This window comes from Paracoccus sp. DMF-8 (assembly GCF_029309835.1).
GTDB lineage: Bacteria > Pseudomonadota > Alphaproteobacteria > Rhodobacterales > Rhodobacteraceae > Paracoccus.
The window spans coordinates 56,737-112,785 of sequence record NZ_JARJHL010000016.1 but is presented as its reverse complement, the minus strand read 5'-3'; the positions used below and the strand labels follow the sequence as shown (position 1 = coordinate 112,785).

Genomic DNA, 56,049 nt, shown 5'->3' with positions numbered 1-56,049 from the left:
GCCCGCCGCCGCACCCGTGGCCGAGGCCATGCCCTTGCCATCCGCGCCAAGCGGCGGGCGGGCGGGATCGGGGGCAAAGAACACGGAATCCGCGTTCCAGTTCAGCTTGCCGCCGCAATGCGACCACAGATGCACGACCGGCGACCAGCCGCCCGACATCGCGACGGCGTCAGCCTCGACGGTTTCGCGGACGTCGCCGGAACCGGTCTGATCGCAGATCTTGACGGCTTCGACGCCGCGATAGCCCTTGACGCCCGCGATGCCCGATCCGGTCAGGACGCGCACGCCGCGCGCCCGCACCGCCTGCGGCAGATCGCCATCCGCCGTGCTGCGCGCGTCGATCACCACCGGCACCTCCAGCCCCGCATCCAGCGCGGCCAGCGCGGTGCGATAGGCGTCGTCATTATTCGTCACCACGACGATGCGGCGGCCCGGCGCCACCGCGTAATCGCCGATGAAATCGCGCACCGCCGAGGCCAGCATCACGCCCGGCACGTCGTTCCCGGCGAATGCCAGCGGGCGCTCCAGCGCGCCGGTCGCGGTGATGACATGACCCGCGCGGATGCGCCACAGGCGCTGGCGCGGGATGCCCTGATTGGGGTCGTGATCGGCCAGCGCCTCGCGCGCCAGCAGATAGCCGTGATCGTAAAGCCCGGTCGCCATGGTGTTGCGCCGCAGGGTGACATTCGGCAGCGCCCGCAACTCGGCCAGCAGCGCATCGACACGCCCCTGCCCGTCGGCATGGTCGGTCGGCGTGCGCCCGCCCCAATGCGGGTTCTGTTCCAGCACCAGCACCTGCTTGCCCTCGGCCGCCGCATCGCGCGCCGCCGCCAGACCGGCGATGCCGCCACCGACGACCACGACATCGGCAAAGCCATAGGCCTGTTCGTATTTGTCGGGATCCGCCTCGGTCGGGGCCTTGCCCAGACCTGCGGACCGGCGGATCACCGGTTCAAACAGGTGTTTCCACGCACCGCGCGGCTGCATGAAGGTCTTGTAATAGAAACCAGCCGGGAAAAAGCGCCACAGCCAGTTGTTGACCGCACCGATATCGGCGTTCAGGCTGGGCCAGCAGTTCTGGCTGGACGTCACCATGCCCGCGACAACGGGCGTCGTGGTTGCGCGCTGGTTCGGTTCGAACCGGCCACCCCGGCCCAGCCCCAACAGGGCGTTCGGCTCCTCGGCCCCCGAAGCGATCGGGCCGCGCGGGCGGTGGTATTTGAAGCTGCGGCCCATCATCAGCTGGCCATTCGCCAGCAGCGCCGAGGCCAGCGTATCGCCCTCCAGACCGCGCATCTGGCGGCCGTCAAAGCGGAAGGGCACCTGATAGGCGCGGTCGATCAGACGGCCGCCGGTTGCCAGACGAAAGGAATGGTTGTCGCTCATCAGTGGGCGCCTTTTTCAGCGGTTTCGGCTTGGGTGGCAGGGGCGGTTTCGGTCCAGTCGGGTTGCCAGTCGGGGCGCGCGGCCTGCACAAGCGCGACGATGTCCGGGGTCGGATGCGGGGTCTGGGCGGCATAGGTGCCAAAGACCTGCAGATTGGCGGTGTCGCGCGCCGCCAGGAACCATTTGCCGCAGCCATAGGCATGGCGCCAGCGTTCGAAATGGACGCCCTTGGGGTTCTTGCGCGCGAACAGATAGGCTTCGAAATCGTCATCGGTCGAGCCGGGGCCGAAGCGTTTCAGATGCGCTTCGCCGCCGGGCTGCAGCTCGGTTTCTTCGGCGGTGACGCCGCAATAGGGGCAGGTCAGGGTCAGCATCCGGTCACTCCTTCGGGGGCGGGCTGCGTCGGGCGGCCTGCCTGTGGTTGCGGTCGCCCAAGCGGGCAGATGTTCGAATGGGAATGGCGCGACGACCGCGCGAACCCTTGGTCGCGCGGGGGAAGGGCACGCCGCTCCCCGGTCGTCAGCGAAAAGGAAAAGATGACGGCCTCGGACCGGGGCGTCTACGGGCAACCGCCCGGTATCGCGCCCGACAACAGGGGCGCGGGATGCCGTGATGCCCAACCGTAGGGTGGGGTTCCACCCCACCACATGCCCCCCGACCAGACGGTCGCAGGACGCCGTGACCGGGGGCAGCGACGGCCCCCGGCTGGAATTCAGCCGCGCATTGCTGCGCGAAACGCCCGCATCAGTTCGTGGTGCCGGCCGGGGTTTCAGCGTCAGCCGGAGCGGTCTCGACCGGATCGGTCGTAATGGGGATCCGGGTTTCAACCGGCGCAGGCTCGGTCGATGACGGCCGGATCGACCGGGGCCGCCGGGTCGGCTGCAGGCGCAGGGGTTTCCGTGGTCGTGGTCGTTTCGGTGACGGACTCGGAAGAGCTGCCACCGAAGACATACCAGCCGATGGCGACAACGACGATGACAATGACACCGATGATAAGGCCGGTGTTGGATTTTTGCGGTTCGGCCATGAAAGAAACTCCTTGATGAGATGGCTTCGGGGAATGAATGACCTAACCCCGTAAAATGTTCCACCAACAAGAAATTTCTGTTCGATCCGGGCAGAATCCTGCCAGTCGCCAGCCGGGGCAAGGGCACGAAAGCCCCCGTTTCCCCGGTCTTGCGAGGTTTTGGCAATGCCCGGCGCGAACATCAGTGGGCCACCCCTGCGGCCACGCTTTCGTCGATGAAACGCCCCTCGCGGAAGCGGTTCAGGCCGAATTCGGCGGCCAGCGCGCCCGGACGGCCATTGGCCACCAGCTCCGCCATGGCCCAGCCCGATCCGAGGATCGCCTTGAACCCGCCGGTGCCCCAGCCACAGTTGACAAAGACGTTTCCGACCGGCGTGGTCGACAGGATCGGCGAACGGTCGCCGGTCATGTCCACGATCCCGCCCCATTGGCGCAGCATTTTCAGCCGCGACAACATCGGGAAGGTTTCCACCAGGGCGCGGACGGTTTCCTCGACATGGTGCCAGGATCCGCGCTGCGTATAGTTGTTGAAGCCGTCGGTGCCGCCGCCGATGACCATCTCGCCCTTGTCCGATTGCGACAGATAGCCGTGGACGGTGTTGGCCATGATGACGATGTCGCAGCAGGGCTTGATCGGTTCGCTGACCAGCGCCTGCAGCGCGATGGATTCGATCGGCAGGCGGAAGCCCGCCATTTCCGCCAGATGCGAGGAATGCCCGGCGACGACCATCGCCAGCTTTTCGCATTCGATCCGGCCCTTGGCGGTGTTCACGGCGCGGACCGCACCGTTTTCGGTTTCGACGCCCGTCACTTCGCAGTTCTGGATGATATGCATGCCCATGTCCGAACAGGCGCGGGCATAGCCCCATGCGACCGCATCGTGGCGCGCGGTGCCGCCACGGGCCTGATACAGCCCTCCCAGAACCGGATAGCGCGGCCCGTCGATATTGATGATCGGCACCAGTTCCTTGATGCGCTTGGGATCGACCCATTCGGTTTCGACGTTCTGCAGGTGGTTGGCATGTGCCGTGCGCTTGTAGCCCCGGATCTCGTGTTCGGTCTGGGCCAGCATCAGCAACCCGCGCGGGCTGAACATGATGTTGTAGTTCAGATCCTGCGACAGGTTTTCATACAGTTTCAGCGCCTTGTCATAGATCGCCGCCGAAGGGTCCTGCAGATAGTTCGACCGGATGATCGTGGTGTTGCGCCCGGTGTTGCCGCCGCCCAGCCAACCCTTTTCGATGATCGCGATATCGGTGATGCCAAAGTTGCGGCCCAGGTAATAGGCCGTCGCAAGACCATGCCCCCCGGCGCCGACGATCACGACCTTGTATTTCTTTTTCGGTTCCGGGCTGGCCCAGGCACGGCGCCAGCCGGCATGCAGGTTCATCGCCTCTTTGGCGATGGCAAAGACCGAATACCGGCCAGAGGGTTTGGTGGACTTCGTGGCGGACATGAAAGGGCCTTTCGCGACTCGGACCGCTATAAGGTAGCGGCAGGGCGAAATCGGGCAACCCGCCTTGCGACGCGCAACCTGTGAAATTGCGTCACGATTGCGCGCAGATATCCCGCGCCGGGCGGCGGCGGATATGCCGCATGCGTGGCGGCTTTTGAAACGGGTGGAAAACCGCTATCTACGGGGCTGCCACCCAAGGGGAGAAGGGATGTTCTGGATCATCTGCGCCGCAATGCTGGCGGTCGTCGTCCTGTCGATACTCGCGCCGTTTCTGCGCCAGCAGACCGAACCGGCCGAGCCGACAGCGGCCTATGACCTGCGCGTCTATCGCGACCAGCTGCGCGAGGTCGACCGCGATCTGGATCGCGGCGTGATCGAGCCTACGGATGCCGAACGGCTGCGCGTCGAAATCGGCCGCAAGGTGCTGGAGGCCGACCGCGCCCTGCAAAAGGCCCAGGCAGCCAGCCGGGGGCCGGGGCTGGTGGTGCCGGGCATCGCGCTGGCCGCCGTGGTGGGGATCAGCGCCGCGATGTATTACCGGATCGGCGCCCCCGGCATGCCCGATGCCCCGATCAACGCCCGCATCGCCGCGGCCGAGGCCCGCCATGCCGAACGGCCCTCGCAATCCGAGGCAGAGGCCGCCAACACCGCCCCCGGCCCCCGCGCCGAGGTCAGCGCGGACGACATGGCGCTGATCGAACGGCTGCGCGAGGCCGTGGCCCGGAACCCGAATGACATTCAGGGCCAGCGCTTTTTGCTGCGCTACGAATCGGCGCTTGGCAATCTGGTCGCCGCGCGGCAGGCGGCGCAGCAGGTCGTGACCCTGCTGGGGGCCGATGCCACCGCGCAGGATCATGCCGCCACCGCCGCCATCATGATCGAGGCCGCAGGCGGCACCATCACCCCCGAGGCAGAGGCCGAAATCTACAACGCGCTGGAAAAGGACCGCATGAACAGCGAGGCGCGCTATATGGCGGGCCTGCAGCAGATTCAGGCAGGCCGCCCCGACCGCGCCTTTCCGGTCTGGGCGGTGCTGCTGGCCGAAGGTCCGGAAAACGCCCCATGGATCGCGCCGATCCGCGCCATCATCAACGATCTGGCATGGTTCGCGGGCGAACCCAGCTACGAGGCCCCGGCCCCCAGACCGCTGCCCGGCCCCGATGCCGACGCGGTCGCCGCCGCCGAGGACATGACCCCCGAAGAACGCCAGCAGATGATTTCCGGCATGGTCGAACAACTGGAAACCCGGCTGGCCACGCAGGGCGGCACGCCCGAGGAATGGGGGCGGCTGATCTTTTCGCTGACCACCATCGGACGCAGCGACCACGCCCGAAACATCTGGTCCGAGGCGCAGGCCCGCTTTGCCCAGACCCCCGAGGCATTGCAGATCGTCAATGACGCCGCCGACCGCGCGGGGCTGGCCCCATGATCCTTGAAGCGCCTCAGGATTTCGCCGCCGCCCTGCCCCGCACCGGGGCCATCGCCGGGCTGGATCTGGGCACCAAGACCATCGGCGTCGCGGTCAGCGACGGGCTGCGTCAGGTCGCATCCCCGCTGAAGGTGATCCGGCGCGTGAAATTCACGCAGGATGCGCAGGAACTGCTGGCCGTGGTCAGGGACCGGCAACTGGCCGGTCTGGTGCTGGGCCTGCCGCGCAACATGGACGGGACCGAAGGCCCGCGCGCCCAATCGACCCGCGCCTTTGCCCGCAATCTGGAAAAGCTGACCGATCTGCCCATCGGTTTCTGGGACGAACGCCTGTCCACCGTCGCCGCCGAACGCGCCCTGCTGGAAGGCGACACCTCGCGCAAACGCCGGGCCGAGGTCATCGATCAGGTCGCGGCGGGCTATATCCTGCAAGGCATGCTGGACCGGCTGCGGTTCATCGGATGAGCGCGATCGAAACCCCCTGCATCAGGATCTGCCGGATCGAGCCGACATCCGGCCTGTGCATCGGCTGCTGGCGCTCCATCGACGAAATCATGGGCTGGATCCGCATGACCGACGACCAGCGCCGGGCGGTGATGGCGGATCTGCCCGGCCGCAAATGGCAGGGGGTGACGCGACCCGGCTGATCGGTGCGGCGGCAGATGTGATAGCGGACCGCCGTTTTTGATGCGGGACGTGCTGCGCAAGGACGTTTCCCCAACACCGTCCTGAACCGCGCGCAATCGCAGGGCGCTGGCCGCATTGTGACACGGCGCGTCATCGCGCGACGCATCGCATTCCAACTGGCGCGATCAACCGGCCGCGCGCCTAAAGGGCCAGATGCAGAAAGGCCGGGCTGTCACGCCCGGCCGAAGCTGATGGTCCTGACTGTCGCCTAGTCCAGCGTGACATTCCACAGGAAGGTTTCGCCCGAGGAATCCTTGACCCCGTCGTTATCCGTCACCAGCCAGACCTTGCCGGTGCTGTCCATCGCCATGCCTTCGACCTTGTCGACGACATAGCCGTTCCACTGTTTCAGGTCGGGGATCAGGTCGCGTACGACCTCTTTGGTGACCAGCGGCAGGTCACGATCCAGACCGACCGGCTGCATGTCGGACAGGGCAACGCGGGTGATCTGCTTCAGGCTCGCGGCCTGACCGATCAGGTTGTCGCGTTCGATCAGATAGGCGTGATCGCCCCGGATCGCGATTTCCGACAGGCCGACCCAGCCCTCGCCGCTGTCCAGCGGATAGCGCACACCGGCCCAGTTGCCGGTTGCGGGATCAAGCTGCAACAGCTTGGTCTGGCCCTTGGGATCGTCGCCCCATTCGCGCTGAACCGCGACCCAGAGCTTGCCGTCATGCGGGGCGATGCCTTCCATCCCGAAGCGCGTCTGATGGGCCAGCAGGCCCTCGGGCAGGGCGAATTCCTGCGTGATCGCGCCCTTGGCGTCGACATGCAGAACGGCATGGGGCACCTCTTTTTCGGGATCGCCCTCGCTTGCCAGCCAGAAACCGCCCTGACCGTCGGCCGCGATCCCTTCCAGATCCAGCTTTTCGGCGGGGCGACCGTCGCGGGTGACGGCGATGCGGTCGGTAATGCGCGCCGGCGCGGCGCTGGCATCGATGCGGAAGATCGAGGGTTGCGTGTCAAAGAAACTGTCGCTGACCGCATACAGCGTGGTGTCGCTGGCCGGATCGACGGTCAGGCCCGACAGCGCGCCCTAACCGATCAGCCCGTCGCTGATCAGCGTCGGATAGGCGGGCGCACCCTCGGCCCGTTCATAGATCATGACATGGGCGCGGGCGGCGCCGTCTTCGCCCAGATCGGTTTCATTGGCGGTCGCGAACAGGTCGCGGCCGGGGATCGGGGTCAGCCCTTCGGGACCCACGCCCGAGGGCAGCAGTTGCACCAGACGCGGCGCAGCCGGATCGGCAACATCATAGACGCCGACGACGCTGCCGCGTTCCGACCCCACGAACAGCAGTTTCTGATCGCCATAGGTGGCGAAAGCGATGCCTTCGGGTTCGACGCCTTTCTTGTCCGGAACGGCCCTCGGGGTAATGGCCGATCGCGACCAGCGCATGTTCGAATGCCGCACCGGATTCGTAAACGACCGAGCCATCGCGGTTCCAGATCGTGAACCCGCGAGAGCCGCCTTTCCAGTCGCCTTCGTTGGCCGTGGCGAAATGGTCATCGTCGATCCATGCCACGCCATCGGGTTCGCGCGCCACGCCGCTCAGCGCATCGGTGAATGCCAGCTTGCCATCCTTGGCCGTGTCGATGTCGGTCAGATCGACGGCGCCCGCGCTGAAATGGCTGGCGACCGCGCCATCCGCGCCGATCACGACGATGTGGTTGTTTTCCTGCAGCGTGACGACCAGATCGCCCCTGCTGTTGAAGGCGACATATTCCGGCTCGGGGTCTTCGGCGCCGATGTCGGCCAGACCGGTCAGGTCGATGTTCTGCTTGCCCGCGCAGTCGATTTCGCCGTCCGTGACGGGCAGACGCACGACAAAGCCCGCGGGCATCTGCGGCAGGCCACCGTCGTTCAGATCCTCGTCGCGTTCGTTTTCGATGGCGATGGCCAACATGGTGCCGTCCTGCGACATAGCGACGGAATCGGGCTGACCGCCCAGATCGCAGCTTGCCGTGATCTGTTTCGTATCCAGATCGACGGTGCGCAGGGCGCCCGAGGGATCGGCATAGCTTTCCGAGGTATTGACCCCGACAAAGGCGCGGCGCCCGGCGACCACGGCGGTCGTCGGCTCGCCATCCATCGCGATATTGCCAAGCGGTTTCGGCGCGCGCGGATCGGTGATGTCGATCAGGCCGATGCCGCCCAGAGGGCTGTCGGAATAGATCAGGGTCATGCCATCGGGCGTCACGGTCATGATCTCGGCCGAGGTGACGCGGGCGCGGTTTTCGCCCTCGGCCATGTTGTCGGTGGTGGCAAAGGTCGCAATGCGGTTGAAAACGGGTTCGGCACCGGCAGGCATGGCGGCAGCCAGCGCAAGCGCCGAGCAAAGCAGAAGGCGTAGGGTCATCATCATCCTCGGAAAGACGGGTTTCCGCGCCTGCTTGGCGACAGGCCGTGACAAGCTGATGCCGATTGCGTGACGTTTTTGCGAAACTATCGGTTCAGCCAGCCGGTTGCGATCACGCGCGCCCAATCCCCCTGTCCGGCCCTGCAGGCCAGCCGCGCCATGCGCCGCGCGTCATAGGGCACGGCGCGCAGGTCGCTGGCCCAACCCTGCGGGGTGCGGGTCATGATCGCATAGCGCGCGGCGGGCGATCCCGTTTCGATCCGGTGGGGGTGCGGGATATCGTGGCGAAAGCCGGGACAGCCGACGCTGCCGGGGTTCACCACGACGCGCCCGCCGGGCAGATCGACGCGGCGCGCGACATGGCTGTGGGCGCATAGAAACAGGCCGGCCGGGCTGTCGCCGATCTGCGCGGCGATGACATCCCGCGCGGCCAGCGTCACCGCGCCCGAGGGGGCCACCGTTTCCAGCCAATAGGTGTTGTCGCTGGCAGGCGTGCCGTGGCACAGAAAGACATCGCCCAGCAACAGCGCCGCAGGCAGGTCGCGCAGCCAGTCCAGCGCGCGGGCATCCAGCGCCTGATGGGTCAGCCGGTCGGACAGGCCCATGTCTTCGGGCGCCAGCGTCACCAGAACGCGGTCGTGATTGCCCTGGATCGCGACCTGATCCAGCCCGGCCAGCAGATCGGCGGTTTCAAGGGCGGCCAGCGGTCCGCTGAAATGATCGCCAAGGTTCACCACCGCCTGCACGCCCTGCCCGCGCAGATCGGCAATCACCGCCGCCAGCGCATCGGCATTGCCATGGATATCGGCGATGACCGCAAAGCGTTCGGTATCGCAATCCATCTAGCGGCGGATCACCACGCGCACCTCGCGGATGGTGCGGCTGAGGCTTGCGCGGGTTTCGGGCGGCTCATGGGCGACCGCATCCAGAATGGCGCGCATGTCGCCGCGCAGCCCGTGCAACTGATCCAGCAGCGACATGATCAGGCCAAGCGCCTCGTCGTCCAGACTGTAGCCATCGGCCAGATCGACGATCAGGGCCAGCCGGGCGATGTCGATGTCGCGAAAGACCGGGCCGTGGTCGGATTGCACGGGCTGGATGACGCCCACGCGGATGTAACGGTCCAACTGCTCGGGCGTCAGATCGGGCACCGCGGCCAGGGCCTCATGCGCGGAAAAGCGATGCTCGGTCATCAATTCCTCCCATGCGGGTCATAGGCGTGGTCCTTGCGCCAGTTTTCGAAAAAGGCGGCGAGTTCGTCGTCGATGCGGTCGGGCATGACAATCTTCAGCACGACCACCTGATCGCCGTGCTTGCCGTCTGCGCCCTTGATGCCGCGCCCTTTCAGCCGCATCTTGCGCCCGGAACTGGCGCCGCGCGGAATGGTCATCATCACCGCGCCGCTGATCGTCGGCACCTCGACCTTGCCGCCCAGAACGGCCTCGTCGATGGTGATGGGCAGGGTCACCTCGACATTATCGCCGTCACGGGTCCAGTCGGGGTCGTCGGCCACGATCAGCGTCAGCAGGGCATCGCCCGCGCCGCCTTCGCCCATGCCGGGGCCGCCCTTGCCGCGCAGGCGGATGACCTGACCGTCACGGGCGCCTTCGGGGATCTTGACCTCCAGCGCGCTGCCGTCGGGCATGGTGATCCGGGTCGAGCCGCCGCGCGCCGCCGTCATGAAGTCGATTTCCAGCGTGAAACGCTGATCGTTGCCGCGCATGTCGAAACTGCGCGCCCCGCCGCGCCCACCCCCGAAACCAGAGCCGCCAAAGCCCGCACCGCCAAAACCCGCGCCGCCGCGCTGGCCGAACAGGTCGGAAAACACATCGTTCAGATCGTCGAAATTGCCGTATTGCTGGCGATAGGGGCTGTCACCCGCCTCGGCATATTCGCGATAGTAATGGCGCTGCGGCGTTTCCTGACCCGAAGCGTCGATTTCGCCCCGGTCGAAGCGCGCGCGCTGTTCGGCATCCTTCAGCAGATCATAGGCAGACGAGGCCGCCTTGAACCGCTCGGCCGCCTTGGGATCGGGGTTCAGGTCGGGATGATCGGTCTTGGCGATGCGGCGATAGGCCTTTTTGATATCGTCCTGGCTGGCGGATTTCGTCAGCCCCAATGCCGCATATGGATCATCTGCCATCGCCCGCTCCCCCCTTTGTGATCCCGCTGTGATCCCGGTTTCGCATTCATCTGGTCAACACCTTGCCGCGCCTTGGGTTTCGCGCGCCCGGCGTGAAAATACCACAGCGGCAAACTGGCGTCCCCCTTTCGGCGCGATATAGTCAGCACAGACCGGCATTGAAAGGCACGAAGGAAAAGATGCAGACCGATCTGGCAACCATTCTGGCCCGCATCGCCCCATGGGCAGGCGACGGGACGCGCCGCGTGATCGCCGTCGCCGGCCCGCCCGGCGCGGGAAAATCGACGCTGGCCGAGGCGCTGGTCGCCGCCCTGACCGACACCGGCACGACTGCCGCCCTGCTGCCGATGGACGGGTTTCATCTGGACAACCGCCTGCTGGACGAACGCGGGCAGCGCGGCATCAAGGGCGCGCCCCAGACCTTTGACGCCGCCGGTTTCGCTGCGACCGTCGCCCGGCTGAAAACCGGGGCAGAGGTCATTCATCCGGTCTTTGACCGCGCCCGCGACCTCGCGATTGCCGGAGCGGGCCGCATCGCGCCGTCCGATCAGCTGGTCGTGGTCGAAGGCAACTATCTGCTGCTGGACCAGCCGGTCTGGCGCGACCTTGCGCCGCTCTGGGATCTGACGGTGATGATCGCCCCGCCGGTTCAGGAACTGGAGCGGCGCCTGCGCGCGCGCTGGCGCGATCTCGGCTGCGATGCGGCGGGCGTTCAGGCGCATCTGGACAATGACATGGCCAATGTCCGGCTGGTCCTGTCGCAATCGCGCCCGCCAGATCTTATGCTTTCGGACCTTACGCTTTCGGATCTTACGCTTTCGGATCTTACGCTTTCGGATCGGGCGCTTTCGGATCGGGCGCTTTCGGGCGAAACGCCTTGATCCGCGCGGGGTCGGTTTCGATCCGCGCCGCACCGATCAGGTCCAGACAATAGGGCACCGCCGCGAAAACCGCATTCAGGCAGGTCGCGATGGCCGAAGGCTTGCCGGGGATGGTGATCATCAGGCAGGCCCCGAGAATCTCCGCCGTCTGGCGCGACAGGATCGCGGTCGGAACCTCTGCCAGACTGGCGCGGCGCATTTCCTCGCCGAAACCGGGCAGTTCCTTTTCGATGACATCGGCCATGCCTTCGGGGGTTTCATCACGGGGCGCGGGGCCGGTGCCGCCGGTGATCAGGATCAGGTCGGCGCGTTCAGTGTCAAAGCCGCCATCCGCCATTTCCCGCAGCGCCGCCGCGACATGGGCGCGGCCATCCGGAATGATCCGGCGCGAGATCCGCATGGGCGAGGTGACGACCTCACGCAACCATGCCTCGGCCCCCGGTCCGCCCTTGTCCTCATATTCGCCACGACTGGCGCGGTCAGAGACGGTCAGGATGGCGATATGGGCGGATCGGGTCATGGCACGGCCTTTCAACGGGTGGCCAGATTGTCAAAGCGGGCGCGAAAAGGAAAGTGGGTGCGAAAGGCCGCCCGCCGACAAGGACAGAAAACAGCGCGGGGCGGGCGGAACGGGATATGGCACGGGCCGCCCGCCTTGCGTCGCCCCCCTTCGCCCGTCAGCCCGGTCGCCGGTCAGGCCAGCCCCTCGACCTCGATGGTCAGATGCGACAGGTCGGGGATATGGGCAAGCCGCGCACGGTAGGCGGCGGGGGCCTGCGGCGTCGCGGAACGGATCGAGACGATGGCCCCGTGATGGCCGGGGCCAAGCTGCCAGACATGCAGATCGGTGATCCGGTCGGTTCCGGTTTCAATCGCGCGGCGGATTTCACCGGGCAGATCCTCGCCTTCGGGCAGATAGTCCAGCAGAACCCGGCCGGTGTCGCGGATCAGCCCCCAGGACCAGCGCGCAATCACCAGACCGCCGACGATGCCGATCACCGGGTCCAGCCGGGTCCAGCCATACAGGCTGCCAAGGATCAGCGCCGCAATCGCCAGAACAGAGGTCAGCGCATCGGCAAGAACATGCAGATAAGCGGCGCGCAGATTGTTGTCGGCGGCGTGGTCGTGCCCGTGATCGTGGTCATGGTCGTCACGCAGCAGCCATGCACAGAGCAGGTTGACCGACAGGCCGATCACCGCCACCGCAATCGCCTGGGCAAAGTCGATCTGAACCGGGCGATACAGCCGCAGCAGGCTTTCCCGGGCAATCAGCAGCGCAACCAGCGCCAGCACCACCGCGCTGGCGAAACCCGCCAGATCGCCCAGCTTGCCCGTGCCAAAGGTAAAGCGGCGGTTGCGGGCATTGCGCCGGGCATAGCGATAGGCCAGCGCCGCAATCAGCATCGCCCCCGCATGTGTCGACATATGCCAGCCATCGGCGACCAGCGCCATGGAACCATAGATGGTGCCCGCGACGATTTCGACGACCATCATCGCGGCGGTGATCGCGATCACCAGCCATGTCCGGCGTTCGTTGCGGGCGTGATTGTCGCCCAGATAGACATGATCATGCGGCGCATCGAAACGGGACAGGTCGCCTTTCATTTCAGATAGACCCTGATGACGTCGATCAATTCACCCGCAGCCTGCGCGCGGGCGGCGTCCGGATCGCGGTCCGGGTTGGACACATGTTCGCGGATGTGATCCTCGATCAGTTCCGCCGTCAGCCCGCTGACAGCCCCCCGGATCGAGGCGGTCAGGTTCAGGACCTCGCCACAGGGGGCCTCGGCTTCCAGCGCGCGCTCGACCGCCTCGATCTGCCCTTTCAGGCGGCGCACCCGGGCCAGCAGCCTGGCTTTGTGTTTCTGCGTGTGACTCATAAGATAGGAGGGTATCCTATTTTTGATCGCCGGACAAGCCACAAGCCGCTTCGGCGGCACCACCGCCGTCAACAGCGGGATCGCGATGCCGATGACGTCGGATCCGGTGCTTTCGACGGCAGGCGGTGCGTCGTCGGGCAGGTCGCGGACATATGCGGGGCGCGCGCCCTCATCAGCGTCTTCAGCAGATATCCGGGCACGACAGGCTGGTTTCCTTCGCGGATCGTGACCGGCCTTGTTCCGCAAATGGGGCCGGGGTCATGGCGCGGCGGGATGGTCGCTGCCACCCCGGCGCGGGGTGTTGCAATCCGGAAAATCCACCCAGCCCCCGCCCACCAGAAGCGGACCCATGCGCATTACACATGCCAGCATTCCCGGCACAGGCAGATTGACAAAGCAGGACGGATAAGCGACGGAGCGTCAAGACGGTTAGTAAAACTGTCAGGAATTGTGCAGATCGAAGGACACCCCGTGAAAAGCGAAACCCTGTCCAATGCGCGGGACCTGCCCGGGGCGCCTGCCGGTCAAGATATATTGCCCGATTTCATCATCTCGGGGCCACATCATGAACTCTGTGTCAGCGGGGTCGGCGCGGAGCTGACGCCCGGTCCCCTCGATACGCTTGCGCAGCGGGCGGGGGCGTTCTTTGCAAGGAACCAGAGCGCAGATCAAAACGGCCCGCGCCTGCTGGCCGGGGCGATTCCCTTTGATCGCATGGCCCCGGATTATCTGTTCCAACCCCTTGCGCAGCATGCGCCACCGCCTGCCGCCACCGCCCGGACGCAGGCCGCAACGCCCCGGCAGATCATCGCGGAACCTTCCACCGCCGCCTATCGCGCCGCCGTGGCGCAGGCCGTGGCCTGGATTTCGGCGGGGGCGCTGGACAAGATCGTTCTGTCGCGCAGCCTGCGCATCCTTGCCGACCGGCCCCATGATTGCGCGGCCCTGCTGTCCAACCTGCGCCGCGATCCCGACGCGACCGCCTTTGCCCTGTCCCTGCCCCCGAACCCGTCCCGGACAAATGCCATGCCCCGCCGCCTGATCGGGGCGACGCCGGAACTGCTGATCCAGCGCCGGGGCCGTGATATCCTGTCCCATCCGCTGGCAGGATCCGCGCCACGCCGGGCCGATGCGGCGGCGGACCGGGACAGCGGCAGGGCGCTGCTGACATCGGACAAGGACCGGCGCGAACATGCGATGGCCGCCGAAATGGTGCTGGATACATTGGCCCCGTGGTGCGACCGGCTGGCGGCCCCCGACGGGGTGACGCTGAGTTCGACCGCGCAACTGTGGCATCTGGGCACGCGGATCGTGGGGCGGTTGCGCGACCCCGAAACCTGCTGTGCGACCCTGCTGGCCGCGCTGCATCCGACACCGGCCATCTGCGGCACCCCGCGCGACGCGGCCAAAGCCGCCCTGCCCGGGCTGGAAGGTTTCGACCGCGGTTTTTACTCTGGCGCGGTCGGCTGGCTGGAGCCATCGGGCGATGGCTGCTGGTATATCGCATTGCGCTGCGCCGAGGTTGCGGGCGATGAGGCGCGGCTTTACGCCGGTGCGGGCATCGTCGCAGGTTCGGACCCCGCGCAGGAAGAGGCCGAAACCTCGACGAAATTCCTGGCCATGCTTGCCGCCTTCGGACTGGACGAAGACGGTGCGCCGCTGCACATCGCCCGCTGATTGCAAGAAAGGATCCCGCCATGGCCGGACTGCCCCGGATCGCGCCCTATCCCCTGCCCACCGATGCCGAATTGCCCCGCGCCCGTGCCGGTTGGCAGATCGAAACCCATCGCGCCGCGCTGCTGATCCATGACATGCAGCACTATTTCCTGCGCCGCTTTCCGGAACAGGAAAGCCCGCTTGCCCCTGTCATCGCCAATATCGCGCGGCTGGCCGAACATGCGCGGGCAGTGGGGATCCCGGTCTTCTATACCGCGCAACGGGGCAATCAGGACCGCCGCGACCGTGGACTTCAGGCCGATCTGTGGGGTCCGGGCATGACCGCCAGCCCCGAGGATCAGGACATCATTCCGGGACTGACCCCCGAGCCGGGCGATTTCGTGCTGGTCAAGCATCGCTATTCCGCCTTTCAGCGGTCGAACCTTGCCGATCTGATGCGGGCGCGGCAACGCGATCAACTGATCATCACCGGGGTTTACGCCCATATCGGCTGCATGCTGACGGCGGGCGAGGCGTTCCAACTGGACATCCAGCCCTTTCTTGCCGCCGATGCCCTGGCCGATTTCAGCCGTCAGGATCACGATCTGGCGCTGGACTGGGTGGCTGGCAGTTGCGGCGTTCCACTGACGACCAGAACATTGATCGCGGCGCTTTCCGCATCCTGACAGGGTGAACATCATGCAACTGACGGGTTTCGACAATGAGATCGCATTCGTGACCGGTGCCGGCGGCGGTATCGGGCAAGAGGTGGTGGCGGCGCTGATCGCAGCCGGGGCGCGGGTGATCGCCACCGATCTGACCCGGCCCGACCTGCCCCCCGCCGCCGGGCTGACGACCCATGCGCTGGATGTCACCGACCCCGCTGCGACCGAGGCACTGGTGGCCCGCATCGAGGATGAATTCGGCCCGATCAGCTTTGGCGTGTCGGTCGCGGGCGCGCTGGCGACCGGGCTGGTCACCGACACGACGGATGCCGATTGGCGGCGCGTCTTTGCGGTCAATGCCGACGGGGTATTTCACTCCGACCCGCGCATTGGCGCGGCGGATGCAGCCACGGCGGCGCGGGGCGATGGTGGCGGTGACCTCGAATGCGGCGGGCGTGCCGCGTCACGGGATGGCGGCCTATGCGGCCTCCAAGGCGGCGGCGACGATCTATATGCGCTCTCTGGGGCTGGAGCTGGCGCCGCATGGCATCCGCTGCAATATCGTCGCCCCCGGATCGACCCGGACAGGGATGCAGACCGGCATGTGGCGCGATCCGTCGGGCGAGGCGGCGGTGATCGCGGGCTTTCCCGAACAGTTCAAGCCGGGCATCCCACTGGGCAAGATCGCCGAACCCCGGGATATCGCCCATGCGATCCTGTTCCTGCTGTCGGATCAGGCGGGTCGTGTGACCATGGCCGACCTTTACGTCGATGGCGGCGCGACCCAGCAGGTGTAACCCCCGTCAGCTTGCGGGGGTCTCGCGGTCGATCAGCACCATCAGATGCCCCCGGGAACAATATTCGACCCGCGCCTCGACCCCGTAAACCTCGGACAGCATGGCGGGGGTCAGCACCTCGTCCGGGCGCCCGGCGCTGTGCAGGCGGCCGTTGTGCAGGACCACGATCCGGTCGGCCCAACGCGCGGCCAGCGCCAGATCATGCAGCACCGCCAGCACGATCCGCCCCTCGGCGGCCAGCCGGCGGACATCGCCCAGAAGCCGCACCTGCCGGGCAAGGTCCAGCGCGCTGGTCGGTTCATCCAGCAACAGCAGCCGCGGATCGCGCACCACCGCCTGCGCCAGCCCGACCATCTGGCGCTGCCCGCCCGACAGCCGTTGCAGCGGCTCCAGCGCCAGGGCGTCGATCCCAGCCGGTCAAGCGTCGCCATGGCCACGCGGTCGGCCTCATGCGCGGGCCCCGCACCGCCCGCCCGCAGCGCCGCGATCACGCTTTCCAGCACGCTCAGCCCCGCGCCTGTGGGCAGGGTCTGCGGCATGAACCCCAGCAATTCGGACCGGCGCGAGGCTGCCATATGCGCCAGATCCTCGCCCTCCAGCCCGATCCGGCCGCCATAATGCAGAAATTGCGCCACCGCCCGCAAAAGCGTGGATTTTCCCGCCGCATTCGGCCCGGCCAGAACCGTCACCTCGCCCGGGTGCAGCACCGGCAGGGTCAGCCCTTCCAGCACCTTCCGCGATCCATAGCCCACGGATACGCTGTCGATCACCAGCCCCGTCACCGCACGGCCCGCCCGCGCAGGATCAGCCAGAAAAACACCGGCAAGCCGATCATCGAGGTAACCAGCCCGATCGGCAGCAGCACGCCCGAGACCAGCACCTTGGACAGCGTCGAGGCCAGCGACATCAGCACCGCCCCCGTCAGCAGGCTGGCGGGCAGGAAATAGCGGTGATCCTCGCCGACCAGCAGCCGGGCGATATGCGGCCCGGCAAGCCCGACAAAACCGACCACGCCGACCATCGACACCGCCGCCGCCGCCAGCAGGCTGACCCGCAGCAACGTCCATCGCCGCAGCGCGGTCACGTTGACGCCAAAGCCGCGCGCCTGTTCCTCGCCCATGCGCAGCGCGGTCAGCCGCCAGGCCGCGCGCATCGAAAAGGGCACGGTCGCCACCAGCACCGCCAGCAGCAGCATCGCCCCGGCATTGGTGGCGGCCGTCAGGCTGCCCATCGTCCAGAACACCAGCTGTTGCAAGGCGTCGGCGGATGCCACGAATTGCAGCAGCGACAGGAACGCCCCCGCGGCAAAGTTCAGCGCGATGCCGAACAGGATCAGCACCTCGGGCCCGCCGCCGCGCATCCGCCCCAGCATCTGCAACAGCGCCAGCGCGCCCAGGGCAAACAGGAACGCATTGGCCGAGACCGCCCATGTCGAAGGCAGGCCGGGCAGGCTGAGCCCCAGGATGATGGCCACCGCCGCCCCCAGTGCCGCGGCCGCCGAAACGCCCAGGGTGAAGGGTTCGGCCAGCGGGTTTTCCAGCACGGTCTGCATCTCGGCCCCCGATAGCGCCAGCGCCGCACCGACCAGCAGCGCGACCAGCGCCATGGGCAGGCGCACATCGCGCACGATCACCTCGGTGCTGCGGGCGACCTCTCCGATCCCGGTCAGGGCGCGCAGGGTGTCGCCAAGCGGCAGCCCCGCCGGTCCGGTGGTCAGGTCAAGCAGCAGCGCCAGCGCCGCCAGAACAACCAGCAGGGCCAGCAAGAGCGCGCGGCGACGATTGCGGCGGCGATAGGTGGCAAGCTGGATATCGGATTGCGACAGGGATTGCGACACGGGCTGCGACATGGATCAGGGGGACACCCACCAGGTTCCCGGCACGGATACGGGTGAAAAACGCTCTTCGATTTCGGCCAGTGTCTGTTCGGGGTCAAGGTCGCCGAACAGATCGGGATGGAATGTCCGGGCCAGATATTCGATCAAGGCGATATGCAGCGGCGTATCGTTGAACATATGCCAGACGCCCGCCACCCGCCCCTGTTCGACCGCGCGCAGCGATGAAAACCCCGGCGCGGCGATCAGCCGGGCAAAGCCGGCCTCGGCCTCGGCCCGGTCGACGCCGCTGCCCAGAACCAGCCCGCCGCGTGCCGCCATATGGGTGCCGCCCGTCGCGATATAGAAATCGGGATCGGCCCCGATCAGGAATTCAAGGCTGACATTGCCCAACACCCCCGGCACCGCATCGGCGCCGATATTGCGGCCCCCGGCGGTGGCGATGAAATCGCTGAATACCCCGCCGCCCACGGTCGAGCAGCAATTCACCGGCGCGGCATGGACGTGAAAGAACACGCTTGGCCTTTCGATCCCCGGATCGGCCAGACGCTCGCGGATCCGGTTCAGGCGCGTTTCGTAGAATTCGGCGAATTCCCCGGCGCGGGTTTCGGCCCCGGTCAGTTGCCCCAGAATCTTCAGGCTGGGGATCGAGTTTTCCTGAGGATGCGAAAAGAAATCGACATAGACGACGGGAATGCCTGCGGCCTCGATCTGTTCGCGGGCGCGGTCATTCGCCGTGTCGCCGACATCCATCAGCGACAGGACGACCAGATCGGGGTTCAGGGAAATCACGCTTTCGATCGAGATATTGCGATTGCCCGCCCCGACCGGAACGATCCTGTCAATCGCCGGGAAAGCCTGCCGATAGGCGGCAAGGGTCGGGTCGTCCAGCGCCTTGTCCAGACGCCAGCCGACGACGCGCGACACCGGATCGTCATGCAGCAGGCCCAGAACCGCCATATGCCGCCCCTCGCCCAGAACGATCCGCTGCGCGGGCGCCTCCAGCCGGACCTCGCGGCCGATGATGTCGCTGACCGTGATCGCCGCCATGACCGGACCAGCGAACAGCAACAGGACAACCGTCAGAAGGGATCGCATGAATGTCATCGGCAGGCTCCGGGAAAGGCAGGGGCAGAGGGCCGCCCCCGCGAATGATGATTTCGTGCCTGTTCGGCGGCGACGGCCTATTCAGCAGCGACGGGGGTGATCCGCCAGATGCGGTCGCCCTCGGCATCGTCTTCGCCGCGCGATTTGTTCACCGCAAAGACATTGCCCTTGCCATCGGCATTCAGATGATTGGGCAGGCTGCCGCCGTCCAGATTCGCGACGATTTCGCCCGAAGTGTTGACCACGGTCACGGTGCCCGCGCCACGGTTCGAGACATAGGCCAGACGCCCCTGCGGCTCGAACGTGACGTTCAGCGCACCGGCGCCGGTTTCGATGTCATGCAGGATCTCTCCGCTTTCCTCGCTGACGATCAGCAGGTTGTCCGTCGCCTGCGAGGCCACGAAGATCAGCCCATCGACCGGATCATAGGCCACGCCGGACGCCGATTTCGCACCGGGGATCGGGATGATCCGCGCCTCGCCCGACGCCAGATCGACGACCGCAGCCTCGGGCGAGGACAGCGAAACCGTCACCAGCTTGCCGCTTTCCTCGTCCAGCGCAAGGCTCATGACCGAAAACTCGCCCCCGCGTTGGGCCGAGCGGATCACGATCGGCTCAAGCTGTTCCAGCGTGGCGGTGTCGAAGACCTCGATATTGCCGGTCCCGGTGGCGCTGGCATAGGCGCGGCCAAGGGTTTCATTCACGATCACGTCGCGGGCATGGGACACCGCGCCGGGATCATATTGCCGCACCAGCGACAGATCGTCCTGTTTATAGACCGCGACCGTGTTCTGCCGGGTGTTGGTCACCCAGACATTGCCATTGGCCTCATCGACATCGACACCGTAAACCGCGAAAACGCCCGGGCGGTCATCGCCATCGGCGGGCGCGGGCTGACGGCCGGGGGCTGCGGGCGCTTCCACGGGCGTGGCCTCGGCCTGAACCTCAAGGGTTTCCGGATCCAGCCTGAGCAATTCGCTGTCCCGCACCGGCGGACGTCCGACAGCCGATGTGACATAAAGCGCATCCGCCCCCGCGCTATAGGCGACCTGATACAGGCCACGGGTGACGGGTCCGCTTTGCGCGGTGAACAGATCATCCCCCGAAACCGGCAGATCGGGCGAGACCTTCAGTTCGGCCACCGTCGCCGCCGCCGGGTTTTCACCGATGACGACAATCGGCTGAAGCCCGGTCAGGGCCTCGCCGTCCACGGTCAGTTCGTGGCTGAAACCGCCTTCGGCATCGACGGTGATCGGACCATCGGGGTTCAGGACGGTCGTGCCGCGCATCAGGGTGATCGCCTGCCCCGGCACAAGGCCGGTGCCCGTGATCACCGCCGTATCGCCCGCATGAACCGGGGCGCCGCGTTCGGCCCCGCCAGCGCTGACCGAACCGATGAAACCGTCCGATGTCGCGGTAAACAGCGTATCGGCAAGGGCCGCCACCCCGGCAAGGCACAGCGCCAATGCGGATGTTCCCAGAATGTTGCGAAACCGGCGATGTATTCTTTCTGCCATGTCATGTCCCCATAAACCAGCGATTGTTGGCTCGGCCCATGGAACGACCTAGCTTCGACTCTCCGCAGGCGTATATTCTTGACCGGAATTGTCAACCGGCGTCCATCTGATCGCGGGCCATGCAGGAGAAATGATGTCGCAGCTTGGAAAAGTCGGGCCGGAACATGCTCGGGCCCCGGCCACCCTTCGGATATTCAACGACAATCCGGCGACGCATCGCCTGTCGCGCAAATCTGTCGCGGCCGGGCCGGGGCATCTGCTGTTCATCGCGGTGCCGCGCTCGGCCCCGCCGCCGGCGGCTGGCCGGTGCTTTACCTGCTGGACGGGAATGCGGCATTCGACTTTCTGACCCCCGAGCATCTGGCGCTGGTGCCGGGGCTGGTGCTGGTCGGCGTGGGCTATGACACCGACCGGCAATTCGCGCGCGAACAGCGGACACTGGATTTCACCGCACCCGACGGGCCGGGCGACGGCATCCGCCCCGATCCGGTCCATCCCGGCCGCATGGCCGGAGGCGCCGCGCGGTTTCTGGACCGGCTGACCGGCCCGCTGCGCCGCGCCGCCGAGGAAAGCCTGCCCATCGACCCGGCCCGTCGCGCGCTTTGGGGTCATTCCTTTGGCGGGCTGTTCACGATTTACGCCATGCTGAGCCAGCCCGGCAGTTTCGCGCGTTTCGCCGCGATCAGCCCCTCGATCTGGTGGGACGAGGGGCTGATCCGCCGCGTCGCGGCCCAAACCGCGCCGATGGACAGCCCGCCGCCCGTGCTGTTCGCGCTTGGCGATAATGAAAAGCGGTCAGGCAGCGACGGGCCGCCGCCCGATGGCCCCGCCCCGGCGACCATGGCCTTCATCGACGATCTGCGCCGCCACCCCGGGCTTGATCCGCAGGTCCATGTCCTGCCCGGCCTGATCCATATCCAGACGATTGCCGGATCGCTGCCGCTTGCCCTGCCCTTTGCCGCCGGTGGCGACTAGCGCATCCGGGCCAGCAGCATCGGGGCGATCAGCGCCGAAGCGGGTTCCGAGACCATCCCGGCATGCAGAAAGGGAACCTCCAGCGCCTCGACCCTTGCGGCATGGGGCGCCCACATCGCGGCGGTCAGATCCCGGTCGCGATGGTCCAGCCCGGCGCGGATATGGGTCAGCGCCCCGTCATAGCGGCAATGATAATGGTCGCGGACATAATGGTTGGTCGTCGTCACCGTCCGCACCACCCCGTCCAGCACCGTCCCGGGCAGCGCGCCAAGGGCCGAATCGCCCTGTTTCAGAAAGGCCCCGACTTTTGCACGGGTATCCAGATCGCGATGCGCCTCGGGGTCGTGCCCGGCAATGGCCAGCAGCGCACGCAGCGCCGCCACCGGATCGGGTTCCGGCTCGGACCGCCAGGCCTCGGCCGGATAGCTGTCGAGCAGGGCGACCAGCCCGATCTCGCGCCCGGCCCGGCGCAATTCCTCGGCCACGGCCTGCGCAAGGATGCCGCCCACCGACCAGCCGGCCAGATGCAGCCTGCCGGTCGGCACCTGCCAGGCCACCCGTGCCGCGTAATCCCAGGCCAGCGCCGCAAGGCTGTCGGGCATCGGCGCCATGGGATCCAGCCCCGGATGCTGCATCCCCCAGACCTGACGCGAGGGCGCAATCGCCCGCGCCAGCCCGCGATAACACCAGCTCAGCCCACCGGCGGGATGGATCAGGAACAGGGGCGCCGCCGCCCGGTCGCCATCGGCCAGCAACAGCATCGGCGCCGTGCCATCCGAATGCGGCGCGCCCGCGTCCAGCAGTTGCGCCAGCGCCGCGATCACCGGATGTTCAAAGACCGCCCCCAGCCCGGGATCCCCGCCGGTTTCCTCGGCAATGCGCAGGATCAGCCGCACGGCGGACAGGGAATCGCCGCCAAGGGCAAAGAAATCCGCTTCGACCGGTGGCGGGGCGCCAAGATGCAGCACCTCGGCATAAAGCCGGGCCAGCATCCTTTCGCTGTCGGTTTCCGCGGCCCGGCCCTGCGCCGCAAATTCGGGCGCGGGCAGGGCCTTGCGATCCAGCTTGCCGTTGGAGGTGACCGGCAAGGCATCCAGCACCACCTCGGCGGCGGGCAGCATATAGGCCGGCAGCGTCCCGGACAGCCGGGGCGCAAGCTGCCCCGGTGCATAACCGTCGGCAGGGACGAGATAGGCGACCAGCTTCTTGTCGCCCCCCTGCCCCTCATGGGCGATGACCACGGCCTCGCGGGCAAGCCCCGTGGCCATGATCGCGGCCTCGATCTCGCCCAGTTCGATGCGCAGGCCGCGAATCTTGACCTGATGGTCGGACCGGCCCAGATAGACCACCGCCCCGTCGGGCCGCAGCCGGGCCAGATCGCCCGCCGCATAAAGCCGTTCGCCCTTGCGACGGGGGTCGAGGATGAACCGTTCCGCCGTCAGGTCGGGACGGCCCAGATAGCCGCGCGCAAGCTGCACCCCGCCCAGATAAAGATGCCCGGGCAGGCCGGGGGGCACGGGCCGCATCCGGTCGTCCAGCACCTCAAGCCGGGTGTTCCAGACCGGAAAGCCGATCGGCACGGGGTTGGAATCATCCGCAGCGCCGGCAGGCCAATAGCTGACATCCACGGCGGCCTCGGTCGGGCCGTAAAGGTTATGCAGTTCCGCCGTGATCCGGTTGTGGAAGCGGTCCCGGTGATCGGCGGTCAGTTCCTCGCCCGAACAGAACACCCGGGCCAGCACCAGCCCATCGGACGCGGGCGCGGCCAGAAATGCCGACAGCATCGAGGGCACGAAATGCACCGTGGTGATCGCATGGCGGCGAATGGTTTCGGCCAGCGCGAAAGGGTCGCGATGCGCGCCGGGCTCTGCTACGACCAGCTCGGCCCCGGTCAGCATCGGCAGAAAGAATTCCCACACCGAGACATCAAAGGTCGCCGGGGTCTTTTGCAGGATACGATCCTGCGGGCCGATGCCGTAATGGTCGCGCATCCACAGCAGGCGGTTGACGATGGCGCGATGTTCGACGACGACCCCCTTGGGATCGCCGGTCGAACCCGAGGTATAGATCACATAGGCCATGTTCCCGGGCGCGGGTGGCGTTTCCGGCACCTCGCCCCGGTCGGGCCAGTCGGGAACCTGCAACAGCGGCGCATCCGCAGCAAACAGCCCGGCCAGATCGGACGAAGTCAGCACCGCGACCGGCCCCGCCATGGACAGGATACGCGCCAGCCGCTCGGGCGGGTGTTCGGGGTCCAGCGGCAGATAGGCCGCGCCTGCCCGCAGGATCGCCAGCAGTGCGACGGGCAGTTCCAGCGACCGCTCCAGCGCGACGGCAACAATGGTTTCCGGCCCCGCCCCCAGTTCCGACAGCCGCGCCGCCAATGCCGCGCTGCGCCGGTCAAGCTCGGCAAAGCTGATCGTCCGATCCCCGAAGGTCAGGGCCGGCGCCTCGGGGCGGGCGGCAAGCTGCGTCTCGATCAGCGCGGTCAGGGTGGTGTCGGGAACGGGATGACCGGTTGCCGACCACCGCGCGATCATCGCCCGTTCCCCGGGGCTGGCGGTCGGCACCTCGGCCAGCCGGTCACAGGCCAGCGCCGCGCCCAGAAAGGCGATCAGCCGCGCCGAATGTCCCGCCACGTCAGAGATATCGTAAAGGTCGGGATTGGCATCGACCTCGAATATCATCCCGGCTTTCGGATCGCCGCGAAAGGTAAAGGTCAGATCATCGACCGCCCCCGCGCCAAGAATATGCAGCCCGACCTGCAACCCCGCGAAAACCGGCGGATGGTCGAAGGGCTGGACATTGACCAGCGGCCCGTAAAGCCGCCGCGCGCCGCCGACAAGGCCGAGATCGCGGCGCAACTGTTCGCTGCGATACAGCCCATGGCTGCGGCAAGCGCGCATGTCGCGGGCCAGCACCGTCAGCCAGTCGGCCAGCGGCGCATCCTCATCCGTGCGGACCCGCTGCGGCAGGACATTCATCGCCATGCAGGGCAGCCGCGCGATGGGCCTGCCCATCCGTGCCATGAAGGGCATGCCGATCACCGCCTCGCCACCGCTCCAACGCGACAGATAGGCGCCGGTCAGCCCGGTCAGCACATCGGGCCAGCCCAGCCGGTTCAACGCCGCGTAATCCGCCAGCGCGTCCAGCAATTCCTGCGGCATCTGCCTGCTTTCGCGCAGGAAGGTATGCCCGCTGACCGCCTTGCCGGGCGCGGGGCCGGTGACCTCGGGCAGGTCCGCCATCGCATCGCGCCACCAACCCCCGTCCGCCACGCGCCGCGCCGATTCGCGCCATGCCGCATCGTCGTCAAAGGCCCGGGCCAGCGGCGGGAAAGGCCGGGGCGCCTCACCTTGCCCCAAAAGCGCCGAATAATGTTCGCCGATGCGGTTGGTGACCAGCACCATGCCATAGCCGTCGATCGCCAGATGATGAATGCGTTCGTAAAGCAGGTGATGTTCAGGCCCCAGCCGGTAAAGCGTGAAACGCGCAGCCGGTTCATGCGCAAGGTCGATGGCCCGGTCGCTGTCCGCCCGCATCAGGGCCCGTGCCTCGGCCGGGTCACGGCCGCTCAGATCGACCAGATCCAGCCCGACCGTGCCCGGTTCCAACCACTGCACCGGCCCGTCCGGCCCGGCGCGAAAACGCAGGCGCAGCGCCTCGGCCTCATCGGCGGTGCGGGCAACCGCCGCCTGCAATGCCGCCAGATCAAGCGGGCCGCGCAGGTCCAGATACTGCCCCGTATTCAGGATCGGATTGCCCGGATCAAGCGCCTGAAAGAACCACAGCCCTTCCTGCGCCTCGGTCAAGGGCCAGACCGTGGCGGATAACCCGTCCTGATATGTCATTTCAGCCGCCCGCCTGAATTTTCTCGACCTCGCGCCACCATTCGGCAAGCGTCGAATATTCCGCGAAAATGCCGAAATCGGCGCGAAGCCCGGCCTCTTCCCAGGCCATGGTCAGGTCCATCAGCCGCAGGGAATCCAGCCCCAGATCGGCAAGATTGTCATGGTCGCCGATTTCCGACGGGTCAAGGTTGATGATCCGGGCGATATCGGCGCGCATGCCGTCCAGCGTCAGTGCCATCAGGCGTTTCCTTCTTTCAAAAACCGGGCGCGCAATTCGGCGCGCAGGACATTGCGGCTGACCTTGCCGACAGCGGTGGTCGCGAAGCCCTCCACGAAAACGATCTGATCGGGCACCTTGAACACGGCCACGCCGCGCCCCCGCACAAAGCGTTTGAGATCCGCGGCCCCCGGCGCCTCGCCTTCGGCGGCGATGACAAAGGCGCAGCTTCTTTCGCCCAGATAGGGATCGGGGATCGAGACCACGGCCGCGTCATGGACCTGCGGATGGGCCAGCAGGTGATCCTCGATATCTTCGGCGGAAACCTTTTCACCCGCGCGGTTGATGTGATCCCCGGCGCGGCCCTGAACCGACAGATAGCCGCCGGGCAGGCGCTTGACGATATCGCCCGTCCGGTAAAACCCGTCATCGGTAAAGCTGCGCGCATTGGCGGCGGGTTCGTTGTGATAGGCGCGGATCGTATAGGGTCCGCGCGTCAGAAGATGTCCCGCTTCGCCGTCAGGCACGGGATTGCCGTCGTCATCCAGCACCAGCACCTCGTCATCGGGGCTGAGCGGCCGGCCCTGGGTGTTCACGATGGTCTCATCGGGGTCGTCAAGCCGGGTATAGTTCACCAGCCCCTCGGCCATGCCGAAGACCTGCTGCAAGGTGCAGCCCAGTGTCGGGCGCACCCGGGCAGCGGCTTCGGGAATGAACTTGGCCCCGCCGACCTGCAACACCCTCAGGCTGGACAGATCATGTTTCGTGCGGGGCGCGGCCTGCATCCACCGCAGCGCCATGGGCGGCACGACGCCGGTGATGGTGACCCGTTCCTTTTCGATCAGGGCAAAGGCGGTTTCGGGGCGCGGATTGGGGCACATCACCACCTGCCCCCCGGCAGACAGCACACCGAACACGCCCGGCGAGCTCATCGGGAAATTATGCGCAACCGGCAGCGCCGTCAGATAGACCGTGTCGGGCGTGATGCCGCTGACCTCCGCACTGGCGCGGAAACTGTAGATATAATCGTCATGGGTGCGCGGGATCAGCTTGGACAGCCCCGTTGACCCGCCCGAGATCTGCAAAAACGCGACGGAGGAGGGATCGACATCGGGCAGTTCCACCCCATCCGCCCGGCGCCAACCGTCGAAACCCACATCGGCGCCGGCATCGCCGATCACGATCAGATGCTCCAGTTCGGGAACCTCGGCCTGCACATCCTTGGCCAGCGGGCGGTAATCGAACCCTTCGTGCCGGTCCATGATGACCAGCGCCCTTGCCCCCGAACGGCGGACAAAATGCGTCAGTTCGGTCTGGCGATGCGCCGGCAGCGCATAGACCGGCACGAGGCCCGCCAGAAACAGCCCGAACACCGCCGGAAAGAAATCCGCGACATTGGGAATCTGGACCACCACCCGGTCGCCCGGCGCAAGCCCCAACGACAGATAACCCTGCGCCGCAGCCTGCGCCCGCGTCAGCAGTTCGGCATAGCTCCAGCGCCGTTCGCCATCGACCACCGCGATCCGTTCGCCATGTTCCGCCGCCAGTTGCCGCAGCAGATCGCCAAAGCTGATCCCGGCCCAATAGCCCCGCTCACGATAACGCGCCGCGAATTCCGGGGGCCAGATCTGCGTCGGAGCGGTCTGAACCGATGTCGTCATTTCAGGGATCATGCCTTTCTCGTCGGGGGTGATGGTAATCACCGACAACTGGCAATAGGACTGTCAAGTAAAACAGTCAACTTTCATCGGACCTGCCCCTGCACGCGGCTTTGTAGCGCAAATGTCTGGCGGGACTCATCTTGTGAATCCAGCGCGGTTTTCTGACGATCCGGCTAAGGTCCGTGGACATTCACTTTGCGGCGATGATGGTTGCCACGAGGTGCCAGTTGGCGGTGTAACTGCAGGCGATCTTTTCGCAGCGCGTGGCGATGGCCCGGAACTCCTTGATCTTCGCAAAGAAGTTCTCGATCAGATGTCGCCACTTATAGGCATGCCGGTCGTAATCACGCTTGATCTTGCGGTTCGCTTTCGGCGGAATGACCGCGCCTGCGCCGCGCATGTCCAGCTCGGCAAGCAGCCAGTCGGCATCGAAGGCCACCTCCTCGAGCAACGGTGCGACGCCCTTCAGATCGTGAGCCTGCCCCGGCAGAAGAATAAGGTCGAACAGGTTCCCGAGGGCATCGACCAGCGCCACGATCCTGGTGGTCAGTCCGCCGCGCGAGCCCCCCCTTGCGCCGCTCGCCTTCTGGTGAGCACTGGACGATCCTTTCGGCGCGGCGCTCGAACCGGTGGCGCGCTCGCGCCTCAAACGTCGATCAGCGCGTATTCGAAATCCGGCTCGCCGCGGATCTCTCTGAAAAGGCGATCAAAAACGCCACCCTTGGCCCATCTTCGGAAGCGCCGGAACACGCTGTTCCACTTGCCGAACTCCGGTGGCAGATCCCGCCAGGGCAGACCGGTGCGCACGCGCCAGAGAACAGCTTCCAGGAACAGGCGATTGGCCTTGCCCGTCACGCCGCTATCGCCCTTCTTGCCCGGAAGGTGGGGTTCAAGGCGCGACCAAAAAACCCCATCCGTCACCACAAACCGCTGCTCGTCCATTCAGAACTCCCTTTGGCAATCCTGAAACAGAAATCAGGCAGGATGGGAAACCTGAATGTCCACGGGCCTTACGGTCAGGACCCATAAATTCACTTGAGCGCAGGCTAACGTCATGATTCTACCTTCCCGACATGGAGAGGGATGATGGACGAGCTTTTCTGGTTGACCGATGCGCAGATGGAACGTCTGCGACCGTTCTTTCCGAAATCACGAGGCAGGCCGCGCGTTGACGACCGGCGCGTGCTGAGCGGTATAATCTTCATTCAACGCAATGGGTTGATGTGGAAGCACACGCCTGCCACCTATGGTCCCGCGAAGACGCTCTACAACCGCTGGAAGCGCTGGAGCCAGATGGGGGTGTTTGCCACCATCATGACCGAACTGGCCGGGCAGGCGCAGGAAACCGACACGGTGATGATCGACGCGACACATCTGAAAACGCACCGGACGGCATCGAGCCTGGGCTCCAAAAGGGGGACGCGGACGGCTGATCGGGCGCACGAAAGGCGGACTGAACTCGAAGCTGCATGTCCTGGCCGATGCCAAGGGTCGCCCGATCCGGATGTTTCTGTCGGCGGGGCAGACCTCGGATTACATCAGGGCGCGGGCGCTGCTCTCGCAGATCCCGCAGGCGGCCTCGCTGCTGGCGGACCGGGGCTACGACGCCGACTGGTTTCGCAATGCGCTGATCGACATGGGGATTTCACCCTGTATCCCATCCCGAAAAGCCCGGAAGGTTTCGATCCCACACGACGCCGACCTCTACCGTCAACGCCACAGGATCGAGAACATGTTCGCCAGACTGAAGGACTGGCGTCGGATTGCAACCCGCTACGATCGCTGCCCGATCCTGTTTCTCTCAGCCTGCGCCTTGGCAGCCACCGTCATCTATTGGTTGTGAGGCCTGACTGTAGGGCAGATCGCACAAGAGCTGACCCAGCTGAAGAATGCTGTGCTGGCATTCGCGGATCGGTTCCGTGGCCGATCCAACGTCGATCAGCGCTGGCTCGCCATCGGTGTCACCGATGTCGAGAAGGGCATGATGGGCATCGGTCATGCCGTCACGAAGGCTCCGCTGGAGGAGCTGAAGAAACTCAACGACCGGCTGGAGGACTGACAGCATGCAGGACGATCAGACCCATGGCTCGCGGGCGACGAACTGCGCCAGTTCATCGAGCGGTATGAACAGCTTGAGATCGAGAAGAAGGACATCGCCGAGGCCCAGAAAGAGGTCATGGCCGAGGCCAAGGGGCGCGGCTACGACACCGCTGTCATGAAAAAGGTGATCGCGCTGCGAAAGCGCGATCGCGACGACATCGCCGAAGAAGAGGCGGTCCTCGACATGTATCTCTCGGCTCTGGAGATGGCGTGATCATGGCCGGGCCCCGCCGTTTCTGGATGGTCAAGGGGCGCGGCCCCGCCAGCCACATGCGCGAAAGCCGCGCCTCGGCCGAAGCAGAGGCAGAGCGTCTGGCCAAGCTGAACCCGGGCGAGCCGTTCTTCGTCCTCGTCACCGTCACTGCCCTTGTTCGCCGCGATGTCGAGCGGTTCACCTTCGACAAGGCAGACGAAGGTGCTGAATATCCGGAGATCCCGTTCTGATGCCCACCGACCTCGTCATCTATGGCCGCGTGAACTGCCAGCAATGCCATACCACCCGGCGCAAGGCCGAGGCTCTCGGCCTCGCCCATCGCTATGTCGATCTGGACCAGGACCCTGAAGCCGCCCATCGCCTTCAGGTGGAGGGTCATCGCACCCTTCCGGTGGTCGAGGCCGGTGACCTCGTATGGGCATGATCCTGGCCGGACAAGCTGCAGGGGCTTTTGCCATGACCCCTCATTTCCGCGCGATCGACGTATCGGGCCAGCCCGCGCTCGAACCGGCGGATCAGGCCGCGCCCGTGCTCGACTGGATCCCGATCCGGCAGTTGGTGGTCGACGATCGCTATCAGCGCCCGCTGACCCGTGCCGGCTGGCAGACCATTCGGCGGATCGCGGAAAACTTCCGCTGGTCGCGGTTTTCGCCCGTCCTGGTCGCGCCGATGCCGGGCGCGCTCTGGGCCATCATCGACGGCCAGCACCGCACCCATGCCGCCGCGATCTGCGGCCATGACAAGGTGCCCTGCATGTCGGTCCATATGGACACGGCCGAACAGGCACAGGCCTTTGCCGACGTCAACGGCACCGTGACCCGGATCACCGTTCATCATGTCTTCAAGGCGGCGCTCGCGGCGGGCGAAAACTGGGCCGACGGGACGAACTGGATCACCGCGCAGGCGGATCGTTTTGCCATCGTCAATGGACCGGGCCCGAACGCGGCGCGCACGGTGCCCTTTTACGTCCAGGGCGGCACCGTCTATATGGACAAGGCGGTCGTTAAACACGGCGATATCGGGACGCTGCAACTGGAAGACGGCGCGGCCACGATGACGTGGAGCGCCGAGTCGCAGGCCCTGTCGATCATCGCGACCTATCCGATGCGGCTGCTGATCATGGCCAACTGCCGGATCATGGGCACGAGCAGCACCCATACGACGGTCTATCGGATGCGGCGCAACGGGGCCGCGATCAAGTCCATCGCCTTTTCGGTCTCGCAATACACAAACTCCTTTTCGACCTCCCACATGTTCAATGTGAGTGCTGGCACCCATAATTTCTCCTTCGATTACACCCGCGAAGGGTCCGGCACGGCCACACAGGTCGAGAATCCATCCATCGCAATTTTCGGGGGGTATCGCTGATGATGATCGACTTCACGGTTTTCGACGAATCCGGGCGGCATGTGAAATCCATGACGATGCCCGATCTTGAAAACGCCGAACTCAACACGGATCCGGCTCACTATCTGGTCGAGGGTCAATATGACGAGGACAGCTGGTTCGACGGCACCGAGGTCCTGCCGCGCCCGACGATTCCCACGCCCGTCGTCACCGGCAGGGAGATTCATTTCGCGAGCTTCCCGCCCGGCCTGACGGTCACGGCCTGGGACCAGTATACGGTCGGCGAGCATATGACTTCGGTGCCTGCGACGACCGGGGCGGTGCCGGTGACCAGCAGCATCTGGTTTTCCGAGCCGTCGCGCTACCTGATCGAGTTCGAGGCGGATTTCCCATGGATTCCGCTGACGCTGGAGCTTGACCTTGGCGCGGACGAGACACCGGACTGGGAGCAGCCCTGGGTGGTGATCCTCGACAACAAGCCCGGCCGCGCCGCGTTTTTGCAGAGTGTGCGCGAGGCGACCAGCATCGACCGGCTGACTTTCCTGCGCCGCGTCGTTGCCGAAAACTGGCTACAGCCCGCCGATGCCGAGGTGCTGGCCGCAGGAGGCATCCCCGAAATCGTCGAGAACGCGCTGGTCTCAATCGACCCCGATCAGGTTTTTGACGCCCGCCTGCAATGGTCCGCATCCTATATCGTTGGCAGGATGGACCCGCTGGTCGTCGCGGTCATGGACTATTTTCAGGTAGGCCACCACGATCTGGACCGGATTTTCGGTGTCACACCCTATGAGGTGACGCCATGACCGCCCGGATCAAACGCGGCGCCACATTCCGCGCGCAAGTCGAACTGGATGAGGCCGAATGGGCGGCGCTCTGGCCCTGGGACGCGGTCACGGCCGAGATGCGCCAGCAGGGCGCGCGTCATGATCTGCAGGTCTCCGCGGATCCTGACAGCCGGATCATCGCGCTCCGCGCCGACACGACGGGATGGGCCATCGGCGCGGCCAGTTTCGATGTCAGGATCCAGCGCGGCGGCGACGTGATCGCGATTCCGGCCACGACCAATATCCGCCTGCAGATCTTCGAGGGGGCCAGCACATGAGGATCGTGATTTTCGGGGCGGATGAATCCGTCACCGTCCACAATGCGCCTGTCCTGCTGCCCGGCGGGGTGTCGCCGGAAACTCTGGCCCGGATCGCCGATCTGGAAACCGCGCTGGCAGCGGCGCTGGCGCGGATCGAGGCGCTGGAGGGGGGCGAGACACCGCAGCCGGGCGTGGCGCCGTCGCTGGTCGCGCCCGGCGCGATCAGCCCGGTGACCGGCCCGTTCGGGACCGTCTTTGACCTGACGGCCCCGGTTTTTGCTGGCACGCCCACCCCGACCGTGACCCGCAGCGCCACATTGGACGGCCAGCCCGTTGATGCGATCGTCGGAGACAGCTACGTCGGGACCGGTCCGGGCGAACTGGTGGTGACCTGGACGGCGACAAACGGTCACGGGTCACCGGCGACCAGCACGGCCAGCGCGACGATCACGGCTGCGCTCGCTGCACCGGTCGTCACGAATGATCCTGCGATCGGCCCTGCGCCGGTGTCCGGCGGGATATCCACGCTGCATATCGGCGCCGCGACCGGCAATCCGCCCCCGACCGCCACATGGGTGGCACAGATCGACGGCTGGCCGGATCAGACCGGCACAGGGGGCGGGCTGATCGTCTGGCCCGAGGTCAGCGCCGACACGGCCTGGACGGTCACGGTCACCTGGGCCAACGGCGTCGGTGATCCTGCGGCGGTGACGCTGACCGGCACCATCATCGCAGACACACCCGAGCCGCCCGCCGAATGGACCCTGATCGGCGGTCCCGGCGCGCTCACCATCACAGACATGCCCGCCGTCCCGGCCCTGATCATCACGGGCGGGACGGGCGGAATCACAATCGAGGACTGACATGGCCAACCGTATCATCGTCACCGATGTTGACATGACCGACGACAACATCCTGTTCGTCACCCGCCGCGCCCTGCCGCAGACCATTGCAGGTTTGGTAGCGGGCACATGGTATACTCTCAACACTGCCATGTCGGGGCCGATCACGGTCGCGGCTGCACCCCCACCGCCGGGCCAGCTGCGCACCCCCCTGACCAGCGCCAGCAACCACGTTCATAGCGGCCACAGTCTGACGGATGACTATGCCGCGTGGCATCGGAACATGCGCGAATTGCTGGTCAGCATCGGGGTCACCGCGCCCTATGAGACCATGAAGAACTCGCTCATGCCGGGATCGTCCATAATGGCGCGGTGGGAGCACGAATTCGATGTTGCCAGCATCAACACCGACGCGCGGCGCAACATCGTCGAGTTTGATACCCTGATGATCACCGAAAGCCTGCCTGTGCCTCGCTTCGCCCACCCTGATGAGGATGTCGATCACCAGCGCAGAACCCTTGATTACCTGTGCCGTTTCGTCGCCAACACCATCGTGAACGGCGGCGGAAACGATGTGATCCTGTGGTCGATCTGGCCGGACATACACGGTCCCGGCGCATCGGCTACCCAACCAGCTTCCCCGCTGTGGTCGGAGTTTGCATTCCGCACCGGCCTGCCGGAACACGGTCGTATTTTCAAATATATGGCGGATTACACCACATGGAAAATGAAGCAGCTTTATCCTAGCTTGCCAGATAACTGGCGGGCCTGGGTGTTCCCCGGCCATCTGTTCATGCAGCATCTGTATGACGACATTATCGCCGGTGTTGCTCCGGGTTACACGGTCGTGGAAGATATTTTCAGTGACGACATCCATGCAGCCGACCCGACCAGCTACGGACTGACCTGTCTGGTCACGACCCTGCTGTATGGCTTCGACCTTGAGGCGCTGGACGCTGTCAACCCCGGCTCTGTGTTCATCCCCGAATATGCGACCCGCGCGCAGGCAGAATATTTCTGGGCGCTGGCCAACCGGATCGCTGCCGAATACGAGCCAGCCGGTCGCGGCGGAACAGTTGGTGGCGAGGCTGCGCTATGCGGTATCGGCAACCAACACCGAGAGCACAACGGTGGTCAGGTCCAACCCGGTCGGCCCTGCGGTCGACGAAACCGAGGCCGTCCTGCCAGCAGACCACGTCCTGTACAAGGCGGCCACCATCCATGAAGGCCCGGTGATGTTGGGGACCCCGCCGACTGTTGTCGATGGGGTGATGCGGTTCGGGCGCTACCCGACCGTTGAAGATATCCCGCGCATGTCGCTGACATCGACAGAACTCTATGTCGCCATGGCTGTCAGGACAACGAGCCTGGGCACCATTGACCTTGTGTCCGCCAATAACCGCCTGCACGATCCCTGGAACTGGCCGCGCATGGTGGCATCTGGCAGCCCTCACAGGGGCGGAGGTTTCGAAGCCTTGTATGGTCAGGATGGCTTTGACCCTGTGATCAGCCGTTCCGCAGAGGGCAGTTTTATTCAGGGCGCGTGGTTCGTGGCCGAGTTCTGCTTTAGCGCAGCAGGCACAACCGTCCGCGTCATCCACGGCACGACCGACTACGGCGATGTCGCCACGCCCCTGCCGGAAGGGGCGGTGTTGGCAGAGACCACTACGCTGTTCATCTCGCCGCTGAGCGCGGGTGGAGATCCGGTCGAAACCGACATTGCCGCACTGGTCGTCCATGACCGCATCCCGACGCCAGCAGAGCGCGCCAGTATCAGAGCCGTGATGGCCGAGAGCGTGCCGGGGTGATGGTGAGGGGTGCCACGGATCGCGGCGGCGGTGGCACAACCTATAGCTATGCGTTCAGCGCATACCGTTGCGCAAAACCACCTTTCCGGGGCAGATTCGGGCCAAACCGCCCCGGATTTCGTCTAAGCCTTTGATTTTATGTAACATGCAGATGGCGCTCAACGTCCGTACAAAATTTGCATGTTAACGATAACAGTGCAGGTGGCGGATTCAGGCTCCGTACGTGTGGAAAACCCCGTAAAAACAGGCTTTAACGCGGGTTCCGGGAGGGTTGATGCAGGTCTCTTCAAGAGGCGCTCTGCGGGGTATCTCAAACCGTTTCCGTTCTGACATGCAAATGAGCCCGTCAACGCGCCACCGGTCACCATATCAGCTAAGCGCCCGTTTTTTCGACATTTCCCGGATATTATCAGCTGTTCCCAGATAAACCGGCTTGGTCCCTTTTAGACCCATGTTTCTGTCGCGTTACACGTTTCGTCATGTCCGTTCTGTCATGACCCATGTCACCGCGCTTACGTTCCAAGCAGGATCACACGACCCTTTTCCGACCGGCGAAGGCCAACCGCGACGGCTTTGGCCAGTTCAAAGCGATAGCCGCCATCTCTGGCCTGATCTATCGCGCGTTTCCTGTCATCCCTGTCCCGAATGGCCAGATTTGTTGACCAGGAGCTTGCCCAGATGGCCCAATATGGCGAAAATACCTGCTTGCGGACCGCTTTGGGCAGGCGCATCGGCCAGACCGCGACGGCGATCTCTTGACCAGAGGGCATGCGGACGACCGCCCGCGTGTCAAGCGGCTCGTCGCGTCCCATATACCAGGATCTGCGGTCGATATGGATATCCACCGCCACGATGCGCCCCTGTTCCAGATCGCCCACCGGATCGGTCAGCGCCCCCCAGACCCAGGGCAGGACATGCATCAGCACCACGATCCCCGCGAAAACGGCGGCCTCCCAGGGCAGGTTTCCCATGGCTGCGGCCATGACGCAGCCAACGAACAGGGCTGTCACGAAAAGAAACTGTTTTCCCGGCCAGATCATGGCAAATCAATCGTCTCTGCTGGCGATGCCCGCGACCGGGGCGCCGCCGTTTCCCGCCGGCCTGTGGAACCGCCGCCGCGCCGGCCCGACATTGCCCGGTCAGGATCGCGGCGGCAAGCGCGAACGGCCAGATCAGGACAGGTCGCCTCAGGGCTGGCCACATCGGGACGGGCCACCGTCGCAAACAAGCGGGCTGACCCGGATCGTCATAACCGCTTGAGCCTGCGCGGCGCTTTCTGGCAAATAGTCGCATGACACAACGCCGGTCACGCATGATCCTCCGATCGCTCAGGTTGCGCTTTCTGGCGTCTCTGGGGATTGGCGCGGCCATTCTGACAAGCTGGTGGCTGCGGGTCGAGGACGCGCGCGCACCGAAAGAACTGCCGCAGATCGGTCTTGGACAGGCCGTCGCGGCGGGGCGGACCAGCCTGATCCCGGAACGGCTGATGGTGCAGGATGGCCAACTGATCCTAGAGGCGACGGTGGAAACCATGACCGGCGCGACCGTCGGCACGCCTTTCGGCGCACCCGCCCGACTGCCCGACCTGCTGCTGGAAAACGGCCCCCTGCCCGCCGCCGAGGTCATCTTGCTGCGCGACGGCGAGCCGCTGCGGCAACTGCATCCCCGGATGCCCGAACAGGTGCGGCTGATCTGGCCGCCCGACAGCCTGCCGCCCGATCATCTGCCGCCGGAAATGACCACGATCCGTTTCAGCCGGCAGATCTTCAAGCTGCGCGACAATCTGTATGGTCAGGCAAGCTGGCTGGGGCACGAGCCGTCCGGCGAATTGCGCATCACCCCCGAGGTCCTGCCATGAAAGGGCTGGCCCCCGCCTGCATCGCGCTGGCCGGTGCCGGTCTTCTGGCAGCGTTTCATGCCACGAATCCCGGCTATAACGAAACATTCCGGCCTTTCGTCACCGATGTTCCCGCCGATCAGCCGGGCGAAACGCGGCTGTTCGGCGGGCAGGTCGCGGGCTGGCGCACGGCGGACCGGATCGGCTTTTCCCGGTTCGGGCGGGACCGGCTGCTGGAAACGCAGGGGGTTTTCCTGCTGGTCGATCTGCGGCTGCATGCCAATATCCAGTCCACGACCCTGCGCGCCGTCTGGCAGGGTGCAAGCGGCAGGGAATATGCCGCGACCGCGCGGGCCGAAAACCTGCCCGGCGCGGTGGAATCGGTGGCGCTGCAACCCGGCCTGACCATGTCGGCGCTGGCGGTGTTCGAACTGCCGGCCGATGAGATCGCGGGCGGCGCGCTGGTCCTGACCTCACCGCTGAATCCGCCGCTGGAGGGGGGTTTGCGCCTTCAGCCGCCAGCCGCCCTGCCGGAACACCGGGCCGAAGAAGGTTTCGGTCCATGAAACATCTGGGCTGGATCCTTGCGGCGCTTGTCTTTTTCGGCCTTGCCTCGCCTGGTGGTCGCATGGCCCGCCCTGCGTGACTTGCGCACCCATGTCCCGACCCGGATCACGCAGGCCGAAACCCCGGACGGAACCCTGCACGGGCTGCATTTCCGGATCGAGGCCGCAAGATTCACGGTGCTGCCGCAATTGCCCGACAGGGCCGTCGCCCTTGTCCGGCTGGATGTCGCGGGCGATCCGCAGGACATGGCGCAATGGCTGAACTGCACGGTCAGCATCACGGATGACAAGGGGCGGCGCTGGCTGCCGCTTTACAGTCAACTGGGGCTGGAGATCGCGGCCTTTCTTGGCGATGGGCAACGGGCCGGGCCGAATTGCCGGCAGGTGATTGCCGGCAGCGGGCAAGGCACCGCCGACGAAGCCTTTCTGCTGCCGCTTGAGGTGCTGGACGGATTGCGGCTGGAAATCCGGGATCAGGCGGGCCTGCCCGATGCGCTGTCCCTGCCGCTCAGGCTGGTGATGCGTCCGGCGCCCTGACCGTCGCCCTGACCGGCGCGGCGCGCGCGGCAAGCTGCAAGCCCGCCGACAGGATGCAGAACTGCAAGGGCCCGACCAGAATCCCCCCCGGCATGCCGCCGGGCATGCCGAACAGCAGGTTCAGCGGCACCCCGATCACCTGCCAGGATGCGAAATCCCGCGGGCCGATCAGATGGGCCAGCCCGATCCATGCCCAGTTGCCCGCCCAGTCCACCAGCCGCCACAGGACGATGACCGACACCGTCAGCGTGACCCCGGCCGAGGCCGCAAGCATCACGCCATTCGCGACCGCATTCCAGCGTTTCACCACCCCGGCCCAGAAATGGCCGATGAAATCGCGCAGGCCCTTGGGCAGGGCGCCCCAACGTTCCAGCGCGGTTCCGGCCAGTCTCCGGGTCGGCTCGGCGATCCGCGTCAGGTCGTGGCCGTGGACGATGGCGCCCATGTTGAACCAGATCACCGGCAGCAAGGCATACCAGAAAAGCCCGCTCAGAAACGGCCACAAGCGGAAGGGCGGCGGCCAGTCGACCGGATAGGGGACGGTCGAAACAGCCGCACCGGCAGCGGGCACGATCCGGTCGATCATCTCGCCCGGCGACGGCAACAGGGCAAGCCAGTCAGCGAACTGCCCTTTCCAGCCGGACAGCACATAAAGGCCAAGCAGCGCCCAGCTTGCCTCGCAGGCGACGACGACCAGCGCCCACCCTGCCGGGCCACCCCCGGCCTGCCGGGCCTTGGAAAAGCGTCGGATCAGCCAGATCAGGGCAACCGCCAGCACGACCCAACCGGATTGCCCGATGTCCAGCGCAGCAGGCGAGGCCTCGGGCTGCGTCAGGTCCATGCGCCGCATCTGCGTCCCCCAGAACAGTTGGGAATAATCGCGCAGCGTTTCCGACAGCAGGCCCCAGCCCGCGTAATAGCCGTAAAACGGGATCAGCACCGCCAGCAGCGCCCCCGCCAATAGCGGGACACCCCGTGGCGGTGCAGGATCGTCGATCCGGACCCCGTCATCCGCCGGGCGCCGCAGTCCGGCCGTGCGCCCTTGCAAGATGACAAAGGCCGAAACGAAAAGCAGCAGTTGCAACAGGATGACCGGCGCGATGGCGAACAGGCCCAGCAGGCGGCTGTGCATGCCGATCTCGACCGCGAGACGCAGCAACACCTCATGCAGCAGCGCCACGCCCGCCCAGATCGCGGTCAGCCGCGCGCCATATCGGGCAAACAGCGAAAGGCTGAAACGGATATGCTGTCCGATCATCCGGGTCATGGCCGCCTGTATCTTACCACGCAGAATACGACCGCGCTGCCATCAGCTATAATGGACCCGGCGCATGGCCGTCCATCCGCCACAGGAACCGGCACCGGCACGGGCGGCGCGGTGCCTGTGGCCAAAAAATTGCGTTCTGCGGATATTTGGCTTAAACAACGCGTAATCGCGATCCCGAGACCCTGCCCGGGGCGTCTCGCACCCTATCGGCCGAATGGCCAACGTGCTTTGCGCATCATGCGCGGGATCAGAAATTCACGCGATGTCGGCTCCTGTCGGCGTGCATTTCCGGGATCAAAGGCGGAGCCTTATGCAACCGAAACTTTCGGTCCAGAACCTTTACAAAATATTTGGCGACAATGCCGATGCCGCGCTGGAAATGGTGCGGCGCGGCGAAAGCAAGTCAGCGATCCTGTCCCGGACCGGTGCCACGGTCGGCGTGCAGGATGCCGGTTTCGACATTCACGAAGGCGAGATTTTCGTGGTCATGGGCCTGTCCGGCTCCGGCAAGTCCACCCTTGTGCGGATGCTGAACGGGCTGATCACGCCCACCTCGGGACAGGTCATGATTGACGGCGAAGATATCGCCCGCGCCGACACCGCCACGTTGCGCCGCATCCGCCGGGAAAAGATCGCCATGGTCTTTCAGCATTTCGCGCTGTTTCCGCATTGGACGATTGCCGAAAACGTGGCCTATGGGCTGAAGGTGCGCGGCATGACGGCCGGGGCACGACGGGCACGGGCGCTTGAGGTACTGGCGCAGGTCGGGCTGGAGCCCTGGGCCGACAGCCTGCCCGCGGACCTGTCGGGCGGCATGCAGCAGCGGGTCGGGCTGGCGCGCGGACTGGCCGCCGATCCCGACATCCTGCTGATGGACGAACCCTTCGGGGCGCTTGACCCGCTGATCCGCCGCGACATGCAGACCGAACTGCTGGCGCTGCAAAAGACGCTGAAGAAAACCATCGTCTTCATCACCCATGACCTGAACGAGGCCCTGTTGCTGGGCAACCGCATCGCCATCATGAAGGACGGGCGCATCGTCCAGACCGGTTCCGCGCAGACCATCGTCACCGCACCGGCCGACGATTATGTCGCGGCCTTTGTCGCCGATATCGACCGGGGCCGGGTCTTTACCGCCGGGGACGTCGCCAGCGAGCCGACCACGATTCAGTTGCGCAGCACATCGGTCCGCGAGGCGCTGCGGATGATGGAACAAAGCGGCGACCGCGCGCTGTATGTCCTTGACGGCGAAAGGGTGGCGGGTGTCGTCACCTATCGCGATCTGGCGGCCTCGGAGCTGGACGGGGCCACGCCCGACACGACCATCGGCAAGTCGATGATTACCGATTTCCCGACAGCCAATGACGACACGCAGTTGCATGAACTGTATGGCCCCGCCGGCGGCGGCCCGCCGATCGCCGTCACCGACGGCGCCGACCGGCTGCTTGCCGTGGTCGAGCCGCATGACGTGCTGACCCACCTTGCCGGCGATGCGGGCGAGGCCGCAGCCGATGATATCGCACAGGAGACCGCCGATGCTCAGCCCCGCTGATCTTGCGACGCTGCCGTTCGACGATTGGATCAATGCCTTTGTGCGCGGCTGGCTGGTGCCGAATTTCCGGCCCTGGTTCCGCGCGGCGCAGGTGCCGATCAGCGCCGTGCTGTTCTGGCTGGACAGTTTCTTTCGCATGGTGCCGATGCTGGTGACGACGGCGGCCTTTGCCGCGATGGCCTGGAAATTCGCCGGGCGCGGAATGGCCATTTTTACGGTGCTGGGCTTTGCCTTCATCGACATGATCGGGCTGTGGAACGAGACGATGACCAGCCTGGCGATGGTCGTGACATCGGTGCTGTTCTGCGCGGTGATCGGCATTCCCGCCGGGATCCTTGCGGCGGGTTCCGACCGGTTTTGGCGGATCATGCGGCCGGTGCTGGACATCATGCAGACGATCCCCTCTTTCGTCTATCTGGTGCCGATCGTGATGCTGTTCGGCGTCGGCACGGCGCCGGGGATCATCGCGACCATCGTCTTTGCCCTGCCGCCGATGGTGCGGCTGACCAATCTGGGCATCCGCAATGTCCGCTCCGACCTGATCGAGGCGGCCGAGGCGTTCGGTTCCACCCGCTGGCAGATGCTGCGCGACCTGCAACTGCCTTTGGCGATGCGCACGATCATGGCGGGGCTGAACCAGACGCTGATGCTGGCGCTGTCGATGGTGGTGATCGCCGCATTGATCGGCGGCGGCGGGCTGGGCCTTGTCGTCAACACCGGGCTGGGCCGTCTGGATGTCGGCGGCGCGACCGCGGGCGGCGTGGGCATGGTCATTCTGGCCATCGTGCTTGACCGGATCACCCGAGGGGACTTGCCGAAGGCTGGGCTCTGGCACGGCATCGCTCGGCAGGACGCTGGCCGGTTTCTTTCGGTTGCGGGGGCTGTCCCCGGGCCGAGAAGCCAGAAGGCGGGATGAACCCGCCTGTTTCGCATGGCGGGCCGATCCGGCCCGTCCATCTGAAATCACATTGAAAAGGAGACCCGGATGAAACCCCGTCTCACGCACTCTCTGGCCGCTGTCGGCGCGCTGGCATGTCTGACCGCTGCGCCGGTCGTGGCCGAGACCCTGCCCGGTGAGGGCACCACGATCATCATGGCCCGGCCGACATGGGACACCGGTTGGTTCCACACCGAGATCTATCGCCAGATGCTGGCCGAACTCGGCTATACCATGGCCGAACCCATGACACTGGACAATCCCGCGTTCTATCAGGCGGTTGCCTTTGGCGATGTGACCATGTGGGTCGATGGCTGGTTTCCGATGCACGGATCCTATGCCCCGGCCTTTGAATCCGGCGCCGAGGTCGTCGGCATGGTCGCAAAGGCCGGCGCCATGGATGGCTATCTTGTCGACAAGGCCACGGCCGAGCGGCTGGACATTACCAATCTGGACGATTTCAAACGTCCGGAGGTACAAGAGGCGTTCGACCGCAATGGCGATGGCCTGGCCGATCTGGTGGCCTGTCCCGCAGGCTGGATGTGCGAGACCAGCATCGATTTCCACATGGACGCCTATGACCTGCGCGGCCATGTCAACACGATCAACGCCAATTACGCGGCATCCATGGCCGATGCCGTCGCCGCCTATCAGGCGGGCGAGCCCATCTTTTTCTATACATGGGTGCCGAACTGGACGGTCGACACGCTGGTCCCCGGCGAGGATGTCGTCTGGATCGAGGTGCCGGAAGTCGCGCTGCCTGGCGACCTGATGGACCTTGCCGATTCGGCCACGCAGGAGGGTATCGTGGGCTGCGTCAACGATCCGTGCCAGGTCGGCTTTCCGGTCAGCGACATCGTTCCCGTCGTGAATTCGGAATTCATCGCCGCAAACCCGGCCGTTCGCGCATTGCTGGAAACCGCGACGATTCCGATGCCCGACATCATCGCGCAAAACGCGGCGATGAATGCCGGAGACGATGATGTCACCGCGCAGGCGACGGCCTGGATTGCGGACAACCGGGCGCTGGTCGACGACTGGCTTGCACAGGCCCGCGCGGCCGCGCAGTAACGGATAGCGACATCCTGCGGGGCGCGCACGCGCGCGCGCCCCGCACGTCCCGACGATACCGGGCGCCCGGCCTGCGGGGCTGACCGGGCGGGACATGTCTGATCCGGCATCCGCCGGGGCGGTGCGGCGGCGGGCGTCATCGTCTGGACAACGCATCTTCAGCCCGTGATGCGCAATCGCACCCGCAAACGGCCCCGAACCATCCCGAGGCCGGATCATCCCGGAAAGGCGGCGCACAAGACCGTCAACCCGGTCAGGACGAACCCGGCCATTGCAGGCATCAGCGCCGGACGCAAAGGCGTGAACGCCCTTGCCAAGCCCGGTCCGAGGGTTCAAGAAAAGCCACATGCCGCCGGACGACCGCATCCGGCCTGCCATTTCCAGGATTTTCTCCCAGGATTATTTCCATGTCTGCCTCTCCATTGCACCGGGATATTTCCCGGCCCGAGTTCATTGCCTTGATCGCGGGGCTGATGGCGCTGAATGCTCTGGCCATCGACATCATGCTTCCGGCCCTGCCCTATATGGGCGCGGCGCTTGGGGTCGCGAATGAGAACGACCGCCATTATGTGCTGACCGCCTATCTGTTGGGTTTCGGCATTGCCCAATTGGCCTTTGGCCCCCTTTCGGACCGGTTCGGCAGGCGCGCACCGCTTTTCGTGGGGCTGGTGGTCTATGCCATTGCCGCCCTTGCCGCCGCGTTCTCGCCCAATTTCGCCACGCTGCTGGCCCTGCGCTTCGTTCAGGGGATCGGCGCCGCCGGAACCCGTGTCATCGCCGTTTCGGTGGTCCGCGACCGTTTCAGCGGACGCGCCATGGCCGAAGTCATGTCGCTGGTCTTCATGGTTTTCATGATCATCCCGGTGGTTGCCCCGTCCGTCGGGCAGGTCATTTTGCTGACCGGCCCCTGGGAATATATTTTCCTGTTCATGGCGGTGGTGGGCGCGGGAATCTCGACCTGGGCCTTTCTGCGCCTGCCCGAGACGCTTGCCCCCGAACACCGCCGCCCGCTGCGGGCCGAGGTAATCCTGGACGGTTTCCGTATCGTGCTGAGCAACCGCAGCGCCGTCATGTATAGTCTTGCCGGCACCTTCATCCTGGCGGCCCTGTTCGGGTTCATCAACACGTCTCAGCAGATCTATGTCGATCTTTACGGGCTGGGCGCGCTCTTTCCGCTGGCCTTCGCCTTTCAGGCATCCCTGATGGCGATTTCGTCCTATACCAATTCCCGCATGGTGCGCCGCCTTGGCATGAGACGGCTCAGCCACGCCGCCATGCTGGTTTTCATCGCGGTCAGCGGGTTGTGGCTTGTGCTTGCGCTGGTTCTGCCCTTGCCGCTTTGGCTGTTCATGGCATTGCTCTGCGTCATCATGTTCATGTTCGGCTGGTCTGCCTCGAACATGAATTCACTTTCGCTCGAACCTCTGGGCGCGGTGGCGGGCACGGCCTCTTCGGTTTTCGGCTTTGTCCAGACGGTGGGCGGCGCGGTGCTTGGCACGCTGGTCGGCGGCTTTTTCAACGGCACGACCGTCCCGATTGCGGCAGGATATGTCATCTTCGGGCTGCTGGCGCTTGGCTGCATCCTCATCGCCGAAAACGGCAGGCTGTTCGGCGTCGGCGAGGAATATCGCACCCACACCCCGTAACGGAACGAAACATATCGTCGGGGCAGACGGGATCAGGGCGAATGGAAATCGTCAAGGCGCGGGGATTTCCCCTCGCGCCATTGCTTTTTCAACACGGTCTACAATGTGAAAACATAGTTCGAGACCGCCGCCACGGCCACGCCCGCGGCAAGCACCAGATAGGGCAGATAACCCGCCTTGCGCTGGCTCAGATCGCTCGCGGAGACGCCCAGATCTTCCAGCATCCGGTCGGGGAACTTGCCCTTGTCGGTGACATAGTGACGGTAGGCAAAGACCGGAATGATCAGCGCGGCGGCAATGATGCCCGACATCAGCGTGCCCGATCCCCAGACATTCGCCCCGGCGCCCAGCAACACCATATTGACGAAGCTCAGGAAAACCCCTGCCGCCATCAGCGGCGTCGGGCACCGCCACGGCCGTTTCACATGGGCGTTGTCGATGCGGTGGATCCAGCCGGAATTGAGGTTCAGGAAGTTGAAGATGAGATAGCAGCAGTTCGAAACCGCCAGCACGAACAGGTAATCCGACATCATCAGAAGGATCAGGTTGAAGCCCAGATCCGTCCACATCGCGCTGGTCGGGGCGCCGTGATGATTCACCCGGCCAAGGTATTTCGGCAGCCAGCCATCGACGGAACCCTGATAAAGGGTGCGCGACGAGCCGGCCATCGAGGTCATGATCGCCAGCATCGTCGCCAGGATCAGCATGACGACCATCAGTTTCGTGACGAAGGGACCACCCCCCACCATTTCCCCCATGACGCCCGCCACGGCGGTTCCGTCCACGATGCCGGGTTGCAAAATGCCCTCGACACCCAGATAGCCTTGGAAAGCCAGCGGAACCAGCGTGAAGATCACGACGCAAAGCAGGCCGGACCAGAGAATGGCGCGAACCGTATCATGTTCCGGGCGGCGGAACTCGGACGTGTAGCAGATCGAGGTTTCAAAGGCATAGGTCGACCAGGCGGCGATGAACAGGCCCCCCAGGAACAGCGTGATCCCCTCGCGGTCCCAGATCCCGTCGATCACGTTGCCCGCGTCGTCAAAGGCAATCGGCACCAGCGGCATCAGGTTGTCGGTTTCGACCTTGCCGGAAAGCAGCGGCACGATGCCGACGACCAGCAGCGGCACGATGACCGCAATGCCGAAGATGGTCTGGATCCGCGCTGTCGACAGGATGCCGCGATGCTGGATTGCGAAAACCACCAGCAGGATCGCGACGCCGAAGAAGAAGGTGGCATTGATCCGCAGCGAGATGCCTTCCTTCAGGAAGCCCAGATCCAGCAGGGTGATCTGCCAGCTCAGCAGGGCCAGATCGGCCGCCGCGAAGGTGGTCAGGATATATCCTGCCGCCAGGCCCGCCCCGATGGCCAGGACCGGCGTCCAGGCCAGCCAGTTGCACCAGACCGAAAGCGGTGCGATCAGCTTGGAATAGCGCACCCAGGCCGAGGCGCCATAGACAGAGGCGCCGCCGCTTTTCGACGGGAAAAGCCCGGCGATCTCGGCATAGGTATGGGCCTGGATAAAGCCGAAAAAGACCGAGATGATCCAGATGGTCCAGGAAGGCGTGCCGACAGTGGCGGCAATGCCTCCGATCGAAAACAGCACGAGCGCCGGCACCCCGGCCGCCACCCAGAATGCCGCGGGCCATCCGATGACCCGGTGCAACCCGCCCTCGGCGGCAACTCCCTCAGAGTTATTCACTTCATTCCCTCCTCTGTTGGCTCTTGCGCGACACGACCCTCTCCCAACGGGCTCTTTCCCAAGCGGCGCCTGATGAGCGCCCCTCTCTCGTCGCAATTCATGCGTCGGCTGCATGTGGCCGCGCACCTCGATGCAAACCCTTGATCGATTCGCATAGAGTTATATTCCTGTAGGGAAACTAATTATTGTCTAGAGAAATCTTTGGTAACGTCGTCCCCAGTCTCGGGCCTTGCCCCCAGGACATGACGGTTGCGGGCGCCTGCGATGGCCAGAAAAAGGCCCCTGGTAAGCGGTGATACGTGGTTTGAGCGTTGATCGTTTTTGCGGCATGTATTTTTCAATGGGTTATCTGTTGCTTCCCACCGAGACGTGACCCTGCCGATTTTGTGCTACTGTTTCCGCGCAAGTGCTTCCGATATGCTTCCGGAGCGTATGGGGCAAAATGCGGAAAGTTCCCCGAATGATCATTAACAATTTGTAATTTAATATAATTATTGGATCCGACGGCAGGCATTAGACACTGTTTCGCAATGTCGAGGGGACCTGATATCCCCTGCCCTGCTCCCGCTGCCTGATCCGCCTAGCGCCCGGTCCTTCAGCATCCCCCGGACCGGCTTCGCGTGATCCAGTCGGCCCTACCGCAGGTGACGGCATGGATAAGAACCTCCCGCACGCCATCGTCAACCTTGAACACAACCACGCCCTTGCGCCCCGCCGGGATGGCGCGAAGCGCAGGCCCGTGGCGGCGTCTTTTCCAGTTGGCGCAGCAGACGCGGAGCTGCGTTTCGGTGGGCGCTCAGGCCAAGGTTTTGACCTGCCCGCTCTCGTTGCCGGTTTCAACGATGTCGCGCGATGGTCATTGAACCGATGCGGTGGATGTCGCGGCCGCCTATGCCGCGCGCGAGAGGCTGCCCATCCGGTTCTTCCTCAGCGCCGGGCTGTTCGAGACCGGGCGCGCGGGCACCGCCGGCATCCTGGAAACCTCGCGGCAACTGCGCGACGTGCTGCGGCTTGAGGGATATGAGGTCGCATGGCGGGAATATGCCGGCGGCCACGATTACCTGATCTGGCGCGGGGCGCTGGCGGATGGGCTGGTCGCCCTGTTCGGCAAGGCTGAGTGAGCGTGCCGCTGGTCGGCATGGCTGCATCCGCTTCGACCTGCCGGGACAGGTCACGGCGCAGGTCACCGAGCCCGGCCACGACAGCCCGACCCCGCAGGGCGCGGGCGGGCTGTCCAGCGGTCCACAGCCGCTTGTTGCCCTGTCGCCGGTTCCGTTGCTGGACCTCTGCGGGGGCTATCAGAAAATCATGCCGATATTTTCAATATGCTGGCGTTGCGTCGGACAGGCTGCACACGGCCCGCAGCGCCTCGTCCTGCCGGCCTGATGGGGACCAGTCGCTGCGCGGCAGGCGGATCAGCCCCTTTTCGCAGTCGAAATCCTGCGGGATGACGAGCGTCGCCCCGCGCCGCTCGATCAGCATGATCTGGGCATGGCGGGTGCCATCCGCATTGGCGCGGATCGTCGCCGGGTCCATCGCGGCAAAGCGGATCTCGACCGGGGCCAGATAGGTCCAGGGCGCCCATGGCTGGCTGTCACGACCGACGACCAGAACCTGCGTCTCATCGGGTAGCCGGTCCAGCGCGCGGCCGAACCAGGCATAGTCGTTCCAGACCGAATAGCTGACCATCGCCAACCCGATGCCTGCGGGCAGCACCCATGTCGGCACGATCCGGCCCAGCTTGCGCAGGGCATGCATCGCGGCATACAGCACCGCCGCCGCCCCGATACCGACCGCGATGACGCCCAAAAGCTCGACCCCGATACCTGTCATTTTCTACCCCGGAATTCGTTTGTCATAGCCGACCCCGGATTGCATGGTCCGCACCACGACGAAAGCATCTCGCAGATGGCTGCGTTCAAAAGCGGGCAATCCTGCGGGGTCAAGCAGGTTGTCGGGCGGCAGGCCACGCTGGATCTGTTCGGCCTGATTGTCCAGCCGCGTGGTCTGGATCAGGTCATATGCGGCGATCAGTTCGCGCCCGCCCCGTTCCGACAGCACGCCCCGGTCGGTGGCCACGATCAGGCGTTCGCGCGTGTTGACGGCGGCCAGACCGCCTTGCAGCGCGCAGACCCGCGCCAGTTCGATCACCGGGGCGACGCCGTTCAGCTTCATGTCGATCTTGCGGCGATGTTTCCCCGACCGGATCGTCGCCAGACCACCGACCAGCCCCAGTGGCGGGCGGTGCGTCAGCGCGTTCGCCGCCATATGCGCGACAAAGATCGAGTTGCGCGAGGCCATCGCCAGGGTTTCCGCCTGCAGTCCCTGCAGCAGGGTCGCATCGCCACCGATGGCGCGCAGGTCGAACATGACCGAGGCCAGCAGGCGCGCCTCTGGTCCCGGATTGGCGATCCAGTCGCGGAAATAGCCGCGCCAGACGCTGACCGGCTGGCACCAGCGCGGATTGGTCGCCATCATGTCGCCGGGGCAATAGACATAGCCGCAGGCGTTCAGCCCATCGCTGACAAACCGCGCCAGCCCTGCGAACCATGGGTGATCGGCCGGGCATTCGTCGCCCAGCAACAGGCAGTTGTCCTGATCGGACAGCCCGGTCTGTTCCTGCCGCCCCTGACTGCCACAGGCCGCCCACAGGAAGGGGCCGGGCGCGGGGCCAAGCTGGTCCTGCGCCAGCGCGATCAGGCGTCGCGTCACCGCATCGCCGATATCGGTGATCATCCGCGTCACGCCCTGATGGTGGTGATGCGCCCGCATCAGTTGCAGCAGCAGTTCCGGGATGCGCGCGGTTGCCCCGGCCAGTGCCTGAACGGTCCGGGCACCGGCGATGTCATGGATCAGCGCCGCCGATGACATCGCCAGAACCCGTGTCAGGTCGGTCTGGCTGACCATGCCGACAAAGCGCCCGCCCGACACCACCGGCAGATGGCCGATGCGGCGCTCCAGCATGATATGCAACACATCATAGCCAAGCTGATCGGGGGACAGCGTAATGGGATCGGGGGTCATGACCTGCCCGACCGGCGTATGCGCGTCGCGCCCCTCGGCCACGATACGGCCCGAGATGTCGCGGATCGTCATCAGCCCGGTCAGGCGCCCGTCCTGCACGATGCCGATGCTGCTGGCACCCGCGTCCCGCATCATCTGCGCCGCCGTGATCGCCGGCGTATCGGGAGAGCAGGACAGCGGTGCATGGTGGACCAGTTCGCCCACCCGCAGCATGGCCAGATCATTGCTGCGGCCGGGTGACATGCGGCCATGCACAAAGAAACGGGCGACGACCGGATAGGTGTCGATCAGCCGCAGCAGATTGTCGCGCGGCAGCATCAGGACGGAAGAATCCTCGATCGCGGTGGCGGTGGTGACGGCTGTGCCGTCGCCCAGCAAGCCGCGCTCGCCCAAGGAATCGCGGGCGCTTAGTTCGGATACGGAATCGCCATTGGCATCCGCCACGCGGATACGGCCGCTTTCGATCAGGTAAAGGCCGGGCAGCCTGTCACCGACCTGATAGATCATACTGCCTGCGGTGGCGGGCCTGCGCTCGAATGATGCGGCGATCCGCGTCCGTTCGTCCTGCGGCAAGGCATCATAGGGATGGATCAGGGAAATGAAATCCTTGATGGCGCTTGTCGTCACCATATGCCTCCCTGTCCGGAAATGGCCGCGCCCTGAACGGGCACGGCCTGTTGCATGTCAGTGACTGTGGGCCGCACCGGCGCCGCGCGGGACGCGGATCGATTCGACCAGTTCCTGCACCTCTGCCGGGGGCTCTGCGGTCGCGCTGGACACCGCATAGGCAACGGCAAAGTTGATCAGCGCACCAACGGTCCCGAACGAGGCCGGCGAGATGCCGAACAGCCAGGCATCAGCCGTATCGGGCAGCATGTTGGTGCCCGCGACAAAGAACCAGCCCTTGTAGGCAAAGATATACAGGATCGTCGACACCATGCCGGCAATCATGCCCCAGATCGCGCCCGGCGCGTTGATGCGCTTGCTGAAGATGCCCATCATCAGAACCGGGAAGATCGAACTGGCCGCCAGACCAAAGGCCAGCGCCACGGTCTGCGCCGCGAATCCGGGCGGGTTCAGGCCCAGGATGGTCGCGACCAGAATCGACACCGCCATGGAAATCCGCGCGGCCAGCAACTCGTTCTTTTCGCTGATCGCGGGATTGATCGCGCCCTTGATCAGGTCATGCGACACCGCGCTGGAAATCGCCAGCAGCAGCCCCGCCGCCGTCGACAGCGCCGCCGCCAGACCGCCCGCCGCCACGATGGCAATCACCCAACCGGGCAGGTTGGCGATTTCGGGGTTGGCCAGAACCATGATGTCATTGTTGACGGTGGTCAGCTCGTTGCCGACAAGGCCCTGTTCCTCTATGATCGCGGCAACCGGGGCGTCTGCCGCGCCTGCCTCGTTGTAATACTGGATCAGGCCGTCGCCGTTCTTGTCTTCCCATGCCAGCAGGCCGGTGGCTTGCCAGTTGCGCATCCAGGTCAGGTCCGGGTCGTTGTTGATCGCATCGACCGACACCGCAGGCATGCTGAAGGTATCGCCGGTTTCGGCGCCCGGCCACATGGTCGTGGTCAGGTTGAAACGCGACATCGAACCAACAGCAGGCGCGACCGTATACAGCAGCGCGATGAACACCAGCGCCCAACCCGCCGACTTGCGCGCATCCGCGACCTTGGGCACGGTAAAGAACCGGATGATGACATGCGGCAGGCCCGCGGTGCCGATCATCAGCGCCAGCGTGAACAGGACCATGTCCAGCGTCGAATTGTGGTGCCCGGTATAGGACCGGAAGCCCAGATCCGTCACCACCTGATCCAGCTTCGCCAGGAACTTGGCGCCCGACGCATCATGCGTGCCGAACAGTCCCGTCTGCGGCAGGACATGGCCGGTCAGCTGCATCGCGATGAACGCCGCCGGAATGGTATAGGCGATGATCAGGACGATATATTGCGCCACCTGCGCATAGGTGATGCCCTTCATCCCGCCCAGAACGGCGTAGCAGAACACCAGCGCCGCGCCGATCCACAATCCGGTCGAACTGGAAACCTCGAGATAGCGCGAAAAGGTCACGCCGACGCCGGTCATCTGGCCGATCACATAGGTGATCGAGATAATCAGCAGGCAGATCACGCCGATGATGCGCGCGGTCTGCGAATAGAACCGATCCCCGATGAATTGCGGCACGGTGAACTTGCCGAATTTTCGCAGATAGGGCGCCAGCAGCAGGGCCAGCAGCACATAGCCGCCCGTCCAGCCCATCAGATAGGTCGAGTTGTCATAGCCGGTAAAGGCGATCAGGCCGGCCATCGAAATGAAAGACGCCGCCGACATCCAGTCGGCGGCGGTTGCCATGCCGTTCATGACGGGGCCGACGCCCCGGTTGGCGGCATAAAATTCTGCGGTCGACCCTGCGCGGGCCCAGATTGCGATGCCGATATACAGCGCGAATGACGCGCCGATCACGATCAGGTTAAGGGCAAATTGGCTCATGCGTTCATTCCCCTCACTCGTCCACGCCGTATTCGCGATCCAGCTTGTTCATGCGCCAGCTGTAAACGAAGATCAGAATGATGAAGACCAGGATCGAACCCTGCTGCGCGAACCAGAAACCAAGGTCCGAACCGCCGACGGCAATCGACGCGACCAGCGGCCGCAGGATGATGCCGAACCCGTAGGACACCAGCGCCCAGATGGCCAGTGATATCCAGATGATCCTGAGATTGGCTTTCCAATAGGCGTTCGATGACGATTTGTCACTCATCTGTCAGTCTCCTCCCTCGTGTTGGTCCTGTTGTGGTCTTGCCGGAAGATCTGTGTCCCTGCCCATAAGGGCATGTCGCCCCAAGGGGCGGCTATCCGGTCACGCACCAGCGGCTTCCTGTTTCGGCCAGTTTGTCGCGTGATTTTCGCACATCGGGCACGCTATCAGCCTTTCGACCGCCGATCCCCGACGCTGCACATGGGTGATCACATCTTGACCATGTTGAATCATTCTTTTTGAATTCAACCCACAAGTGTGATGTTCCCGTTCCCCTTCTGCATCATCCACTCCTTGGCCGGGTGGTCCGAACCTGTAGACGATGCCCTCCTGTCGAGGGTAACCGCGAAAAAGTGTTTCGCACAAGCCTGTTTATGTCTTGCCTTAACGGCATGAACGTAACGGATATTCAGCAACCCGTGCAGGCGCGATTTCAGCGCGAAGCTGATCGCGGACGGGCAAGGGGCACCCAAGACCCGTGTCTTGCGCAAGGCCTCGTCACCGGCGCACGCAATGACACCGAGCCAGACCTTGCCGGCGGTGGAGCGAGCCTTGGGGGTCAGGCTGAATAACCCCATGTTTCGTGAACGTCCTGCACATGCGTCAGGTCGGGGCCGTTCGGCCTGAAGCCGATGAATGTGGGGCGGTCCCGCCTCTGCGACCGGATCAGGAAGATCGGACCTGATTGCGCCCGGTCGGACAGGCCCCTGTTGTCGCGCCAGAAAACCGCGTCCTGCAAAGCGTCCGCTGCCAGTTCACGAAACGGCGCGCAATGGCGCGACCTGTTCTTGGCCTGCGGTCGCGGGTCATTCCATCGGCACGAGTTCGGGATCAAGCATGAGTTCGATCAGGACGGGCCCCTTTCTGGCGGCAACGACACGAACTGCTGCCGCAATGCCGTCGGCCCCGTAAACACGGGTTGCGCCCGCACCCATTGACCGGGCGATCGCCGTAAAATCCGGTGGAGCAATCATTGAATTTTCCGGGCTCATGGCCCGGCGGGTGAACTGAACATGCTCGGCACCATAGCTGCCGTCATTGCAGATGATCGCGACCAGATTCAGATTCTGCCGGATTGCCGTGTGTAGCTCGCTGAGACCACTCAGAAGGAAGCCTCCATCCCCCGCGATCAGCACCGTGGTGCGATCACCTGCCGCATGGGCCGCACCGATGGCTTCGGACAGGCCAAGGCCGATGGATGCGAAATGCGAGGTATAGACGAAATCCCCGGCCGCCGAGACGGGAAAGGCTTTCCATGCCGAGGTCACGAAGCGGCCCAGATCAGTAACAACGACGCGGTCTTTTGGCAATGCCCTCTCCAGCGCGCGAAGCGCCGGGAAGAAATCCACCGTGCCGTCGCGTCCCGCCCGGAAAGCTGCAGGCATGGCAAGCTGGCTGGCCTCTTGCTGCAGACGATTTTGCAGATCGGCGTCGGCATGACCTGATGCCGGGATCTCTGCCTCGTCCAGAACCTCGACCATGCGTTGCGCCGTCAGTGCCGGATCGCCCAACAGCAACATACCCGCATCGGTCCGGCGACAGTTTTCCTGCATGTCGCCCAGAACCTGCACCACGCGGCGGCCTTGCAGATAGCTGCCGGATGCAGTCGTGTGGCGGCTGAAGCTGGCGCCAAAGCCGATGATGCAATCCGATTGCAAAATCGTATCGACCGCAACCGGGGTGCTGAGCGTGCCGAAAATTCCCAGATTGAACGCTTCGCCGTAAAACAGCCCGGCCGCCTTGAGGGTCGTTGCGACCGGGGCCTGCAACCTGCGCGCCAGATCAGGGATCGCCGCTTTGGACCGTGGATCGGTGGCGCCGCGGCCCGCAACGATCAGCGGGCGCCGGGCGGATGCGATCATGCCCATCGCCTCGTCGAAATCATCGCCCTCGGTCACGGCAGACGCGCATCGGGGCGGCATGCAGCACGACAGGCGGGATCGCCGGCGCCTTTTCCCATTGCAGATCAACGCGCATGTTCAAGATGACCGGGCGCCGTTCCATCGCGGCCTGTCGAAACGCGCGGGCCAGATCCTGCGTCGCGGTTGCAGGACTGCGCATTTCGACAAAGCCCGCGCCAGCGGCTTTTACCAATTCGCGCTGATCGACCTTTTGCAGGTGTTCCAGATCGCCGGGGGGCGTGTCGCCGCACAGAACCACCACCGGAATGCAGCCCTTGACGCCCTCGACCAATGCGGTGATGACATTGGTCAGCGCGGGTCCGTGGGTGATCGTCGCGACCCCCGTTCGCCCGCTTGCCTGCGCAAAGCCGATCGCGGCAAGCACCGCCGATGCCTCATGCGTGCAGGGAACATATTGACCGCGACCCGCGCGGATAAAAGCGTCCACCATGAACAGGTTGGCATCCCCTATCAGGCCGAACAGGTGGCTGACGCCATGCGCCGCCAGACTGTCGGCCAGCAGTTCGTGAACGGTCTTTTCTGCGGGGGTGTTCATCTTGGCTCCTTCAGGTCAAGGATCGGGCGGCGGGCCCGCTGGCAGAGGATCGGGCAGGACGCGACCCGGATTCAGGATCCAGTGCGGATCGACGGCGGCCTTTAGCCGGGCCATCGCGGCCAGTTCGGCGTCGGGGCGACACAGTGGCAGATAGGCGACCTTGTCCAAGCCAACGCCATGTTCGGCGGTGATGACGCCACCATGCCGCGCCAGCAGCTTGAACAGCCGCACCAGCACCTGCGTGTCGGGTTTTCCGGGCAGGATATAGTGCAGATTGCCGTCACCCATATGACCAAAGACAAATGGCGCGGTCTGGTCCACCAAAAGCATGGCCGCATCGGACAAAAAGGACGGGATTGCGGGAATCGGCAAGGACAGGTCAAGACTGGTGATCGCAGGCAGGTCCAGCAGATGGTGGCTGCAGCCTTCGCGCAACGCCCAAAGACGCTTGCAATCCGCCTCTGACGCCGACAGCACGGCATCGCGCAACAGCCCCGTTTCAAGCGCACCCGCAAGGACGGACTCCAGCCTTGCGCCATCCGCATCGGGATCTGGGCCGGCGACCTCTATCAGGACCGCCGCACCGCAATGCGCCTGAAACGGGTAGCGCAGATTCTGACTGGTGCAGGCCGCTGTCATCAACGGCTCGACGATCAATTCGCAGGCGGTTAACAGCGCCCCCAGCCCGGTGCGCAGCAGGGGCAACAGCGTCAGGGCGGCATCTGCGCTGTCCAGCGCGCAGATCGCAACCCGCCGCCCCCGGGGCGCGGGGTGCAGGCGCAGGGCCAGACGTGTGATAACGCCCAACGTGCCCTCGGTCCCGATCAGGAACTGGCCAAGATCATAGCCGCTGTTGTCCTTGGCCAGACCGTCCAAGCGGCAGATGATGGTGCCATCGGCCAGAACGCCCTCTAGTCCCAGAACCTGCTGGCGAAAGGTGCCATAGCGCAGCGCCAGCGGCCCGCCTGCATTCGTGGCCGCCATGCCGCCCAGTGTCGCGCTGCCGCGCGCACCCAGATCCGCCGCCAGAAACAGGCCCTGCGCTGCTGCGGCCTGTCGCGCGGATTCCAGCGCGACACCGGCGCCCACGATCATGACGCCCGCGACCGGGTCGATTTCCGGCGCTTGCGTCAGACGTTCCAGCGACAGGACGATTTCCTGCGGGCGGACGCGCGCGCCGCCCGAAAGCCCGGTGCGCCCGCCCTGAACGACGCAAGGATGCCGGGTCCGCTGAAGCGTGCTCAGGATCTGCGCGCAGTCCTGGGCCGAGCGGGGCGCCAGCACGGCAAGCGGCGGGGCGCCCGGTATGCCGCTGGCGTCGTCGCGATACCTTGGCGCCACGGGCGTTGTTGCAGAAGTCAGGGTGTTAGCGCCGGTGCCCCTTTCCCCGTTTGTTTCATGCCACGCGTTCGATCTCGGCGGAGCCGAGGGCATTGGATCGGTTCATCAGAGCGACGCGGATATGGATCTCGGCGGTCTGGCGGTCCGGGTCTCTGGATGCGATGCGTTCACCGAATGCCTTGAGACACCGCATCCTGGCTTCGATCCTGCTTCGGGCGTGATACCCGACCAGCGCCTCCATATGGTCCTGCCCAGGCGTTGGGTTGCCCGGAGGATCTCGTTGCGGACAGCGGCGGCAGGGCAGTCCTGCCGCCATCGTCGTCCGTTCTTGCGTATGGGTATGGCCATGCGCGGGCATTGGCAGTTGCGCGAGGTGACCATCTGCCTGCGCCATCGACATCCGCTGGTTCCTCTCTGGGAAGAG

Annotated in this window: 56 protein-coding genes and 5 pseudogenes (2 of these 61 cut by a window edge); 29 read left to right on the top strand and 32 right to left on the bottom strand. The window is 65.2% G+C overall.

What is annotated here, in order from left to right; all coding sequences use genetic code 11:
* The 4 genes from PE067_RS17440 to PE067_RS17425 all read right to left on the bottom strand — a co-directional run.
* Positions 1-1,386 carry the beginning of a sarcosine oxidase subunit alpha family protein gene (locus tag PE067_RS17440; RefSeq protein ID WP_276190964.1) on the bottom strand. Its footprint begins 1,545 nt before the window's first position, so only the first 1,386 of its 2,931 coding nucleotides appear in the window; the start codon lies at positions 1,384-1,386; its stop codon lies off the left edge, out of view.
* Positions 1,386-1,760 carry a sarcosine oxidase subunit delta gene (locus PE067_RS17435; RefSeq protein WP_276190963.1) on the bottom strand — a complete coding sequence of 125 codons (375 nt, stop codon included), beginning with the start codon at positions 1,758-1,760 and terminating at the stop codon, positions 1,386-1,388. Before PE067_RS17435 ends, PE067_RS17440 begins: the two co-directional genes overlap by 1 nt.
* 449 nt (positions 1,761-2,209) lie before the next feature.
* Positions 2,210-2,413 carry a hypothetical protein gene (locus PE067_RS17430; RefSeq protein ID WP_276190961.1) on the bottom strand — a complete coding sequence of 68 codons (204 nt, stop codon included), beginning with the start codon at positions 2,411-2,413 and terminating at the stop codon, positions 2,210-2,212.
* A 181-nt stretch (positions 2,414-2,594) separates the two neighbouring features.
* A complete protein-coding gene (locus PE067_RS17425) occupies positions 2,595-3,869 on the bottom strand; it encodes a sarcosine oxidase subunit beta family protein (RefSeq protein ID WP_276190960.1) in 1,275 nt (424 codons plus the stop codon).
* A 208-nt stretch (positions 3,870-4,077) separates the two neighbouring features.
* On the opposite strand from PE067_RS17425, the gene ccmI reads away from it, so the two are divergent.
* The 3 genes from ccmI to PE067_RS17410 are packed head-to-tail and all read left to right on the top strand — an operon-like array spanning position 4,078 to position 5,944.
* A complete protein-coding gene (gene ccmI / locus PE067_RS17420) occupies positions 4,078-5,298 on the top strand; it encodes a c-type cytochrome biogenesis protein CcmI (protein ID WP_276190958.1) in 1,221 nt (406 codons plus the stop codon).
* Positions 5,295-5,762 carry a Holliday junction resolvase RuvX gene (ruvX, locus tag PE067_RS17415; RefSeq protein ID WP_276190957.1) on the top strand — a complete coding sequence of 156 codons (468 nt, stop codon included), beginning with the start codon at positions 5,295-5,297 and terminating at the stop codon, positions 5,760-5,762. Before ccmI ends, ruvX begins: the two co-directional genes overlap by 4 nt.
* Positions 5,759-5,944, top strand: a complete 186-nt coding sequence (locus PE067_RS17410) for a DUF1289 domain-containing protein (RefSeq protein ID WP_276190956.1) — start codon at positions 5,759-5,761, stop codon at positions 5,942-5,944. The genes ruvX and PE067_RS17410 overlap by 4 nt, the downstream gene beginning before the upstream one ends.
* A 248-nt stretch (positions 5,945-6,192) precedes the next feature.
* Here the strand turns inward: PE067_RS17410 and PE067_RS17405 are convergent.
* The 4 genes and pseudogenes from PE067_RS17405 to PE067_RS17390 form a co-directional block, all read right to left on the bottom strand.
* Positions 6,193-8,344: pseudogene (locus tag PE067_RS17405) on the bottom strand (esterase-like activity of phytase family protein).
* Between the two features lie 86 nt (positions 8,345-8,430).
* Entirely contained in the window at positions 8,431-9,186 is a 756-nt protein-coding gene (locus PE067_RS17400) for a metallophosphoesterase family protein (RefSeq protein ID WP_276190954.1), read from the bottom strand.
* Positions 9,187-9,537 carry a hypothetical protein gene (locus PE067_RS17395; RefSeq protein WP_276190953.1) on the bottom strand — a complete coding sequence of 117 codons (351 nt, stop codon included), beginning with the start codon at positions 9,535-9,537 and terminating at the stop codon, positions 9,187-9,189. It abuts the gene before it with no gap.
* The gene (locus PE067_RS17390; protein WP_276190952.1) at positions 9,537-10,487 is read right to left on the bottom strand and encodes a DnaJ C-terminal domain-containing protein; all 951 of its coding nucleotides are present in this window, start codon (positions 10,485-10,487) and stop codon (positions 9,537-9,539) included. The genes PE067_RS17395 and PE067_RS17390 overlap by 1 nt, the downstream gene beginning before the upstream one ends.
* A gap of 179 nt (positions 10,488-10,666) precedes the next feature.
* Between PE067_RS17390 and PE067_RS17385 the strand changes: the two genes are divergently transcribed.
* Positions 10,667-11,368, top strand: coding sequence for a nucleoside/nucleotide kinase family protein (locus tag PE067_RS17385; RefSeq protein ID WP_276190949.1), 702 nt, complete (start codon positions 10,667-10,669; stop codon positions 11,366-11,368).
* Here PE067_RS17385 and mog read toward each other — a convergent pair.
* From mog to PE067_RS17370, 3 genes are all read right to left on the bottom strand, one after another.
* Positions 11,313-11,888 carry a molybdopterin adenylyltransferase gene (gene mog / locus PE067_RS17380; protein WP_276190948.1) on the bottom strand — a complete coding sequence of 192 codons (576 nt, stop codon included), beginning with the start codon at positions 11,886-11,888 and terminating at the stop codon, positions 11,313-11,315. The genes PE067_RS17385 and mog overlap by 56 nt on opposite strands.
* Positions 11,889-12,061: 173 nt before the next feature.
* A complete protein-coding gene (gene dmeF / locus PE067_RS17375) occupies positions 12,062-12,973 on the bottom strand; it encodes a CDF family Co(II)/Ni(II) efflux transporter DmeF (protein ID WP_276190947.1) in 912 nt (303 codons plus the stop codon).
* Complete coding sequence (locus PE067_RS17370) at positions 12,970-13,248, bottom strand: metal/formaldehyde-sensitive transcriptional repressor (RefSeq protein WP_276190946.1); 279 nt, start codon at positions 13,246-13,248, stop codon at positions 12,970-12,972. Before PE067_RS17370 ends, dmeF begins: the two co-directional genes overlap by 4 nt.
* A gap of 471 nt (positions 13,249-13,719) precedes the next feature.
* Between PE067_RS17370 and PE067_RS17365 the strand changes: the two genes are divergently transcribed.
* The 4 genes and pseudogenes from PE067_RS17365 (at position 13,720) to PE067_RS17350 (ending at position 16,366) form a co-directional block, all read left to right on the top strand.
* Positions 13,720-14,925, top strand: a complete 1,206-nt coding sequence (locus tag PE067_RS17365; protein ID WP_276190945.1) for an isochorismate synthase — start codon at positions 13,720-13,722, stop codon at positions 14,923-14,925.
* A 20-nt stretch (positions 14,926-14,945) separates the two neighbouring features.
* Positions 14,946-15,590 carry an isochorismatase family protein gene (locus PE067_RS17360; protein ID WP_276190944.1) on the top strand — a complete coding sequence of 215 codons (645 nt, stop codon included), beginning with the start codon at positions 14,946-14,948 and terminating at the stop codon, positions 15,588-15,590.
* Positions 15,591-15,603: 13 nt separating this feature from the next.
* Positions 15,604-15,885: pseudogene (locus PE067_RS17355) on the top strand (SDR family NAD(P)-dependent oxidoreductase); the annotation flags it as partial.
* A gap of 85 nt (positions 15,886-15,970) precedes the next feature.
* Positions 15,971-16,366, top strand: a complete 396-nt coding sequence (locus PE067_RS17350) for an SDR family oxidoreductase (RefSeq protein ID WP_276190943.1) — start codon at positions 15,971-15,973, stop codon at positions 16,364-16,366.
* Between the two features lie 6 nt (positions 16,367-16,372).
* On the opposite strand, the gene PE067_RS17345 is transcribed toward PE067_RS17350, so the two are convergent.
* The 5 genes and pseudogenes from PE067_RS17345 to PE067_RS17325 form a co-directional block, all read right to left on the bottom strand.
* Entirely contained in the window at positions 16,373-16,720 is a 348-nt protein-coding gene (locus tag PE067_RS17345) for an ABC transporter ATP-binding protein (RefSeq protein ID WP_276190942.1), read from the bottom strand.
* Positions 16,721-16,830: 110 nt separating this feature from the next.
* A pseudogene (locus PE067_RS17340) lies at positions 16,831-17,055 on the bottom strand (ABC transporter ATP-binding protein); the annotation flags it as partial.
* Between the two features lie 89 nt (positions 17,056-17,144).
* On the bottom strand, positions 17,145-18,215 hold the full coding sequence (locus tag PE067_RS17335) for an iron ABC transporter permease (RefSeq protein ID WP_276190941.1): 1,071 nt from the start codon (positions 18,213-18,215) through the stop codon (positions 17,145-17,147).
* Between the two features lie 3 nt (positions 18,216-18,218).
* Complete coding sequence (locus PE067_RS17330; RefSeq protein WP_276190940.1) at positions 18,219-19,298, bottom strand: ABC transporter substrate-binding protein; 1,080 nt, start codon at positions 19,296-19,298, stop codon at positions 18,219-18,221.
* Between the two features lie 86 nt (positions 19,299-19,384).
* A complete protein-coding gene (locus PE067_RS17325) occupies positions 19,385-20,824 on the bottom strand; it encodes an ATP-binding protein (protein ID WP_276190939.1) in 1,440 nt (479 codons plus the stop codon).
* Positions 20,825-21,130: 306 nt separating this feature from the next.
* On the opposite strand from PE067_RS17325, the gene PE067_RS17320 reads away from it, so the two are divergent.
* Positions 21,131-21,799 carry an alpha/beta hydrolase-fold protein gene (locus PE067_RS17320; protein WP_276190938.1) on the top strand — a complete coding sequence of 223 codons (669 nt, stop codon included), beginning with the start codon at positions 21,131-21,133 and terminating at the stop codon, positions 21,797-21,799.
* Here PE067_RS17320 and PE067_RS17315 read toward each other — a convergent pair.
* From PE067_RS17315 to PE067_RS17300, 4 genes and pseudogenes are all read right to left on the bottom strand, one after another.
* Entirely contained in the window at positions 21,796-25,650 is a 3,855-nt protein-coding gene (locus PE067_RS17315; RefSeq protein ID WP_276190937.1) for an amino acid adenylation domain-containing protein, read from the bottom strand. The genes PE067_RS17320 and PE067_RS17315 overlap by 4 nt on opposite strands.
* Before the next feature lies 1 nt (position 25,651).
* Complete coding sequence (locus PE067_RS17310) at positions 25,652-25,888, bottom strand: phosphopantetheine-binding protein (RefSeq protein WP_276190936.1); 237 nt, start codon at positions 25,886-25,888, stop codon at positions 25,652-25,654.
* On the bottom strand, positions 25,888-27,528 hold the full coding sequence (locus tag PE067_RS17305) for an AMP-binding protein (RefSeq protein ID WP_276190935.1): 1,641 nt from the start codon (positions 27,526-27,528) through the stop codon (positions 25,888-25,890). Before PE067_RS17305 ends, PE067_RS17310 begins: the two co-directional genes overlap by 1 nt.
* 190 nt (positions 27,529-27,718) lie before the next feature.
* Positions 27,719-28,470 (bottom strand): annotated as a pseudogene (locus tag PE067_RS17300) (IS5 family transposase).
* Between the two features lie 144 nt (positions 28,471-28,614).
* On the opposite strand from PE067_RS17300, the gene PE067_RS17295 reads away from it, so the two are divergent.
* From PE067_RS17295 to PE067_RS17245, 11 genes are all read left to right on the top strand, one after another.
* Positions 28,615-29,371, top strand: a protein-coding gene (locus tag PE067_RS17295; RefSeq protein WP_276190934.1) for an IS5 family transposase whose coding sequence is annotated in 2 segments (ribosomal slippage) — positions 28,615-28,940 and positions 28,939-29,371 — 759 coding nt in all. Because the reading frame shifts where the segments join, the coding sequence is not laid out codon by codon here.
* Positions 29,372-29,422: 51 nt separating this feature from the next.
* On the top strand, positions 29,423-29,587 hold the full coding sequence (locus PE067_RS17290) for a hypothetical protein (protein ID WP_276190933.1): 165 nt from the start codon (positions 29,423-29,425) through the stop codon (positions 29,585-29,587).
* 42 nt (positions 29,588-29,629) lie between these two features.
* On the top strand, positions 29,630-29,842 hold the full coding sequence (locus tag PE067_RS17285) for a DUF2312 domain-containing protein (RefSeq protein WP_276191061.1): 213 nt from the start codon (positions 29,630-29,632) through the stop codon (positions 29,840-29,842).
* Between the two features lie 2 nt (positions 29,843-29,844).
* Positions 29,845-30,072: a hypothetical protein gene (locus tag PE067_RS17280; protein ID WP_276190932.1), complete on the top strand. Its 228-nt coding sequence runs from the start codon at positions 29,845-29,847 to the stop codon at positions 30,070-30,072.
* Positions 30,072-30,266, top strand: a complete 195-nt coding sequence (locus tag PE067_RS17275) for a glutaredoxin domain-containing protein (RefSeq protein ID WP_276190931.1) — start codon at positions 30,072-30,074, stop codon at positions 30,264-30,266. Before PE067_RS17280 ends, PE067_RS17275 begins: the two co-directional genes overlap by 1 nt.
* Positions 30,267-30,298: 32 nt before the next feature.
* Positions 30,299-31,210, top strand: a complete 912-nt coding sequence (locus tag PE067_RS17270; RefSeq protein ID WP_276190930.1) for a ParB N-terminal domain-containing protein — start codon at positions 30,299-30,301, stop codon at positions 31,208-31,210.
* Entirely contained in the window at positions 31,210-31,992 is a 783-nt protein-coding gene (locus tag PE067_RS17265) for a hypothetical protein (RefSeq protein ID WP_276190929.1), read from the top strand. The genes PE067_RS17270 and PE067_RS17265 overlap by 1 nt, the downstream gene beginning before the upstream one ends.
* Positions 31,989-32,291 (top strand): hypothetical protein, encoded by a 303-nt coding sequence (locus PE067_RS17260; protein WP_276190928.1) that lies wholly within the window; start codon positions 31,989-31,991, stop codon positions 32,289-32,291. The genes PE067_RS17265 and PE067_RS17260 overlap by 4 nt, the downstream gene beginning before the upstream one ends.
* The gene (locus PE067_RS17255; protein ID WP_276190927.1) at positions 32,288-33,136 is read left to right on the top strand and encodes a hypothetical protein; all 849 of its coding nucleotides are present in this window, start codon (positions 32,288-32,290) and stop codon (positions 33,134-33,136) included. Before PE067_RS17260 ends, PE067_RS17255 begins: the two co-directional genes overlap by 4 nt.
* A 1-nt stretch (position 33,137) precedes the next feature.
* Complete coding sequence (locus tag PE067_RS17250) at positions 33,138-34,340, top strand: hypothetical protein (RefSeq protein WP_276190926.1); 1,203 nt, start codon at positions 33,138-33,140, stop codon at positions 34,338-34,340.
* Positions 34,341-34,350: 10 nt separating this feature from the next.
* Positions 34,351-34,923, top strand: a complete 573-nt coding sequence (locus PE067_RS17245; protein ID WP_276190925.1) for a hypothetical protein — start codon at positions 34,351-34,353, stop codon at positions 34,921-34,923.
* 512 nt (positions 34,924-35,435) lie between these two features.
* On the opposite strand, the gene PE067_RS17240 is transcribed toward PE067_RS17245, so the two are convergent.
* Complete coding sequence (locus PE067_RS17240) at positions 35,436-35,963, bottom strand: hypothetical protein (protein WP_276190924.1); 528 nt, start codon at positions 35,961-35,963, stop codon at positions 35,436-35,438.
* A 272-nt stretch (positions 35,964-36,235) separates the two neighbouring features.
* On the opposite strand from PE067_RS17240, the gene PE067_RS17235 reads away from it, so the two are divergent.
* The 3 genes from PE067_RS17235 to PE067_RS17225 are packed head-to-tail and all read left to right on the top strand — an operon-like array spanning position 36,236 to position 37,863.
* On the top strand, positions 36,236-36,781 hold the full coding sequence (locus tag PE067_RS17235) for a hypothetical protein (protein ID WP_276190923.1): 546 nt from the start codon (positions 36,236-36,238) through the stop codon (positions 36,779-36,781).
* On the top strand, positions 36,778-37,326 hold the full coding sequence (locus tag PE067_RS17230) for a hypothetical protein (protein WP_276190922.1): 549 nt from the start codon (positions 36,778-36,780) through the stop codon (positions 37,324-37,326). Before PE067_RS17235 ends, PE067_RS17230 begins: the two co-directional genes overlap by 4 nt.
* Before the next feature lie 54 nt (positions 37,327-37,380).
* Entirely contained in the window at positions 37,381-37,863 is a 483-nt protein-coding gene (locus PE067_RS17225; protein WP_276190921.1) for a hypothetical protein, read from the top strand.
* On the opposite strand, the gene PE067_RS17220 is transcribed toward PE067_RS17225, so the two are convergent.
* On the bottom strand, positions 37,835-39,130 hold the full coding sequence (locus PE067_RS17220; RefSeq protein ID WP_276190920.1) for a hypothetical protein: 1,296 nt from the start codon (positions 39,128-39,130) through the stop codon (positions 37,835-37,837). The genes PE067_RS17225 and PE067_RS17220 overlap by 29 nt on opposite strands.
* A 310-nt stretch (positions 39,131-39,440) precedes the next feature.
* Between PE067_RS17220 and PE067_RS17215 the strand changes: the two genes are divergently transcribed.
* From PE067_RS17215 to PE067_RS17200, 4 genes are all read left to right on the top strand, one after another.
* A complete protein-coding gene (locus PE067_RS17215) occupies positions 39,441-40,682 on the top strand; it encodes a glycine betaine/L-proline ABC transporter ATP-binding protein (protein WP_346429722.1) in 1,242 nt (413 codons plus the stop codon).
* Positions 40,666-41,598: an ABC transporter permease subunit gene (locus PE067_RS17210; RefSeq protein ID WP_276190919.1), complete on the top strand. Its 933-nt coding sequence runs from the start codon at positions 40,666-40,668 to the stop codon at positions 41,596-41,598. The genes PE067_RS17215 and PE067_RS17210 overlap by 17 nt, the downstream gene beginning before the upstream one ends.
* A gap of 69 nt (positions 41,599-41,667) precedes the next feature.
* Positions 41,668-42,690 carry a glycine betaine/L-proline ABC transporter substrate-binding protein ProX gene (gene proX / locus PE067_RS17205; RefSeq protein WP_276190918.1) on the top strand — a complete coding sequence of 341 codons (1,023 nt, stop codon included), beginning with the start codon at positions 41,668-41,670 and terminating at the stop codon, positions 42,688-42,690.
* Positions 42,691-43,097: 407 nt separating this feature from the next.
* A complete protein-coding gene (locus tag PE067_RS17200) occupies positions 43,098-44,336 on the top strand; it encodes a multidrug effflux MFS transporter (RefSeq protein ID WP_276190917.1) in 1,239 nt (412 codons plus the stop codon).
* A 98-nt stretch (positions 44,337-44,434) separates the two neighbouring features.
* Here the strand turns inward: PE067_RS17200 and PE067_RS17195 are convergent, their stop codons facing one another.
* On the bottom strand, positions 44,435-46,039 hold the full coding sequence (locus PE067_RS17195) for an APC family permease (protein WP_276190916.1): 1,605 nt from the start codon (positions 46,037-46,039) through the stop codon (positions 44,435-44,437).
* An 872-nt stretch (positions 46,040-46,911) separates the two neighbouring features.
* Here PE067_RS17195 and PE067_RS17190 point away from each other — a divergent pair.
* Positions 46,912-47,160, top strand: coding sequence for a hypothetical protein (locus PE067_RS17190; protein WP_276190915.1), 249 nt, complete (start codon positions 46,912-46,914; stop codon positions 47,158-47,160).
* Positions 47,161-47,359: 199 nt separating this feature from the next.
* Here PE067_RS17190 and PE067_RS17185 read toward each other — a convergent pair whose 3' ends face one another.
* From PE067_RS17185 to PE067_RS17145, 9 genes and pseudogenes are all read right to left on the bottom strand, one after another.
* Positions 47,360-47,872, bottom strand: coding sequence for a hypothetical protein (locus PE067_RS17185; protein ID WP_276190914.1), 513 nt, complete (start codon positions 47,870-47,872; stop codon positions 47,360-47,362).
* A gap of 3 nt (positions 47,873-47,875) precedes the next feature.
* A complete protein-coding gene (locus PE067_RS17180) occupies positions 47,876-49,693 on the bottom strand; it encodes a DUF294 nucleotidyltransferase-like domain-containing protein (RefSeq protein ID WP_276190913.1) in 1,818 nt (605 codons plus the stop codon).
* 54 nt (positions 49,694-49,747) lie between these two features.
* Positions 49,748-51,559 carry a sodium:solute symporter family protein gene (locus PE067_RS17175; RefSeq protein ID WP_276190912.1) on the bottom strand — a complete coding sequence of 604 codons (1,812 nt, stop codon included), beginning with the start codon at positions 51,557-51,559 and terminating at the stop codon, positions 49,748-49,750.
* Between the two features lie 13 nt (positions 51,560-51,572).
* Entirely contained in the window at positions 51,573-51,830 is a 258-nt protein-coding gene (locus tag PE067_RS17170) for a DUF4212 domain-containing protein (protein WP_276190911.1), read from the bottom strand.
* 242 nt (positions 51,831-52,072) lie between these two features.
* Entirely contained in the window at positions 52,073-52,405 is a 333-nt protein-coding gene (locus PE067_RS17165; protein WP_276191066.1) for a hypothetical protein, read from the bottom strand.
* A 228-nt stretch (positions 52,406-52,633) separates the two neighbouring features.
* Complete coding sequence (locus PE067_RS17160; protein ID WP_276190910.1) at positions 52,634-53,725, bottom strand: thiamine pyrophosphate-dependent enzyme; 1,092 nt, start codon at positions 53,723-53,725, stop codon at positions 52,634-52,636.
* Positions 53,709-54,284, bottom strand: a complete 576-nt coding sequence (locus tag PE067_RS17155) for a thiamine pyrophosphate-binding protein (RefSeq protein ID WP_276190909.1) — start codon at positions 54,282-54,284, stop codon at positions 53,709-53,711. Before PE067_RS17155 ends, PE067_RS17160 begins: the two co-directional genes overlap by 17 nt.
* Positions 54,285-54,299: 15 nt before the next feature.
* Positions 54,300-55,625 carry an FAD-binding oxidoreductase gene (locus tag PE067_RS17150; RefSeq protein ID WP_276190908.1) on the bottom strand — a complete coding sequence of 442 codons (1,326 nt, stop codon included), beginning with the start codon at positions 55,623-55,625 and terminating at the stop codon, positions 54,300-54,302.
* A gap of 55 nt (positions 55,626-55,680) precedes the next feature.
* A pseudogene (locus tag PE067_RS17145) lies at positions 55,681-55,967 on the bottom strand (IS5/IS1182 family transposase); the annotation flags it as partial.
* Positions 55,968-55,971: 4 nt separating this feature from the next.
* Here PE067_RS17145 and PE067_RS17140 point away from each other — a divergent pair.
* Positions 55,972-56,049: the beginning of a hypothetical protein gene (locus tag PE067_RS17140; protein ID WP_276191064.1), read on the top strand. Its footprint extends 1,056 nt past the window's final position; only the first 78 of its 1,134 coding nucleotides appear in the window; the start codon lies at positions 55,972-55,974; its stop codon lies beyond the right edge, outside the window.

Coding starts and splice junctions, on each gene's coding strand:
- PE067_RS17185 (WP_276190914.1), bottom strand. CDS start 47,872: ATGACAGGTATCGGGGTCGAGCTTTTGGGCGTCATCGCGGTCGGTATC.
- ruvX (WP_276190957.1), top strand. CDS start 5,295: ATGATCCTTGAAGCGCCTCAGGATTTCGCCGCCGCCCTGCCCCGCACC.
- PE067_RS17240 (WP_276190924.1), bottom strand. CDS start 35,963: ATGATCTGGCCGGGAAAACAGTTTCTTTTCGTGACAGCCCTGTTCGTT.
- PE067_RS17310 (WP_276190936.1), bottom strand. CDS start 25,888: ATGGCACTGACGCTGGACGGCATGCGCGCCGATATCGCCCGGATCATC.
- PE067_RS17260 (WP_276190928.1), top strand. CDS start 31,989: ATGACCGCCCGGATCAAACGCGGCGCCACATTCCGCGCGCAAGTCGAA.
- PE067_RS17395 (WP_276190953.1), bottom strand. CDS start 9,537: ATGACCGAGCATCGCTTTTCCGCGCATGAGGCCCTGGCCGCGGTGCCC.
- PE067_RS17265 (WP_276190929.1), top strand. CDS start 31,210: ATGATGATCGACTTCACGGTTTTCGACGAATCCGGGCGGCATGTGAAA.
- PE067_RS17345 (WP_276190942.1), bottom strand. CDS start 16,720: ATGGTCGGGCTGGCGCAGGCGGTGGTGCGCGATCCGCGGCTGCTGTTG.
- PE067_RS17410 (WP_276190956.1), top strand. CDS start 5,759: ATGAGCGCGATCGAAACCCCCTGCATCAGGATCTGCCGGATCGAGCCG.
- PE067_RS17305 (WP_276190935.1), bottom strand. CDS start 27,528: ATGACGACATCGGTTCAGACCGCTCCGACGCAGATCTGGCCCCCGGAA.
- PE067_RS17425 (WP_276190960.1), bottom strand. CDS start 3,869: ATGTCCGCCACGAAGTCCACCAAACCCTCTGGCCGGTATTCGGTCTTT.
- PE067_RS17155 (WP_276190909.1), bottom strand. CDS start 54,284: ATGAACACCCCCGCAGAAAAGACCGTTCACGAACTGCTGGCCGACAGT.
- PE067_RS17230 (WP_276190922.1), top strand. CDS start 36,778: ATGAAAGGGCTGGCCCCCGCCTGCATCGCGCTGGCCGGTGCCGGTCTT.
- PE067_RS17315 (WP_276190937.1), bottom strand. CDS start 25,650: ATGACATATCAGGACGGGTTATCCGCCACGGTCTGGCCCTTGACCGAG.
- dmeF (WP_276190947.1), bottom strand. CDS start 12,973: ATGAAAGGCGACCTGTCCCGTTTCGATGCGCCGCATGATCATGTCTAT.
- PE067_RS17245 (WP_276190925.1), top strand. CDS start 34,351: ATGTTGGGGACCCCGCCGACTGTTGTCGATGGGGTGATGCGGTTCGGG.
- PE067_RS17210 (WP_276190919.1), top strand. CDS start 40,666: ATGCTCAGCCCCGCTGATCTTGCGACGCTGCCGTTCGACGATTGGATC.
- PE067_RS17325 (WP_276190939.1), bottom strand. CDS start 20,824: ATGGCAGAAAGAATACATCGCCGGTTTCGCAACATTCTGGGAACATCC.
- PE067_RS17175 (WP_276190912.1), bottom strand. CDS start 51,559: ATGAGCCAATTTGCCCTTAACCTGATCGTGATCGGCGCGTCATTCGCG.
- PE067_RS17275 (WP_276190931.1), top strand. CDS start 30,072: ATGCCCACCGACCTCGTCATCTATGGCCGCGTGAACTGCCAGCAATGC.
- PE067_RS17435 (WP_276190963.1), bottom strand. CDS start 1,760: ATGCTGACCCTGACCTGCCCCTATTGCGGCGTCACCGCCGAAGAAACC.
- PE067_RS17400 (WP_276190954.1), bottom strand. CDS start 9,186: ATGGATTGCGATACCGAACGCTTTGCGGTCATCGCCGATATCCATGGC.
- PE067_RS17170 (WP_276190911.1), bottom strand. CDS start 51,830: ATGAGTGACAAATCGTCATCGAACGCCTATTGGAAAGCCAATCTCAGG.
- PE067_RS17165 (WP_276191066.1), bottom strand. CDS start 52,405: ATGGGGTTATTCAGCCTGACCCCCAAGGCTCGCTCCACCGCCGGCAAG.
- PE067_RS17200 (WP_276190917.1), top strand. CDS start 43,098: ATGTCTGCCTCTCCATTGCACCGGGATATTTCCCGGCCCGAGTTCATT.
- PE067_RS17215 (WP_346429722.1), top strand. CDS start 39,441: ATGCAACCGAAACTTTCGGTCCAGAACCTTTACAAAATATTTGGCGAC.
- PE067_RS17385 (WP_276190949.1), top strand. CDS start 10,667: ATGCAGACCGATCTGGCAACCATTCTGGCCCGCATCGCCCCATGGGCA.
- proX (WP_276190918.1), top strand. CDS start 41,668: ATGAAACCCCGTCTCACGCACTCTCTGGCCGCTGTCGGCGCGCTGGCA.
- PE067_RS17430 (WP_276190961.1), bottom strand. CDS start 2,413: ATGGCCGAACCGCAAAAATCCAACACCGGCCTTATCATCGGTGTCATT.
- PE067_RS17235 (WP_276190923.1), top strand. CDS start 36,236: ATGATCCTCCGATCGCTCAGGTTGCGCTTTCTGGCGTCTCTGGGGATT.
- PE067_RS17350 (WP_276190943.1), top strand. CDS start 15,971: ATGCAGCCACGGCGGCGCGGGGCGATGGTGGCGGTGACCTCGAATGCG.
- PE067_RS17390 (WP_276190952.1), bottom strand. CDS start 10,487: ATGGCAGATGATCCATATGCGGCATTGGGGCTGACGAAATCCGCCAGC.
- PE067_RS17280 (WP_276190932.1), top strand. CDS start 29,845: ATGGCCGGGCCCCGCCGTTTCTGGATGGTCAAGGGGCGCGGCCCCGCC.
- PE067_RS17370 (WP_276190946.1), bottom strand. CDS start 13,248: ATGAGTCACACGCAGAAACACAAAGCCAGGCTGCTGGCCCGGGTGCGC.
- ccmI (WP_276190958.1), top strand. CDS start 4,078: ATGTTCTGGATCATCTGCGCCGCAATGCTGGCGGTCGTCGTCCTGTCG.
- PE067_RS17255 (WP_276190927.1), top strand. CDS start 32,288: ATGAGGATCGTGATTTTCGGGGCGGATGAATCCGTCACCGTCCACAAT.
- PE067_RS17220 (WP_276190920.1), bottom strand. CDS start 39,130: ATGACCCGGATGATCGGACAGCATATCCGTTTCAGCCTTTCGCTGTTT.
- mog (WP_276190948.1), bottom strand. CDS start 11,888: ATGACCCGATCCGCCCATATCGCCATCCTGACCGTCTCTGACCGCGCC.
- PE067_RS17335 (WP_276190941.1), bottom strand. CDS start 18,215: ATGTCGCAGCCCGTGTCGCAATCCCTGTCGCAATCCGATATCCAGCTT.
- PE067_RS17360 (WP_276190944.1), top strand. CDS start 14,946: ATGGCCGGACTGCCCCGGATCGCGCCCTATCCCCTGCCCACCGATGCC.
- PE067_RS17330 (WP_276190940.1), bottom strand. CDS start 19,298: ATGCGATCCCTTCTGACGGTTGTCCTGTTGCTGTTCGCTGGTCCGGTC.
- PE067_RS17270 (WP_276190930.1), top strand. CDS start 30,299: ATGACCCCTCATTTCCGCGCGATCGACGTATCGGGCCAGCCCGCGCTC.
- PE067_RS17250 (WP_276190926.1), top strand. CDS start 33,138: ATGGCCAACCGTATCATCGTCACCGATGTTGACATGACCGACGACAAC.
- PE067_RS17180 (WP_276190913.1), bottom strand. CDS start 49,693: ATGGTGACGACAAGCGCCATCAAGGATTTCATTTCCCTGATCCATCCC.